This window comes from Streptosporangium sp. NPDC049046, from assembly GCF_040649155.1.
Classification (GTDB): domain Bacteria; phylum Actinomycetota; class Actinomycetes; order Streptosporangiales; family Streptosporangiaceae; genus Streptosporangium.
Map to the genome: position 1 here is coordinate 229,150 of NZ_JBEZEZ010000009.1, position 57,350 is coordinate 286,499.

At 70.0% G+C, this 57,350-nt stretch carries 50 protein-coding genes and 1 pseudogene (2 of these 51 only partly in view); 28 read left to right on the forward strand and 23 right to left on the reverse strand.

Annotated features, from left to right (window positions below; genetic code table 11):
* Window positions 1–233, reverse strand: partial view of an O-methyltransferase gene (locus tag AB0B96_RS15380; protein ID WP_350947903.1) — the 5' portion only. Its footprint begins 418 nt before the window's first position; only the first 233 of its 651 coding nucleotides appear in the window; it begins with the start codon at window positions 231–233; the stop codon falls past the left edge of the window.
* Window positions 234–404: 171 nt separating this feature from the next.
* On the opposite strand from AB0B96_RS15380, the gene sigE reads away from it, so the two are divergent.
* The 5 genes from sigE to AB0B96_RS15405 all read left to right on the forward strand — a co-directional run bounded on the left by sigE (window position 405) and on the right by AB0B96_RS15405 (window position 4,909).
* Complete coding sequence (sigE, locus tag AB0B96_RS15385) at window positions 405–1,037, forward strand: RNA polymerase sigma factor SigE (protein ID WP_350947901.1); 633 nt, start codon at window positions 405–407, stop codon at window positions 1,035–1,037.
* 52 nt (window positions 1,038–1,089) lie between these two features.
* On the forward strand, window positions 1,090–1,620 hold the full coding sequence (locus tag AB0B96_RS15390; RefSeq protein WP_350947900.1) for a zf-HC2 domain-containing protein: 531 nt from the start codon (window positions 1,090–1,092) through the stop codon (window positions 1,618–1,620).
* A complete protein-coding gene (locus AB0B96_RS15395; RefSeq protein WP_362899062.1) occupies window positions 1,617–2,693 on the forward strand; it encodes a sigma-E factor regulatory protein RseB domain-containing protein in 1,077 nt (358 codons plus the stop codon). Before AB0B96_RS15390 ends, AB0B96_RS15395 begins: the two co-directional genes overlap by 4 nt.
* Before the next feature lie 95 nt (window positions 2,694–2,788).
* Window positions 2,789–4,420, forward strand: a complete 1,632-nt coding sequence (locus AB0B96_RS15400) for a trypsin-like peptidase domain-containing protein (protein WP_362899064.1) — start codon at window positions 2,789–2,791, stop codon at window positions 4,418–4,420.
* A gap of 120 nt (window positions 4,421–4,540) precedes the next feature.
* Entirely contained in the window at window positions 4,541–4,909 is a 369-nt protein-coding gene (locus AB0B96_RS15405) for a sec-independent translocase (RefSeq protein WP_350947897.1), read from the forward strand.
* Window positions 4,910–5,174: 265 nt separating this feature from the next.
* On the opposite strand, the gene AB0B96_RS15410 is transcribed toward AB0B96_RS15405, so the two are convergent.
* Window positions 5,175–6,317 (reverse strand): Mrp/NBP35 family ATP-binding protein, encoded by a 1,143-nt coding sequence (locus AB0B96_RS15410; RefSeq protein ID WP_362899067.1) that lies wholly within the window; start codon window positions 6,315–6,317, stop codon window positions 5,175–5,177.
* A gap of 265 nt (window positions 6,318–6,582) precedes the next feature.
* Here AB0B96_RS15410 and AB0B96_RS15415 point away from each other — a divergent pair, with 265 nt between their 5' ends.
* Entirely contained in the window at window positions 6,583–7,062 is a 480-nt protein-coding gene (locus AB0B96_RS15415; RefSeq protein ID WP_362899069.1) for a MarR family transcriptional regulator, read from the forward strand.
* Between the two features lie 44 nt (window positions 7,063–7,106).
* On the opposite strand, the gene AB0B96_RS15420 is transcribed toward AB0B96_RS15415, so the two are convergent.
* Window positions 7,107–7,586 carry a DUF1003 domain-containing protein gene (locus AB0B96_RS15420; protein WP_350947894.1) on the reverse strand — a complete coding sequence of 160 codons (480 nt, stop codon included), beginning with the start codon at window positions 7,584–7,586 and terminating at the stop codon, window positions 7,107–7,109.
* A complete protein-coding gene (locus AB0B96_RS15425; protein WP_362899072.1) occupies window positions 7,579–8,823 on the reverse strand; it encodes a CBS domain-containing protein in 1,245 nt (414 codons plus the stop codon). The genes AB0B96_RS15420 and AB0B96_RS15425 overlap by 8 nt, the downstream gene beginning before the upstream one ends.
* A 139-nt stretch (window positions 8,824–8,962) precedes the next feature.
* On the opposite strand from AB0B96_RS15425, the gene AB0B96_RS15430 reads away from it, so the two are divergent.
* Window positions 8,963–9,907, forward strand: a complete 945-nt coding sequence (locus AB0B96_RS15430; RefSeq protein ID WP_350947892.1) for a DMT family transporter — start codon at window positions 8,963–8,965, stop codon at window positions 9,905–9,907.
* On the opposite strand, the gene AB0B96_RS15435 is transcribed toward AB0B96_RS15430, so the two are convergent.
* Together AB0B96_RS15435 and AB0B96_RS15440 are read right to left on the reverse strand one after the other, a co-directional pair.
* Window positions 9,882–10,247: a hypothetical protein gene (locus tag AB0B96_RS15435; RefSeq protein WP_362899074.1), complete on the reverse strand. Its 366-nt coding sequence runs from the start codon at window positions 10,245–10,247 to the stop codon at window positions 9,882–9,884. The two genes, AB0B96_RS15430 and AB0B96_RS15435, sit on opposite strands and share 26 nt — an antisense overlap.
* Window positions 10,248–10,307: 60 nt before the next feature.
* The gene (locus AB0B96_RS15440; RefSeq protein ID WP_362899076.1) at window positions 10,308–10,883 is read right to left on the reverse strand and encodes a biotin transporter BioY; all 576 of its coding nucleotides are present in this window, start codon (window positions 10,881–10,883) and stop codon (window positions 10,308–10,310) included.
* A 239-nt stretch (window positions 10,884–11,122) separates the two neighbouring features.
* Between AB0B96_RS15440 and AB0B96_RS15445 the strand changes: the two genes are divergently transcribed.
* Window positions 11,123–12,064 carry a CoA ester lyase gene (locus tag AB0B96_RS15445; RefSeq protein ID WP_350947889.1) on the forward strand — a complete coding sequence of 314 codons (942 nt, stop codon included), beginning with the start codon at window positions 11,123–11,125 and terminating at the stop codon, window positions 12,062–12,064.
* Here AB0B96_RS15445 and AB0B96_RS15450 read toward each other — a convergent pair.
* Together AB0B96_RS15450 and AB0B96_RS15455 are read right to left on the reverse strand one after the other, a co-directional pair.
* Window positions 12,054–12,620, reverse strand: coding sequence for a DUF6529 family protein (locus tag AB0B96_RS15450; RefSeq protein WP_350947888.1), 567 nt, complete (start codon window positions 12,618–12,620; stop codon window positions 12,054–12,056). The two genes, AB0B96_RS15445 and AB0B96_RS15450, sit on opposite strands and share 11 nt — an antisense overlap.
* Complete coding sequence (locus tag AB0B96_RS15455) at window positions 12,620–13,309, reverse strand: hypothetical protein (RefSeq protein WP_362899079.1); 690 nt, start codon at window positions 13,307–13,309, stop codon at window positions 12,620–12,622. The genes AB0B96_RS15450 and AB0B96_RS15455 overlap by 1 nt, the downstream gene beginning before the upstream one ends.
* A gap of 382 nt (window positions 13,310–13,691) precedes the next feature.
* On the opposite strand from AB0B96_RS15455, the gene AB0B96_RS15460 reads away from it, so the two are divergent.
* Window positions 13,692–16,865 carry a hypothetical protein gene (locus AB0B96_RS15460; RefSeq protein WP_362899081.1) on the forward strand — a complete coding sequence of 1,058 codons (3,174 nt, stop codon included), beginning with the start codon at window positions 13,692–13,694 and terminating at the stop codon, window positions 16,863–16,865.
* A 164-nt stretch (window positions 16,866–17,029) separates the two neighbouring features.
* Here AB0B96_RS15460 and AB0B96_RS15465 read toward each other — a convergent pair whose 3' ends face one another.
* Entirely contained in the window at window positions 17,030–17,428 is a 399-nt protein-coding gene (locus tag AB0B96_RS15465; RefSeq protein ID WP_362899083.1) for an NUDIX domain-containing protein, read from the reverse strand.
* A gap of 74 nt (window positions 17,429–17,502) precedes the next feature.
* Here AB0B96_RS15465 and AB0B96_RS15470 point away from each other — a divergent pair, with 74 nt between their 5' ends.
* From AB0B96_RS15470 to AB0B96_RS15480, 3 genes are all read left to right on the forward strand, one after another.
* The gene (locus AB0B96_RS15470; RefSeq protein WP_362899085.1) at window positions 17,503–18,144 is read left to right on the forward strand and encodes a DUF6758 family protein; all 642 of its coding nucleotides are present in this window, start codon (window positions 17,503–17,505) and stop codon (window positions 18,142–18,144) included.
* 87 nt (window positions 18,145–18,231) lie between these two features.
* Window positions 18,232–18,954 (forward strand): MBL fold metallo-hydrolase, encoded by a 723-nt coding sequence (locus AB0B96_RS15475; protein ID WP_350947883.1) that lies wholly within the window; start codon window positions 18,232–18,234, stop codon window positions 18,952–18,954.
* Entirely contained in the window at window positions 18,955–19,860 is a 906-nt protein-coding gene (locus AB0B96_RS15480; RefSeq protein WP_362899088.1) for a PD-(D/E)XK nuclease family protein, read from the forward strand. It begins immediately after the preceding gene.
* A gap of 205 nt (window positions 19,861–20,065) precedes the next feature.
* Here AB0B96_RS15480 and AB0B96_RS15485 read toward each other — a convergent pair whose 3' ends face one another.
* A complete protein-coding gene (locus AB0B96_RS15485; protein ID WP_350947881.1) occupies window positions 20,066–20,938 on the reverse strand; it encodes an alpha/beta hydrolase in 873 nt (290 codons plus the stop codon).
* A gap of 691 nt (window positions 20,939–21,629) precedes the next feature.
* Window positions 21,630–22,928: pseudogene (locus AB0B96_RS15490) on the reverse strand (DEAD/DEAH box helicase); the annotation flags it as partial.
* A 344-nt stretch (window positions 22,929–23,272) separates the two neighbouring features.
* On the opposite strand from AB0B96_RS15490, the gene AB0B96_RS15495 reads away from it, so the two are divergent.
* Window positions 23,273–23,923: a ferritin-like fold-containing protein gene (locus AB0B96_RS15495; RefSeq protein WP_350947879.1), complete on the forward strand. Its 651-nt coding sequence runs from the start codon at window positions 23,273–23,275 to the stop codon at window positions 23,921–23,923.
* Window positions 23,924–24,429: 506 nt separating this feature from the next.
* Here the strand turns inward: AB0B96_RS15495 and AB0B96_RS15500 are convergent.
* The 6 genes from AB0B96_RS15500 to AB0B96_RS15525 all read right to left on the reverse strand — a co-directional run bounded on the left by AB0B96_RS15500 (window position 24,430) and on the right by AB0B96_RS15525 (window position 28,851).
* Window positions 24,430–24,660, reverse strand: coding sequence for a DUF3107 domain-containing protein (locus AB0B96_RS15500; RefSeq protein WP_362899091.1), 231 nt, complete (start codon window positions 24,658–24,660; stop codon window positions 24,430–24,432).
* A 144-nt stretch (window positions 24,661–24,804) separates the two neighbouring features.
* On the reverse strand, window positions 24,805–25,434 hold the full coding sequence (locus AB0B96_RS15505; RefSeq protein ID WP_350947877.1) for a TetR/AcrR family transcriptional regulator: 630 nt from the start codon (window positions 25,432–25,434) through the stop codon (window positions 24,805–24,807).
* Window positions 25,435–25,494: 60 nt separating this feature from the next.
* Window positions 25,495–25,791, reverse strand: coding sequence for a hypothetical protein (locus AB0B96_RS15510; protein WP_362899093.1), 297 nt, complete (start codon window positions 25,789–25,791; stop codon window positions 25,495–25,497).
* Window positions 25,792–26,434: 643 nt separating this feature from the next.
* Complete coding sequence (locus tag AB0B96_RS15515; RefSeq protein WP_362899095.1) at window positions 26,435–26,779, reverse strand: hypothetical protein; 345 nt, start codon at window positions 26,777–26,779, stop codon at window positions 26,435–26,437.
* A 746-nt stretch (window positions 26,780–27,525) separates the two neighbouring features.
* Entirely contained in the window at window positions 27,526–27,843 is a 318-nt protein-coding gene (locus tag AB0B96_RS15520) for a hypothetical protein (RefSeq protein ID WP_350947874.1), read from the reverse strand.
* Window positions 27,844–28,509: 666 nt separating this feature from the next.
* Window positions 28,510–28,851 (reverse strand): hypothetical protein, encoded by a 342-nt coding sequence (locus AB0B96_RS15525; protein WP_362899097.1) that lies wholly within the window; start codon window positions 28,849–28,851, stop codon window positions 28,510–28,512.
* 449 nt (window positions 28,852–29,300) lie between these two features.
* Between AB0B96_RS15525 and AB0B96_RS15530 the strand changes: the two genes are divergently transcribed.
* From AB0B96_RS15530 to AB0B96_RS15585, 12 genes are all read left to right on the forward strand, one after another.
* The gene (locus tag AB0B96_RS15530) at window positions 29,301–30,209 is read left to right on the forward strand and encodes an alpha/beta hydrolase (RefSeq protein WP_362899099.1); all 909 of its coding nucleotides are present in this window, start codon (window positions 29,301–29,303) and stop codon (window positions 30,207–30,209) included.
* Window positions 30,210–30,286: 77 nt separating this feature from the next.
* Window positions 30,287–31,468, forward strand: coding sequence for an adenylyltransferase/sulfurtransferase MoeZ (gene moeZ / locus AB0B96_RS15535; protein WP_350947871.1), 1,182 nt, complete (start codon window positions 30,287–30,289; stop codon window positions 31,466–31,468).
* 176 nt (window positions 31,469–31,644) lie between these two features.
* Complete coding sequence (locus tag AB0B96_RS15540; protein ID WP_362899101.1) at window positions 31,645–32,379, forward strand: hypothetical protein; 735 nt, start codon at window positions 31,645–31,647, stop codon at window positions 32,377–32,379.
* Window positions 32,373–33,764, forward strand: a complete 1,392-nt coding sequence (locus AB0B96_RS15545; protein WP_362899103.1) for a S8 family serine peptidase — start codon at window positions 32,373–32,375, stop codon at window positions 33,762–33,764. The genes AB0B96_RS15540 and AB0B96_RS15545 overlap by 7 nt, the downstream gene beginning before the upstream one ends.
* A 96-nt stretch (window positions 33,765–33,860) precedes the next feature.
* Complete coding sequence (locus AB0B96_RS15550; RefSeq protein WP_362899105.1) at window positions 33,861–34,829, forward strand: hypothetical protein; 969 nt, start codon at window positions 33,861–33,863, stop codon at window positions 34,827–34,829.
* Window positions 34,823–36,118 (forward strand): S8 family serine peptidase, encoded by a 1,296-nt coding sequence (locus AB0B96_RS15555; RefSeq protein WP_362899107.1) that lies wholly within the window; start codon window positions 34,823–34,825, stop codon window positions 36,116–36,118. The genes AB0B96_RS15550 and AB0B96_RS15555 overlap by 7 nt, the downstream gene beginning before the upstream one ends.
* A gap of 138 nt (window positions 36,119–36,256) precedes the next feature.
* Window positions 36,257–36,607, forward strand: coding sequence for a hypothetical protein (locus tag AB0B96_RS15560; RefSeq protein ID WP_350947866.1), 351 nt, complete (start codon window positions 36,257–36,259; stop codon window positions 36,605–36,607).
* Window positions 36,595–36,903: an MGMT family protein gene (locus tag AB0B96_RS15565; RefSeq protein ID WP_350947865.1), complete on the forward strand. Its 309-nt coding sequence runs from the start codon at window positions 36,595–36,597 to the stop codon at window positions 36,901–36,903. Before AB0B96_RS15560 ends, AB0B96_RS15565 begins: the two co-directional genes overlap by 13 nt.
* 147 nt (window positions 36,904–37,050) lie before the next feature.
* The gene (locus AB0B96_RS15570) at window positions 37,051–39,951 is read left to right on the forward strand and encodes a CDP-glycerol glycerophosphotransferase family protein (protein ID WP_362899110.1); all 2,901 of its coding nucleotides are present in this window, start codon (window positions 37,051–37,053) and stop codon (window positions 39,949–39,951) included.
* Between the two features lie 479 nt (window positions 39,952–40,430).
* On the forward strand, window positions 40,431–43,904 hold the full coding sequence (locus AB0B96_RS15575; RefSeq protein WP_362899112.1) for a UvrD-helicase domain-containing protein: 3,474 nt from the start codon (window positions 40,431–40,433) through the stop codon (window positions 43,902–43,904).
* Window positions 43,898–47,599 carry a UvrD-helicase domain-containing protein gene (locus AB0B96_RS15580; protein ID WP_362899114.1) on the forward strand — a complete coding sequence of 1,234 codons (3,702 nt, stop codon included), beginning with the start codon at window positions 43,898–43,900 and terminating at the stop codon, window positions 47,597–47,599. The genes AB0B96_RS15575 and AB0B96_RS15580 overlap by 7 nt, the downstream gene beginning before the upstream one ends.
* 312 nt (window positions 47,600–47,911) lie before the next feature.
* Window positions 47,912–49,105, forward strand: a complete 1,194-nt coding sequence (locus AB0B96_RS15585) for a cytochrome P450 (RefSeq protein WP_362899116.1) — start codon at window positions 47,912–47,914, stop codon at window positions 49,103–49,105.
* A gap of 45 nt (window positions 49,106–49,150) precedes the next feature.
* Here AB0B96_RS15585 and AB0B96_RS15590 read toward each other — a convergent pair whose 3' ends face one another.
* The gene (locus tag AB0B96_RS15590; RefSeq protein ID WP_362899118.1) at window positions 49,151–49,702 is read right to left on the reverse strand and encodes an NAD(P)H-dependent oxidoreductase; all 552 of its coding nucleotides are present in this window, start codon (window positions 49,700–49,702) and stop codon (window positions 49,151–49,153) included.
* Window positions 49,703–49,821: 119 nt separating this feature from the next.
* On the opposite strand from AB0B96_RS15590, the gene AB0B96_RS15595 reads away from it, so the two are divergent.
* Window positions 49,822–50,739 (forward strand): AraC family transcriptional regulator, encoded by a 918-nt coding sequence (locus AB0B96_RS15595; RefSeq protein ID WP_362899202.1) that lies wholly within the window; start codon window positions 49,822–49,824, stop codon window positions 50,737–50,739.
* A 291-nt stretch (window positions 50,740–51,030) separates the two neighbouring features.
* Complete coding sequence (locus tag AB0B96_RS15600) at window positions 51,031–52,356, forward strand: phytase (protein WP_362899120.1); 1,326 nt, start codon at window positions 51,031–51,033, stop codon at window positions 52,354–52,356.
* Between the two features lie 96 nt (window positions 52,357–52,452).
* Here the strand turns inward: AB0B96_RS15600 and AB0B96_RS15605 are convergent, their stop codons facing one another.
* The 5 genes from AB0B96_RS15605 to AB0B96_RS15625 form a co-directional block, all read right to left on the reverse strand.
* Complete coding sequence (locus AB0B96_RS15605; RefSeq protein ID WP_362899122.1) at window positions 52,453–53,256, reverse strand: SAM-dependent methyltransferase; 804 nt, start codon at window positions 53,254–53,256, stop codon at window positions 52,453–52,455.
* A 262-nt stretch (window positions 53,257–53,518) separates the two neighbouring features.
* The gene (locus AB0B96_RS15610) at window positions 53,519–54,430 is read right to left on the reverse strand and encodes a hypothetical protein (RefSeq protein ID WP_362899124.1); all 912 of its coding nucleotides are present in this window, start codon (window positions 54,428–54,430) and stop codon (window positions 53,519–53,521) included.
* A 762-nt stretch (window positions 54,431–55,192) separates the two neighbouring features.
* Window positions 55,193–55,396 (reverse strand): DUF397 domain-containing protein, encoded by a 204-nt coding sequence (locus tag AB0B96_RS15615; RefSeq protein ID WP_362899126.1) that lies wholly within the window; start codon window positions 55,394–55,396, stop codon window positions 55,193–55,195.
* A 62-nt stretch (window positions 55,397–55,458) separates the two neighbouring features.
* Window positions 55,459–55,662, reverse strand: a complete 204-nt coding sequence (locus AB0B96_RS15620; RefSeq protein WP_362899128.1) for a DUF397 domain-containing protein — start codon at window positions 55,660–55,662, stop codon at window positions 55,459–55,461.
* A 25-nt stretch (window positions 55,663–55,687) separates the two neighbouring features.
* On the reverse strand, window positions 55,688–56,515 hold the full coding sequence (locus tag AB0B96_RS15625) for a helix-turn-helix transcriptional regulator (RefSeq protein WP_362899130.1): 828 nt from the start codon (window positions 56,513–56,515) through the stop codon (window positions 55,688–55,690).
* A gap of 469 nt (window positions 56,516–56,984) precedes the next feature.
* On the opposite strand from AB0B96_RS15625, the gene AB0B96_RS15630 reads away from it, so the two are divergent.
* Window positions 56,985–57,350 carry the 5' portion of a hypothetical protein gene (locus tag AB0B96_RS15630; RefSeq protein WP_362899132.1) on the forward strand. 45 nt of this gene lie beyond the right edge of the window, so 366 of the gene's 411 nt are visible here — the first part of the coding sequence; it begins with the start codon at window positions 56,985–56,987; the stop codon falls past the right edge of the window.

A 57,350-nucleotide genomic window follows, 5' to 3' on the forward strand; every position in this document is an offset into this window, starting at 1 on the left:
CCGCGGAGCAGCCACAGCCCCGACACGCCGCAACCGGTGCCGATCTCCACGACGGCACGGGCGTTGATGGCGGTGGCGAGGAAGCAGAGAGCGGCGCCGCCGCCGGGCAGGATCGGGGGTGCCCCCACCTCCGCGCCGCGCATGCGCGCGGCCCGCAGGATGTCGTCCTCCCTGTGGAACTCGTCGGCATAGGCCAGAGTGGCCTCCAACGGACTTGTCGGCGTCTCTGCCATCGGCCTCTCCTCCCGCTTTCTCCGTACACAGTCATATAGGCGCTGGGTCGCAGCCTAAGGGAGGCAGGCCCGATCGGGAACTCATGTCACCCCCGGTGCGTTGCACGGTTTAAGCGGCCTTTGCCGGTCCTGAAGGTAGTGAGTGCGCACGAAGGGACGAAACCAGGCACTATGGCGATAGCGGTGGCCCCTGAGAGAGGAGTGCCGGTGGAGGGTTCCGACCACCAGGCGGAAGCTCCCATGTCCGACTGGACGCCTCCCACCTGGGAGGAGGTGGTCCGGACGCACTCTGCGCGCGTCTACCGGCTGGCCTATCGGCTGACCGGGAACGTGCACGATGCGGAGGATCTCACCCAGGAGGTCTTCGTCCGGGTCTTCAGGTCGTTGTCCAACTACACGCCGGGCACCTTCGAGGGCTGGCTGCACCGCATCACCACCAACCTGTTCCTCGACATGGCGCGGCGCAAGCAGCGCATCAGGTTCGAGGGGCTCGCCGACGACGCCGCCGAGCGGTTGCGCGGACGCGAGCCTTCTCCCGCCCAGGTGTACGACGACACCCATCTGGAGCCCGACATCCAGGCGGCACTCGACGCGCTCGCGCCCGAGTTCCGCGCGGCCGTCGTCCTGTGTGACATCGAGGGGCTGTCCTACGAGGAGATCGCGGCGACGCTGGGCGTGAAGCTCGGCACCGTCCGCAGCAGGATCCACCGTGGGCGGTCGCAGTTGCGTGAGGCGCTGGACCACCGTGCGCCGCGGAACGATCAATTCCCCCCGAACGTTACTCACGGGGAGGAATTCGCATGAGAAACCACAGTCATGACGAATGTCACGACGAGCCACTTGGCAAGGAGTGCGCATGAGTCACCTCGGAGAACGCGTTTCCGCGCTGGTCGACGGTGAGCTGAATCACCACGAGCGCGACCGTGCCCTCTCGCACCTGACCTTCTGTGCCCCCTGCAGGGCCGAGGTCGACGCCGTGCGGGCCCTGAAGAGCCGGTTGCGCTCCCTTGACGGTCCGGCGATGCCGACCGACCTGACGATGTCCCTGCTGCGAATGGCCGAGCCCGGCGGCCCGTTGCCGCCGCGTGAGCGCCCCTTTCGGGCCGCACGCACCTTCGGTGGCGCGCCCATTCCGAGCATGCACGGCATCGCACCCCCCGACAACCGGCCCAGGGGCCGTGCCGGAGGACCCCGCCGCGCGCGCAGGGCGGGTTACGTCGCGGTGGGCGTCGCCTCGGCGGCCGTGGCCATCGGGACCCTGTTCGTGGTAGGCGGGGCCGATCCCAACCCGCGCATCGTGCCGCCGGTCGACATGTTCGCCAACCAGCACAGGAACACCGCGCCCTATGGCGGGTCGGCGACGCCGACTCTCTCCCCCTCTCCGTGATCCGGCTGCCCGCCACGGTCATCCTGGCCGCTCTCATGCTGCTGGGGCTGGTGACGGGCGGTACGGCACACGCCGTCCGGTCCCCGCACGTCGCGCCGCCGGACGACGTCGAGAGCGAGGACACCGGCCTGCACCTGCTCCGCGAGGCGGCGGCCGCGGGCCGCTCCCGCGGATACTCCGGCACCCAGTACGTCACCTCCTGGGGCACCTCGGGTGCCGTCTCCGAGGTGTTGGAGGTGCGCAACGTCCCGGGAAAGGGGCTGACGGTACGCACCGCGTCCTCGGGGTCCTCGGGGTCCCCGGGCTCCGGGGGAGATGCCGCCCCCTCGGGTTCGGTGCGGAACGCCGATCCCGGCACCCCGGCCGGGGGCATGTCCAGCCCGTCCGAGGTGATGCTCGAGGTCATGGCCCGCAACTACCGGGTCGTGGACGCGGGGGAGGGCTTCGCCTGCGGGCGCCCGGCCCGCCTGGTGAACGTCCTGCGGGCCGACGGCACGGTCGCCGCCCGCTACTGGCTCGACCGGGACGGAGGTCCGGTGCTGCGCCGCGAGCTCATGGACACGAAGGGGCGGGTCGTCAGGGCCGGAGCCTTCGTCGACCTGACCCTCGATCCGGTGGTGAGGAGCGCGGCGCCCGCGATGGCGGCCGGTGGCCTTGACCTGGCCGAGCTGCCGCGGCTGGAGGCCGAGGGGCTGCGTCTCCCCCACACCCTGCCGGGACGGCTGGAGCTCTTCGCCGCTCGCATCGTCCCTTCCGGATACGTGTATCTCGGGTATTCAGATGGTCTGTCGGTTGTGTCGGTTTTTATCCAGTCTGGGATGCTTGACGAAGAACGTCTCCAGGGTTGGCATGCGGAACGGCGTAAGGGGCATACGATCTGGATTCGAGACCCTGCTGTGCAGGAGACGATCTGGGCGAGTGGGGGTCATGTCTACACTGTCTTTGCCGACGCGCCGGCCGACATGGTCGACGCCGCTGTCGCGGCGCTGCCGCACGAGCCCGTTCCCGATCTCTGGACGCGGCTCGGCCGCGGTGCCAGCCGTCTGCTCTCCTGGGTCAATCCCTTCGGATAGCGCGTGCTTTACACATCGCGTATGCCACTCGGGGGAAGATTGCCGGGTTGCACCGGTGAGCGGCCGTCCGCGAGTCAAGGAGTAGTGAGTATTCGATGACCGACGACGCCCGTACTGCCCGCGAGGCGAACGATGCTGAGGGCCGTACGCCGTCGGAATTCGCCGACGGCGGACACGAGACCCAGGAGTCCCGCCGCCCCGACTTATCCGGCCCCGAGTTCTCCCGTCCCGAGTTCCTGCCCGCCGGAGAGGGTGCTCCCTTCCACGCCGAGCAGCCCCGCGACGACGACTGGAGCCGGCCGGGCGCCCAGTCCGACCACGCCCGGTGGGGCAGGCCGCAGGACCAGCCCGAGTCGCTCCACCACGACAGGCACCTGCCGCCCGATGAGGGCGACCAGGGCCCCGGTCCCGTGGGCCACAGCTGGGGCGACCCCTCGGGCAGGCCGCCCAGGCAGGACACGATGGTCTTCGCCTCCCAGTCCGCTCAGCCCCCTCCGCCCACCCAGGCGTTCGGCATGGGACCCGGGTGGGCGCCGCCGCCCGGGGCCCCCGTGGGCCCCGGAGGTTTCGGCGGCTTCGGCGGTTCGCCGCCCAGGCCCGCCAGGAGTGGGCCTCGCACCACCACGCTGGTGATCCTCGGCCTGGTGATCGCGCTGCTCGCCTCCACGCTCGGCAGCGTCGGCACCTATCTCCTCACCAAGCCCGCGGGCTCGGGGCGCGACCCCTCCTTCAGCCTGGGCGGGGCGCCGACGGGCTCCAACGTCCGGCCTCCGGAGTCGGTGGCGGGCGTGGCCTCGAAGGTCCTGCCCAGCGTGGTGTCACTCGCCGTCGAGGGCGGGGCGAGTTCCAGCACCGGTTCTGGCTTCCTGATCAAGGGCGGCTACGTGGTGACCAACAACCACGTGGTGGCCAACGCCGACTCGCGCGTCCAGATCCAGATCCAGTTCAACAACCGCAAGTCCACCTCGGCCGTCGTCGTGGGCCGTGACCCCGAGTCCGACCTGGCCGTGGTCAAGCCCGCGGAGACCTTCGGCGCCCCCGAGATCGTTCTCGGCAACTCGGACAACGTGGTCGTGGGAGACCCGGTCATCGCGATCGGATCCCCGCTGGGCCTGACCGGCACCGTGACCTCCGGCATCGTCAGCTCGCTCAACCGGCCCGTCCAGGCGGGTGAGGAGAACAGCTCCGACACCACCTGGCTCAGCGCCGTGCAGACCGACGCGGCCATCAACCCCGGCAACTCGGGGGGACCGCTGGTCAACGTGAACGGTGAGGTGATCGGCGTCAACTCGGCGATCGCCACGCTCGGCAGGTCGGTCGGCGGCCAGAGCGGCAGCATCGGCCTCGGCTTCGCCATCCCGGTGAACCACGCCAGGCGGGTCGCCGAGGAGCTGATCACCACGGGCAAGGCGAAGAAGTCGCGCATCGGCGTCGCGATCGACCCGACCTACCAGGGCGTCGGGGTGCGCATCGCCACCGAGTCCAGGCAGGGCACCCAGCCGGTCGAGCCGAACGGCCCCGCGGCCCAGGCGGGCCTCAAGCCCGGAGACGTCATCCTGGAGATCGACGGTGTCGTGCTCCAGGACGGCAACGAGCTGATCGCCATGATCCGTAACAGGGCTCCCGGTGAGAAGCTCGCGGTCAAGTACCAGCGCGGCGGTGAGGAGAAGACCGCGACCGTCACCGTCGGTACCGCCCCCGAGCAGCCCTCACCCCAACCCTCCTGAGCGGCCCTTTTGAGAGGCGGGGTGAGGCGCGTGCTCACCAGTGGGGGCGTTAGTGTGGAACCTCTCCGGCGTGTGGCCGGAGAGGTGCCTCTGGCACCTTCCTCCCGGTAGGAGATCACCGTGTTCGGACTCGGCTGGCCTGAGATCGTGGCGCTGGTGGTGATCGCCCTTCTCGTCTTCGGCCCGGAGAAACTGCCCCAGGCCGCCTCGCAGGCGGGCAAGACGATACGCAACCTGCGCCGGATGGCCAACAACGCGAGAGACGACCTGCGGTCGGGGCTCGGTCCCGAGTTCGCCGACTTCGACCCGGCCGACCTCAACCCGAAGAACTTCGTCAGAAAGCACCTCATCGCCGATCTTGAGGACGATCTGAACGGCACTTCGAAGACCACCGCCACCGCGGAACCGGCGGCCGACCACCACGCGATGAGCGGCGGCGGGGAGCTGGGGTACGGCGAGATCCCCCCGTACGACTCCGACGCGACCTAGCGTCCCGTCTCCGGACGCCAGCCGGGTCTCCCGGCCGGGTGACCGATTCCTTTCGGGTCTGGTTTCCCCGGCAAGGTCGCGTGTCGGCACACCAGCCATTTGAACTTTGCGTAGTTTTTCCGTTTCGCGCGGCTGAGATGCGCCTCACACGGCCGACGGCGACGCCCCCGGTTCGGGGGCGCCGCCGTCGTCGCGTCGCGGGAGAGGCCGCTCCAGGTCCCGAAAGACCGGTCCGTCGGCCTCTGGCTCAGCCGACCCGGTCGCCTCAGCCGCGCCGGGTGGGCGAGATGCCGAGCTGGAGCCCCTTGAGGCTGGTCGACTTCTTGCTGAGGGACGCGGCGATGCGGCTCAACTCGGCCGCGGCCGGGGCGTCCGGGTCGGTCAGCACGAGCGGCTTGCCCTCGTCGCCGCCCTCGCGCAGCCGCATGTCGATGGGCACCTGGCCCAGCAGCGGCACGCGGGAGCCCAGGGTGCGGGTGAGCGCGTCGGCCACGGTCTGGCCGCCGCCCTCGCCGAAGACCGAGATCCGCTCGTCGCAGTGCGGGCAGGGCAGCCACGACATGTTCTCGATGACACCGGCGATCTGCTGGTGGGTCTGGACGGCGATCGACCCCGCGCGCTCGGCGACCTCGGCGGCGGCCTGTTGCGGGGTGGTCACCACCAGGAGTTCGGCGGACGGCATCCGCTGCGCCACGGAGATCGCGATGTCACCGGTGCCCGGGGGCAGGTCCATCAGAAGCACGTCCAGGTCGCCCCAGTAGACGTCGGCGAGGAACTGGTGCAGGGCACGGTCGAGCATCGGGCCACGCCACACGACCGGGGTGTTGCCCTCCGGCTTGAACATGCCGACCGAGATGACCTTGATGTCATGCGCCACCGGCGGCATGATCATGTCCTCGACCTTGGTGGGGCGCTCGGAGACGCCGAGCATGCGCGGAACACTGTGGCCGTAGATGTCGGCGTCGACGACGCCGACCTTCAGGCCGCTCGCGGCCATCGCGGCGGCCAGGTTGACGGTGACGGACGACTTGCCGACGCCGCCCTTGCCCGAGGCGACCGCGAAGACACGGGTCAGCGAGCCGGGCTGGGCGAAGGGGATCTCCTTCTCCGGCCCCTTCGCGCCCCGCAACTTGGTCTGCAGCGTCTTGCGCTGCTCGGTGCTCATCACGTCCATCTCGACGGAGACACCGGTCACCCCGTCGACCTTGGAGACGGCGCCGGTGACGTCTCGGGTGATGGTGTCCTTCATGGGACAACCCGAGACCGTCAGGTAGATCGCGACACGTACGGCTCCCTCGGGGGAGATGTCGACGCTCTTGACCATGTCGAGTTCGGTGATCGGCCGACGGATCTCAGGGTCGTTGACGGTCGCGAGGGCGGCCATCACCAGTTCCGTGGTAGGTGCCATCGAAGTGTCGGCAATCACGTCACCCGGGGGCGACGAGGATGCCGTCCCTCCTTGTCTGTTATCGATGAGGCGTCTCACAGGCGGGCCCTGCCCGTCGTGGCGCCCGTATGGCTTGGCAGGAGGCCGATCCCGTCAGGGAGCGGTCGGCGTCGTAAGTCCATGGTATGAACCCGAGAACACCGGAAGGAATTCCGAAACCGGTGATGGTCGCTGGATTCGGACAATCCGCTGTGTAGGTGCACGTGCAACGTTCTAAGGTTACTCCGTGACCCTCACAGCGGGCGAGTCAAGAGGGAGCACCGGCTCGGAGGAGCTGGTGGTCTGGCGCATGCTCCAGCGGGCCCAGGTCCGCATCACCCGGGTCCTGGAGGCCGACCTGCTGGTCGAGCACGACCTGGCCCTGGCCTCGTACGAGGTCCTGTCGCAGCTGTCGGAGGCGCCCGAGCGGCGGCTGAGGATGAACGACCTGGCGGACAGGGTGCTGTTGTCGCGCAGCGGCCTGACCCGGCTCATCGACCGTCTCCAGCGCGACGGCCTGGTCGAGCGCGAGGCGTGCCCCAGCGACGCGCGCGGCCTGTTCGCCGTCCTCACCGACGAGGGGGCCGCGCGGCTGGCCGAGGCCGGCCCCACCTACCTGCGCGGGATCCGCGGCCAGTTCCTGGACATGCTCGACCCCGACGAGCTGCGGCGGTGCGCGGACATGCTGAACAAGCTTTTTCCCGGCTCCGGCACCGATCCGTACTGAGCCCTCGCCTGCTGAGCCTTCGCCTGCCCGGCCGGAGCGCGGGCTCACGGCTCCATGGACCTCTGGGGCTCGGCGAGATCCTCCTGCAGACGCTGCAGCTCCGAACGGATGTAGTCGCGGGTGGCCACCTCGCCGAGCGCCATGCGCAGGGCGGCGATCTCCCGGGTGAGGTAGTCCAGGTCGGCCTGGTTGCGCTCCGCGGCCCTGCGGTCGTTCTCGTTCTGGACCCGGTCGCGGTCGTCCTGCCGGTTCTGGGCGAGCAGGATCAACGGCGCCGCGTACGAGGCCTGGAGCGACAGGATCAGCGTGAGGAAGATGAAGGGGTAGGGGTCGAACTTCAGCGTGTGGGGGACGAGGACGTTCCACAGCACCCAGACGGTGACGAAAACCGTCATGTACACCAGGAACCTGGCGGTGCCGAGGAAGCGGGCGATCCGCTCCGACAGCCGCCCGAACGCCTCGGGGTCGTAGTGCGGGCGCAACCGAAGGCCGGGCTGCCTGGGCTGGTCGAGACGGTCAGCCATTCCCGCCCTCTCTCGGTCGGTCGTCCCGCTCGCGCCAGTCGTCCGGCAGCAGGTGGTCGAGCACGTCGTCGACGGTGACCGCGCCGACCAGGCGTCCCGCCTCGTTCACCACGGGAGCCGCCACGAGATTGTAGTTGGCCAGGTAGGAGGTGACCTGGTGCAGGGTGAAGGAGGGTCTGATCGGGTCGAGGGAGGTGTCCAGGATGCCGCCGAGCAGGGTCGAGGGCGGCTCGCGCAGCAGCCGCTGGAAGTGGGCCAGGCCGAGGAAGCGGCCGGTGGGCGTCTCGACGGGCGGCCGGGTCACGTAGACCTGCGCGGCCACGGCCGGGGTGAGTTCGCGCTGGCGGATGTTGGCGAGTGCCTCGGCGACCGTCGCGCTCGGCGGCAGGATCACCGGCTCGCTCGTCATCATGCCGCCCGCGGTGTTCTCCGGGTAGATCAGCAGCCGCCTGATCGGTGCGGCCTCCTCGGGCTCCATCAGGGCCATCAGCGCCTCGGCCTGCTCGGCGGGGAGGTCCTGGAGCAGGTCGGCCGCGTCGTCGGGGTTCATCTCCTCCAGCACGTCCGCGGCCCGCTCGGGGGCGAGCCTGCTCAGGATGCCGATCTGGTCCTGCTCGGGAAGTTCCTCGAGCACGTCCGCGAGCCGTACGTCGTCGAGGGCGGCGGCCACCTCGACCCGCCGCTTGGCGGGCAACTCGTGCAGGGCGCCGGCCAGGTCGGCGGCGCGCATCGACTCGAAGGCGACCAGCAGGTTGGCCGCGCCCTGGTCCTTCTGGACGGCGCCGAAGCCGTGGACCTCGCGCCAGTCGACGATCCTGGTCGCGCCGCGCCGGCGCAGTCCCAGGCCGGGAGGGCTCTCGATCACCGCCACCTTGGTGATCAGCCACTCCGAGCGCCTGGTCTCCTCCATGGCCAGGTCCAGGACCGTCATCCGCTCGCCGTCGACCTCCACGCCGAGGTCGAGCAGCTCGGTGATGGCGAGGGTTTCGGTCGCCCGCTGTTCGAACCTGCGCATGTTGAGCTGGCCGCTGAAGACGACGGCGCCGGCCTTGGCGGAGCGTATCCGGGTGATCGGCAGGAAGACCCTCCGCCGGGGCTGCACCTCGACGACCAGCCCGTGCACGTGCGGCGGATCGCTTCCGGCGATGGCCACCACCACGTCGCGGACCCGGCCGATCTGGTCCCCCACGGGGTCGAAGACCGGGGTTCCGGCGAGACGTGCGATGAAGATCCTCACATCTGAAGCGTAGGCCGCATCCCGGACCGATCGGCCCCCGCCATGCTCCCCTGCTCACATGGCGGAACTCACTTGCTGCCCGACGCCCCACCGTGACAGCATCAAAGCTGCTTAACGGTAATTACAGAAATGGTGGGTCATGAGACGTGCAGGACTCCTGATCGCGCTCGCGTCGTCCCTGGCCTTCGCCTTCTCGGGTCCCATGGCCAGATATCTGGGCGCGGCGGGACTCGCCCCGCTGGAGGCGGTCTGGATCCGGATGGCGGGCGCCGGGCTGCTGCTCGTCGGCATCCTCGCGGTCGCCCGGCCCGCGGCCCTGCGCATCCCCCGCTCGCGGCTGCCGTTCCTCCTGGTGTACGCGGTGGTCGCGGTCGCCGGTGTGCAGGCGCTGTTCTTCGCGGCGATCACCCGGCTGCCGGTCGGCGTCACCCTGCTCATCGAGTACACCTCGCCGGTGCTGGTGGTGCTCTGGGTACGGTTCGTCCGGCGGGTACGGCTGCCGCGGGCGGCCTTCGTCGGTGCCGTCGTCGCCGTGGTCGGCCTCGGCATCGTGGTGGAGGTCTGGTCCGGTCTCGCCCTCGACCCGGTGGGCCTGCTGCTGGCCTTTGTCGCGATGACGTGCTGCGCCGGATACTTCCTGCTCAGTGACAGCTTCGGCGACGACATCGACCCGCTCGGCCTGATCGCCTGGGGCCTGCTCGGCGCCGCCGTGGTGCTCCTGCCGTTCTCCCAGCCGTGGAACATCCCCTGGGAGGCGATCAGCGGGACGGCCACCCCCGAGGGCGGCCACACGCTGCCGGTCGTCGGGGCGCTGATCTGGCTGATCGTGGTCGCCACGGCCGCCGCCTACATCCTCGGCGTCCTCGCGATCCGCCGCCTGTCGGCCGCGATCGGCTCCACCGTCGCCTCTCTGGAGGTCATCGCCGGGGCGGTGGTCGCCTGGATCCTGCTGGGCGAGGCACTCGGCCCCTTCCAGATCGCGGGTGGCCTGATCGTCCTGGTCGGCGCCTACCTGGCGCAGCGGGCCACGGCCGCGCTGCCCTCGCCCGTCGAAGAGGTCAGGGAACCGGCTCGCGTGGGGTGAGCCGTATCACCTTGGAAACCGCGGCCCAGCGCTCCAGAAGCCTCGCCCCGTCGGGGGCGTTGAGCCGCTCCTTGGCGAGCGCGGCCACCGCGTCCGGGGCCTTCGCCTGGTCCACCACCTCCACGGAGGCGTCGAAGGCGACCAGGCGCCCGCCGTTGTCCTTGCTGCGCAGCGTCACCCGCACCTCCCTGGCCTCCGCCAGCCCCGGCAGCGGCTGCTCGCCCCCGCCGGTGACCAGGTAGATCGCGCCGTCGTGCCAGGTGTGCCAGGCCAGCCGGGGCCGGTCCAGCGACAGCCACAGGACGCTCGACTTCTTCGCGCCCTCCTCGATCACACCCATGAGACGAATGTACGGCCTGTGCCTCCCCGAATGGCGGTACAGGCCGCACACGTCGCCGGGTCAGCGCCGGGAGAGCTTCCAGGCGGCCGGGAGCAGTCCCGCCGCGATGACGATCTTGACGGCGTCGCCGAGCAGGAAGGGCACCACGCCCAGGGCGAGGCCGGTGGCGAGATCCAGCTGGGCGACGGAGATGAGGACCGGCAGGCCGAAGGCGTAGATGACCAGGTTGCCGAGGATCATCGTGCCGATCGTGCGCGGCACGGTGCGGTCGCCTCCGCGTTCGGCGAGCTTGCCGACGATGGCCGCCGCGGGGATGAAGCCGATGATGTATCCGAAGGACGCCCCGCCGAAGCCGGAGGCGCCGGCGGCGAACCACGGCACGCCCGCGACACCGACCAGCATGTAGAGCGCCATGCTCAGCGTCGCGCGGTTCATGCCGAGGGCGGCGCCGACCAGCAGGACCGCGAAGGGCTGGCCGCTGACCGGAACCGGTGAGCCGGGCAGCGGGAAGCTCAGCTGCGCGGCCAGGCCCGTCAGGGCGGCGCCGCCGACCACGAGCGCGACGTCGCGGACGCGCGACGCGGGGATGAGGTCGGACAGTACGGCGGGCCTTGCCACCGAAGAAGCGTTTGCCATCGTGCGTGTCTCCCTTGGCAGATTCCTGATGTCCATTCTTCTGACATCTCAGGCAAGGGTCCTACGAGATCATCACCAAGAACAGGGCGGGGTCTTTGTGTGGAGGCCACAGGGGTGTCCTCGCCCTCACCCGGCGTGTTCCGGCCGAGGTCACGGCGTCGCCCGGCTCGTCCCGGCGCGAAGGCCGTGGCGCCGCCCGGTCTGCCGTCCGCCTCCCCGAGGGCGTTAGCGTGTTCCCCATGCGTTCTCGACGTTCGTGTCTCGCGGTGCCCGGCAGCAACCCCAGATTCCTGGAGAAGGCCCAGGGGCTCCCCGCCGACGAGGTCTTCCTCGACCTGGAGGACTCCGTCGCGCCGCTCGCCAAGGAGGGCGCGCGCAAGAACGTCGTGGCCGCCCTGCGCGAGGGTGACTGGTCGGGCAGGACGAGGGTCGTCAGGGTCAACGACCTCGGCACCCAGTGGACCTACCGGGACGTCATCGAGGTCGTGGAGGGCGCGGGGGAGTTCCTCGACTGCCTGATGCTGCCCAAGGTGGAGGACGCGGCCCAGGTGATGTGGCTCGACACGCTGCTCACCCAGATCGAGAGGGCGAACGGCCTGCCGGTCGGCGGGATCGGCATCGAGGCCCAGATCGAGAACGCGAGGGGCCTGGTCAACGTGGACGCCATCGGCGGAGCGTCCCCGCGCCTGGAGACGCTCGTGTTCGGCCCGGCCGACTTCATGGCCTCGATCAACATGCGGACCCTGGTGGTCGGTGAGCAGCCGCCCGGCTACACCGAGGGCGACGCCTACCACTACATCCTGATGCGCATCCTGATGGCCGCGAGGACGCACGACCTGCAGGCCATCGACGGCCCGTACCTCGCGATCAGGGATCTCGACGGGTTCCGCCGGGTGGCGGGGCGGGCCGCGGCGCTCGGGTTCGACGGGAAGTGGGTGCTCCACCCCTCCCAGATCGAGGCCGCGAACGAGGTGTTCTCGCCGCCGCAGGAGGACTACGACCACGCCGAGCTGATCCTCGACGCGTACGAGTACTACACGACGGTCGAGAGGCGCGGCGCGGTCATGCTCGGCGACGAGATGATCGACGAGGCGTCCAGGAAGATGGCGCTGGTGGTCGCGGCGAAGGGCAGGGCCGCCGGTCTGCGGCGCACCACGGCCTTCACCCCTCCTACAACCTGACCCCGATCGTGGTGAAGAACCAGAACGACGAGGTGAGCCAGAGGCCGGTGAGGGCGACGAAGGTGAGCCCGCCGAGGACAGGGAGGGTCCAGCCGGGCAGACCCCGCCTGGGCAGCGACAGCATCTTCGCGGTGAAGACGCCGTAGAAGAAGCAGCCGAGCAGTGAGTGGATCATCACGCGCGGCACGTCGAACTGGGCGCCCAGCGCGTACAGGCAGTGCAGTGCCACCGGGATCGTGAGCAGGAACGCCGCCCGCCCCGACCAGCGGTGCAGGGCACCGATCCACGGCACGTCCAGCTTGATCCGGCCCCACATGACCAGGGCGGAGAAGAGCTGGACGAACGCCAGCAGGAACGCGCCGGTGGTGAGCCAGGACTTCATCGCCAGCGCCCCGGAGAATCCGGCCGGCCCGATCGCGTACCCGGTGGGCGTGTGGACCCGCCCGTAGACGCCGAGCCCGACCGCCACCAGCCCGCCGACGACGAGCGGGACGAGGAGCGGGGCGACGTTGTTGGCCCGCCGCTGCGGGACCGGTGTGATCTGCGTGTCACTCATCAGAACTCCTCGATGAACTCGTCGACGTCCCGGGGATCGACCTCCACGCCGTCCACGACGGCGTTCTCGCCGGGCTCGGGGATCGGCACGTCGGCGACCTCGTCGCCCACGAGGGTGAGGCCGACCCTGGTGCCGTCGTCGAGATAGATCCATCCGGCGCGGACGTCGGCGCCGCGGACGAGCGCGGTCGCCCGGTAGAGGCCGGAGGGCTTCTTCACGGTCGGAGCCTTGAAGCTCCACTTCCTGCCGCCGAAACCGAGGGTTCCCGCGGCGACGCCGCCGCTGAGACGGGCGGTGAGCGAGGCGTCGCCGCGGCCGGACAGGGTGACCTTGCCGTCGGCGGCCCTGCCCTTCATCCAGGCCTCGATCCTGCCGTCGCAGAAGTAGCCGACCGCCTTGCCGTTCCTGACGGAGACGGCGATCAGGCCGCCGTTGCCGGTGACCCGCCCGGCGTAGTCGGCCTTGGCGGGGGTGGGCCTGGCCGTCTTGACGACCTCCGGTGTGGGCGACGCCTCCGTGGCGGCCCGGGCGGGCGTGGCGGGTGCGTCGTCCTGGACGTCGACGGGCCGTGCGTCGTCCTGGGCGTTGACGGCCCGGGTGGCGGGTGAGGTGGTGGCGCTGGCCACGCCGAGGGCGACGGCCATCACCGCTCCTGCCGCCAGTGTGTATACGGGCCCCAGCCGTGTCATATCCGCTCCCTGGGGTGGTGGATGGTGACATCAGATGTACCGGCCGTGGTTCCGGGCGTCTGTGAACTAATCCGCACTCGGAAGGACGACCTTGGATCCTCACCGAACTACGAGAAAGCCGGATAATTCAGGTACTGGATTGAAAAATCTGACTAGAGAGGTCTCGTCATCGCGGCCCGGACGTGTTGCTCTTGACTGTGTACGGCAGGGGACCGGGTATCCGGTCGCGGGAGGTGATCGTTTCCGGAGAACGGGGTACTAGTAGGAACGCTGCGATTTGCCGCATCCATAGGGGTTGCGGCCTGCTGTTACGGAGACGACTGGAACGGTCCGGGGCGAGTTGTCCCGGTCTGAATGGGCTTCCTGCAAGGAGGTGCTGAGCGTGGCCTCGGGCCCCCACGACCCGCGCTCGCAAGAGTGGCCGGCGGACGACGACGGCGTGCACGACGACGCTATACACGAAGGCAGGTCCCAGGAGCCCCAGACGTCACCGCCGACGATCCAGCACTCCCCGCCAGGCCCCTCGGACGACGGCACGCGAGGGCGTCCGATGGCCTCCCCGTGGATGCTCCCGCCGTTCGCCGCGCCGACCCCGGACGACGGCGAGCCGCAGCAGGCCCGCCCCGAAGGACTCGGGAGCGAGCGCCGCCGACCGTACGCCCGCCCCTACGGCCCCTCCTCCCAGTCCTCGGGCCCCTCGCCCGCGCCGGAGACCTCCGCCGACCCCTCGGGCGAGGAGGAGCGGTCAGCGGGGCAGGGACGCCATGCCACGCCCGATCAGGGGCGGCCGCGGCTGGCGGACCGTCCCGACCTTCTCGTCGCCTCAGGACCGGCTCCAGAGCGCGGGAGGAGGAGAAGGGCGGATCGCCCCGACCTCCTCGTCGCCTCGGGGCCGCCCCGCGAACCGGGAGGGAGCGGGAGAAAGGAGTCCTCGCAGCCCTCCGCCGAGGAGCGGATCAGGGTCGAGCCGAGCATCGCGGCGACACCGGAACCGGCGCCGGAGCCCGGACCCGAGCGCGGAGCGCCGTCCGGGCCGGCGTCCGAACCCGAACCCGAGCCCGAGTGGCCCTCCGCGACGGCCGAGGACGACTTCGAGCCCGTACGAAGAGTGGGGCGCCCACCGGGCGGCAGGCCCGCCAGGCCCGACATGCTCGTCGCGCAGGGCCCGCCGGGCAGGCGGGGGACGAACGGCGGGCGGCACCACCGCCCGGCCACCGCGCCCTCCGCCGTGCGCCGTTCCAGCCCGACCAGGCGCAGGCGCGGCCGTGGTCTGGTGATCCCGTTCCTGATGGTTCTGGTCCTCACCGTCGCGGTCGGCGGCGGCCTGGTCCTGTGGGGCTGGGTGAGCAGCCCGTTCGCCGCCGGACTCCGGCTGGTCGGTGACGAGGTGACGTCGGGCGACGACAACTTCGTGCCGCAGGCCGGTGTCGGCGGCAACGGATCCAACCAGGTGCTGAACGCGGTGGCCTCGGTGGGTTCCGTCATGGTCGCGGTCGGCAGCGACACCACCAGCCCGGTCCCCAGGCCGCTGTTCCTCGTCTCCCCCGACGGTGGCACGACCTGGCAGCTGGGCAAGGTGACCGGCCCGGAGGGGTACGAGACGGGGCCGACCACGGTGGGCCGGGTGGCGGGCGGCGACGGCCTCTGGCTGGCGGCCGGGAACGACCCTCTCGGCGGCGGGCACGGCCTGTGGACCAGCTCCGACGGCTACGCCTGGACCGCGGCCGACCCCGGCGGGCTGGACGCCTTCGCCCGCGGGGACAAGATCATGGATCTGGCGAGGACCGACTCCGGTTTCGTCGCGGTCGGTGCCGCCGTACTGGAAGACGGCACCACCGGGGCCGTCGCCTGGGTCTCCTCGGACGGGCGCGCCTGGGACCGGGTGGAGACCCGGGAGATCGGCATGCCGGACAAGGTGCGCGGCATGAAGGCGGTGGTCGCCAGGGGCGACGCCGTCGTCGCGCTGGCGGACCCGGCCCAGGGGCAGTCCACCTCGGTCATCCTGCGCTCGTCCGACGGCGGCAGGAACTGGCAGCGCACCGGCGCCGCGCTCAACGACGTCATCCCCGAGCCGGGCGCGCTGGCCGTGGCCGGCGACGGGTTCGTCCTCGTACCGACCCAGCAGCGCAGCGACAAGGGCGAGGTACGCGTCTACTGCTCCAAGGAGGGTGCCGACTGGAAGGCCTGCGGCGCCATCACCGGCCTGGGGCAGGAGGGCACGGGTGTCAAGCGCCTCGCCTCCTCCTCGGCGGGGGTGGCCGCGGTCGTCGAGTCCGGCTTCGAGCGCTACACCGTCCACACCAGCGAGGACGGCCGCGACTGGAGCAAGACCACCGATCTCGGCGAGGTGCCCGGCTCGCTGCGCGCGCTCGCGCTGTCCGACACCGGCACGCTCGTCGTCGGCGGCGACGAACGCGCCGCCGACGTGGACAACCGGGTGGTCCTCATCACCGCGCCCAAGGGGGGCGAGGCGAGGCCGGTCCCGCTGAGCGGCATCCAGGGCCTCGCCAGAGCCGCCCGCGAGACGGCCAGGGTGGCGTCGGGGGACGGCAGGTTCGTCGCGGTGGGCACCGTCTCCGGCGACGCCGGGATCTGGAGCAGCGCCGCCGGAGAAGCCTGGAAGCCGGGCGGCCCCGCGCGGCTCTTCGGCGGCCCGAGGCGACAGGCGCTCGCCGACGTCGCGCACGGCAGGCGGGGCTGGCTGGCGGCGGGCAGCACGATGACCGACGCCTCCTCCACCGAGCCCCTGCTGTTCACCTCCGCGGACGGCGAGAGCTGGCGCAGGGTGCCGGTGCTCGGACCCCTCGCGCCGGCGGGCGACCACGACTTCCTCGCCCCGCACGCGGTGGCGGCGGGGCCGTCCGGCTACGTCATGGCGGGCGAGGACCGCGGCCCCGCCGCCACCGTGCCCGTCCTGTGGTTCTCCGCCGACCTCAAGCGCTTCTCCAGGGCGTCCAAGCTTCCCGCGGGCGGTACGGGGGTGCGGCTGTACGACGTCTCGGCGACCTCGTCCGGGTACGTCGCCGTCGGCGGCACCGGTACGGCCGAGCGCGAGACCGGCGTGGTGTGGGTGTCGGCCGACGGGGTCAACTGGACCGCGCGCAAGCCGGTCCTGCCGCCGGGGGCGACGTCCGCGGGCCTGCGGCACGTGGTCCTGTACGGCGGGTACGTCGTCGCGGCGGGCACGGCACAGACCGAGGAGGGCAGGAAGGCGTTCGGCGCGGTCTCCGACGACAACGGGGCGAGCTGGGAGTTCTCCTGGTTCCCCACGGACCGGGCGTCCGCCGTCCAGGATCTCGCCGCGACACCCGAGGGTGTGGTGGCCGTCGGCTGGCACGGGGTGGCGGGGGCCGGCGACAGCGCGGCCTGGACCTCGGAGGACGGCCTCAACTGGCAGCGCCACACCCCCAGCCAGGGCAGCCTGGACGGCGAGGGCACCCAGTGGCTCGGCGCGGTGGCGGTCTCCGGCGCCCAGGTCGTCGCCCTGGGCCGCTCCACCACCTACAGTGCGGACCACCTCACCCTGTGGCGTTCCACGCTCACCTCGTCACGATGACAGGAGTCTCCACCACGTACGGTGCGGAACGCCTCACCCTGTGGCGCTCCGCGCCCACCTCGTCACGATGACGGGAAACCACGATGCCACACGCTCACCCGCGCCGCTCCCGTGTCGCCCGGCGCTCCCGGGCCGCGTGGCGCTCGCGGCGATCCCGTGGCGCTTCACCCTGGCGCGATGACCGCCCACTCGGTCAGCGCGTCCAGCAGGCCGGGGGTGAGGGGGAGGCGCGAGAGCTCCTCGCGGGTGAACCAGCGGGCGTCCGCGGCGTCGTCCCCCGCGGCGAGCGTGCCGCCGGAGACCTCGGCGAGGTAGTCGCGGATCTCGTAGACGGTGTCACCGGGACCGGGGCGGTCGACGGTCCCGGCCAGACGTCCGGGAACGACCGTGAGCCCGGTCTCCTCAAGGACCTCCCGCACGACCGCCTCGGAGTCGGACTCCCCGGACTCGACCCGCCCTCCGGGGACGGACCACAGGCCTTCGCCCGGCGGGTGGCCACGACGCACCAGAAGCATCCGCCCCGACCCGTCGAGGACGATCGCTCCAACACAATTTACGCGCACGTGAACAAGATTACGTTGTGATAACGCCCCAACCTCTTGACGGATGACCCGTACAAGAAGCAGCGTGGGTAGGCGTGAAAGCCGCCCCTGTCTGTCCACGGTGTTTCGGCCCGCTTCGTCCGCCGAGTGCTTGGTCAAGCTCCTGGAGATGCGGTCCGCACGGCGATGTCCTGCCGTTCCAGCCACCCAGACCTCCGTCGTCCGCCGCGGTGGAGGCCGTCACCCGAGACTCCCGCGTCCCCGCCTGGGTTCCCTGGCCGCTGCCCACGGGGTGGCTGGTCACGGGATTCGCCGAGGCGGGCGACGAGCGCAGCGGTACGCGGGCCACCGTGGTCGCGGTCTCCGGTCCCTCGCTGACCTACGGTCCCGCCGACCTGCTGATCATCGCGGAGGAGCCCGGGGTGGGGCTCGGCGCGGCGTTCGCGGGGCTGGAGGGTACCGACCCCGGCACCGGGTTCGACCAGGGCCCGCCGCACGCCAAGATCGACGTCAGGGGCCATCCGTGCTCCCTGTGGTGCGTCACCGCCGCCCCCGACCGGGCCGTCTACGCCGGTGAGGCCTTGGGAAACTGGCTCTGGGCGGTCGTGTGGCCCCCGGAGGCCGGTTACCTCATCACCCTCGCCGAGCTCTCCCTGCGCGATCTGCGCGACCAGGACCAGGCCCTTGACCTGCCCTTCGGGGCGTTCTCCCCGCGTCTGGACGTCCCGGCGCCCTGACACTCGCCCGCTCGCGTCCCCTTTGTTCGGAGCCTTGACCGTTCCGTCCGAACCGGAGGGCGGGTGTAGGCAGTAAAGTTCGGAAGCGTGACAGCGCGTATCGAGCGAGTGGTGACCGAGGGCGTCGTCGATGTCGACGGCGTCGAGCACAAGGTCGAGAACAACACGTGGATCCTGGGTGACGACGAGGATGTCATCGTCATCGACGCCGCGCGCGACGCGGAGAAGATCCTGGAGAAGGTCGGCGAGCGGGAGGTGCTGGCGATCATCTGCACCCACGGCCTGCCCGACCACGTGGGCGCGGCCATCGAGGTCGCGGCCAGGGACGAGGCGGTGGTCGCCCTTCACCCGAAGGACCGGCCGCTGTGGCGGCTGACCTGGCCCGACACCTGGCCCGACATCGACATGGAGGACGAGGGCCTGTTCGAGGTCGGCGGCGTCCAGTTGGAGGTCATGTCCACCCCCGGCATCTCCCAGGGCGGTGTCTCGCTGTACTGCGAGGCCCTGGACGCGGTCTTCACCGGCAAGACCCTCCAGGCCGACGGCCCCGGCAGGATCGGCGGTGAGTATCCCGCCCTGGCCGACCAGCTGACGGCGATCGGCGGGCGGCTGTTCACCCTGCCGCACAGCACCCGGGTGCTGCCCGCGCACGGGGAGGAGACGACCATCGGCGACCTGGAGCCCCAGTTCGACGCCTGGCTCTCCGGATCGCTGACCCGCGGCCCCGAGGCGCCGGAAGAGGAGGGTCCGCTCACCGACGGCACGCGCGCGGCGGGAATCCGGCTGAACCTCCGGGACGAACAGCTCTAAATGGATCAGCTTCCCCTGGAGGGCATGCCGCGGCGGCTCTACGCCTGTACGCCGTCGCGGCTGAACAACTGGCTCGACTGCCCCCGCCGCTACCGGTTCACCTACCTGGACCGGCCCGCGCCGCGGAAGGGCCCGGCGTGGGCGCACAACAGCGTGGGCGCCAGCGTCCACAACGCCCTCGCCGCCTGGTGGCGTGAGCCGCCCGAGCGGCGTACGCCCGAGGTCGCGGGAAGCCTGCTCACCAGGGGATGGATCAACGAGGGGTTCCGCGACGCGGAGCAGTCGCGGACCTGGCGGGATCGGGCCAGGGAGATGGTCAGCGGATACGTGGCGAGCCTCGACCCCTCCGCCGAGCCGGTCGGCGTCGAACGTACGGTCGCCACACGCACCTCCGTCGTCGCGCTCTCCGGCCGGGTGGACCGGCTCGACCGGCGCGGCGAGGAGCTGGTCGTGGTCGACTACAAGACCGGCAGACGCCCGCTCACCGCCGACGACGCCCGCTCCTCGCTCGCGCTGGCGGTCTACGCCATCGCCTCATCCCGGATGATGCGCCGCCCCTGCCACCGGGTCGAGCTCCACCACCTGCCGACCGCCTCGATCGTGGAGTGGGAGCACACCGACGAGTCGCTCGCCCGCCACCTGGGCCACGCCGAGGAGATCGCCGTCGAGGCGTCCGGCGCCGACGAGCGCTACAAGGAGTGGTCGGCCACGGCCCGGCCCAAGGGAGCCGCCCCGGCGAAGGCGCGCGGCGGCGACCAGGCCCCGCCCGTCGTGCCCCCCGAGATCGACGCGGCCTTCCCACCCCGTACGGGACCCCTGTGCTCCTGGTGCGACTTCCGCCGCCACTGTCCCGAGGGGCAGGCCGCGGGCACCGAGCGCGAGCCCTGGGCGGCCCTCTCCGACTGATGGCGAGGACTTGGCGACGGCATCCCCCCGCTCTGAAGCCGAGGGATCCCCCGCGCTGAAGGCGAGGGCCGTCTCACCGGCCCCGCGCCCGAACAACAGGGCTCGACGTCGCGCGCCTTCGCCGGGGCGGCACCCGCTCACCCGGGACGCCGTTCGAAGGCGGTCACGCGACGACCCGACGCCACCCGCCGGGCACCTGGCGGGGTCAGCTCCTGAGACGGCTCTCGGCGGCGTTCCAGAAGCGGATGAGGGCGGCGGCCGTGGTCTCCGGTGCCTCCACCGCGGGAGAGTGGGCCGCGCCGGGGACGACCACGCACTCGGCGTCCAGGCGGCGGGCCATCTCCGCCTGCATGCGCGGCGGCCAGCCGTCGTCGTGCTCGCCGTACAGGACCAGGGTGTCGACCTCGACCTGGGTGAGCTCGTCGCACCGGTCGGGCGCGGTGAGCACCTCGTTGGTCATCGTGAGCATGCCGACGGTCGAGTTGGCGAACAGCCGCTTGCGCAGGAAGGCGATGATCTCGTCGGACACCCCGGAGGCGAGGGCGTCGGGCTCCAGCCGGGTGTGCCACAGGTGTTCGAGACCGACTTCGGGCAGCTCCGAGATCATGAAGCGGCCCGCGCGCTCGCGGGGCCCGACGATCGCGGCCGGCCCGGAGCTCATGAGCGTGTAGGACACGAACCGGGTGCGGCCGTCGATGACCGCCTCCCGGGTGACCAGGCCGCCGAACGAGTGGCCCACCAGGTGGATCGGACCCCCGTGGCCGATCACCTGGGCCAGGACGTCGACGTCGTTGCCGAGCGCGGCGCGGGTGTAGGCGCTCCTGTCGTCAGGGCCGTTCGTCTCGAACTGGCCGCGCATGTCGATCGCGACGACCTGGCGACCCGACTGCGCGAGAGTCTGCAGGACCGCGATGAAGTCTTCCTTGCTGCCGGTCAGGCCGGGCACCAGCAGGGCGGGCCATCGCTCCGGGATGCCGCTGACGGGCAGGGCCTCCAGTACGGCGAAGGAGCCCACCGCCGTCTCGATCTGGCGAGAGCGGACGCCAGGAGGCAGGGTCAGAAAACGCGGCGTACTCACGTGGCCCCACGATACCTCTCTTGGTGACTGCGCTCCGTGCGTCCGCGAGGGGCCGGGAGCGTGAAAAGGGGCGCTACCGATATGGTCGCGCCCCTTTTCATGGTGGTACTTGCTAGTTGGGGCGACGCGATCCTCGCTGCTGACCGTTGCGTACCGGCGGCCGGCGGCGGCTCTGCACGCGTTCCGAGGCCGCCGAGGGGGCGATCTCGTCATCGTCCGACGCCAGGTCCGGGGACTTGAAGATCACCGAGAACGGGCTCGGAGGAATGATCTTCTCGGGCTGAGGCCGGGGCGCGGGAGCCTCGGCCACGGGCTCGTCGTCCCAGCGCTCCGCCACGATGTCGTCCTCTCTGGGCTCCGCGAACGCCGCGACCCGCTCGTCGGCCCGAGGCGGGGCCGAAGGGGTCTGCGGAGCCGCGGGGACGTCCGCCACCTGCTCGCGGCGGGCGCGGCGCTGCCGGCGAACCGGCTCCTCCGCGACGGGCTCGGGGTGAACCGGAGCCTCGGACGTGCCGGTGAGGCTCACCTCGGGGTTCAGCCCCGCCTTGCGGGCCCTGCCCCTGCGGGGCGCGGCCTCGGGCTGCTCGTCACGGATGTCCCTGCGGGCTGCCACATCCGCCTCCACCTCGGCGATCTCGACGACAGGGGACTGGAGTCCTTCGTCCGCGACCGGCGCGGAAACCTCCCCGCCGCTACGGCCGCCACGGGTGCGACGGCGTTCGCGGGACGTGCGCGCGGGACGCTCGCGACGCTCCTCGCGATCGTCCTCGCGTCCCTTGCGGGATGGACGGGAGCGGATGCGCCCCGTCTCGCCGAGGTCCTCGACCTCCTCGGCGGCCAGACCCGCCCGGGAGCGGTTGGCGCGCGGCAGCACGCCCTTGGTGCCCTCGGGGATGCCCAGGTCGCTGAAGACGTGCGGGGAGGTCGAGTAGGTCTCGACCGGCTCGGGGAAGGGGAGCGAGAGCGCGTTGTTGATGACCTTCCAGCGAGTGAGGTCCTCCCACTCGACGAAGGTCACCGCGACGCCCGTCTTGCCGGCCCGGCCGGTGCGGCCGATCCGGTGGACGTACGCCTTCTCGTCCTGCGGGCAGTCGTAGTTGACGACGTGGGTGACGTCGTCGACGTCGATGCCGCGCGCCGCGACGTCGGTCGCGACCAGCACGTCGATCTTGCCGTTGCGGAAGGCCCGCAGGGCCTGCTCACGCTGGCCCTGGCCGAGGTCGCCGTGGACGGCCGCGGCGGCGAAGCCACGCTCCTTGAGCTGCTCGACGACCATGTCGCAGGCGCGCTTGGTCTCGCAGAAGATCATGGTGAGACCGCGGCCCTCGCACTGCAGCAGGCGGCCGACGATCTCGATCTTGTCCATCCGGTGCGTCCGCCAGACGAACTGGGTCGTCTGCGGGGTCGCCTCGGCCTCGGCGTCGTTGTTCTCCGCCCGCACGTGGGTGGGGCGGGTGAGGTAACGCCTGGACAGGGCGACGATCTCGCCCGGCAGGGTCGCGGAGAACAGCATCGTCTGCCGCTCCGCCGGGATGAGCTTGATGATGCGCTCGATGTCGGGCAGGAAGCCCAGGTCGAGCATCCGGTCGGCCTCGTCCAGGACGAGGGTCCCGATCTGGCTGAGGTCGAGGTGCTTCTGCTTGACCAGGTCGAGCAGGCGGCCCGGGGTGCCGACGATGACGTCGACGCCCTGCTTGAGCGCCTCGATCTGGGGTTCGTAGGCGCGCCCGCCGTACACGGTGAGGATCCGCGAGCCGAGCTTGCCGGCCGCCGTCACGAGGTCCTCGGTGACCTGGACGGCGAGCTCGCGGGTCGGTACGACGACCAGCCCGCGGGGCTTCTTGCGGTTCTTCCTCGGCTTGCCGACCCGCTGCAGCATCGCCACGCCGAAGGCGTAGGTCTTGCCGGTGCCGGTGCGCGCCTGGCCGATGATGTCCTGGCCGTTGAGGGCCAGGGGGAGTGCCATTTCCTGGATCGGGAACGGCGCGATGATGCCCTCGGTCTCAAGGGCATCGGCGATCTCTGGGGTGACTCCGAGGTCTCGGAACGTCGTCAGCTTGGCCTGCCTAAATCTCCGTTGAAGGCAGGCCTGCCGGGACCACGGGCAGAAAACGTGTCCCCGTGCCGGGTCCTCGCGGAAGGTCCAGCCCTCTCATGTCATCAGCGACCGCTGCGGCGTCACGCCGACTTTTGGGGGCGTCCGGGCGTGGATATCCCGGATTAACACGGTGCGGTCGCACTTTCACAGAGCAGTGTACTCGATACCACAACGGAGAACCGATTTCTTCGTATTCCCGGTGAATCGTGAGGCCGCCGAACTCGTAGGCTGCCTCCATGAGCGATTCCCCTCCCGGCGTCTCCGACCTGCTCGGCGTCCTCGCCTACGCCGAGCTGACCGCGTTCCTCAGGCTCGCCGAGGACGCCACCAGGTACGCCCCCTCGCTGACCGATCAGGCCGCCCTCGGCGGCCTCGCGGCGGCGGAATACGCGCACTTCGAGTTGCTCCGCGACCGGCTCACCTCCCTGGGCGTGGACCCCGAGGAGGCGATGGCGCCGTTCACTGGGCCGCTGGACGACTGGCACGCCCAGACCTTCCCGGGAGACTGGCTGGAGGCCCTGGTCAAGGCGTACGTCGGCACCGGGATCGCGCTCGACTTCTACCGCGAGGCGGCCGTCGGTGTGGACGACGAGACGCGGGAGCTCGTCGACGAGGTCCTCACGGACGAGGGACGGTCGCAGTTCGCCGTCGAGCGGGTCCGCGCGGCGCTCTCCGAGGATCCCAAGCAGGCGGGACGGCTCGCGCTGTGGGCGAGGCGGATGGTGGGAGAGGCACTGAGCCAGGGGCAGCACGTGGCCGCGGCCAGACCGGAGCTCGCGGCCCTGCTGGTGGAGGCGGTGGGAGAGGACATCAGCCGGATGTTCTCCCGGCTGAGCGAGAAGCACGGCCGGCGGATGGCCGCCCTGGGGCTCACCCCGGGTCCCTGACGGGCTTCCCGCACGTGCCGGGCCCGGGGCCTTCGATCGCCTCCGAGCCTGTTCGCCGGTGGCGGAGAGGGGAAGCCGGTCGGCGGATCACGACACGTGAGGCGGCGAACAGCTGTAGCGTGCGAGACATGAGGGCCTCGCGCCGCTATGGCAGTTCCTTGACGAGATGTGGGCCGAACCGCTGGACTTCGCGTCCCGTGCTGCGCAGGGGAGGTGCGGGCTGCCCGGCGGTGAGCCGGGGGCGGGAGCATCTGCGCCGCGTCAGACGCCCGCGCTGCTGCGGGTTCGGCGAGCGGGACGAGTGCTCGGGCACCTGAGGCTTCGGCACCTGTGGTCACGGCAGCCGGGAGCAGCCGGGAGCGGGGTGCTCTCCGGGCAACCGCCCTGCCAACGGGTGTGCCCGAGCGGGGCGCCCCTCCCGCCGGCTCCGGCGGCGCGCTCGCACCGGATCCGCGGACCGCGCCATGCCGGCGAGGGACGACGACCCGGCGCGAGCCCGGAATCCGTCAGAGCGTGCCGCCGAAGCCGACGGGACGCGCCTGCTCCTCGCCGATCTCGATGAAGCCGAGTGAGGCGACCGGGACGATGATCTTTCGGCCGTTGACGTCGGTGATGGTGAGGACACCGCTGCTGGACGACAGGGCGGCGCTGACCTCGCCCTCAAGCTGCTCGGCCGTGAGGTCGGTTTCCACTACGAGTTCACGGTGCACGGAACGTACGCCGATCTTGATTTCCATCGTGCTCCCTTTTCGATGAGGGTTGCTCGCCCCATGGTGTCCCCAACGAAGGCACGACGCGCCGGTTGATCGCGCGAAGCGAACAGCTGATCGCGGCGAGCGAACAACCGGGCCGCGGCCCGGAGCGCCGTCGGCACCGGGATCTCAGTGGTCGGCGACGGTGCGCGGGAAGCCGGAGATGCCGCGCCACGACAGGCGGGCGATGAGCTGGGTGGCCGCGTCCTTGGGAATGGAGCCGTTGCTGCTGATCCAGTAACGGGCGCTGACCTCGGCCATGCCGACGAGCCCGACGCCCAGCAGGCGCGCCTCGTCGCTGGAGCAGCCGGTGTCCTCCTGGATGACCTGACTGATCATCTCGGCGCTCTCCCGGAGGTTGCGCTCCATGCGCTGGCGGACCGGGGCGACGTTGCGCAGGTCCGACTCGAAGACCAGCCGGAACGCCTCCCCCTGGGTGGAGACGAAGTCGAAGAAGGCGCCGATCGCGGCCTGGACGCGCTGCTTGTTGTCCGTGGTGGAGGCGAGGGCGTCGCGACAACGGGCGATCATGTCGTCCACGTGCAGGTCGAGCAGGGCCAGATAGAGCTCCTGCTTGCCGGGGAAGTGCTGGTAGAGAACCGGCTTGCTCACCCCCGCCCGCTCGGCGATCTCGTCCATCGCGGCCGCGTGGTAGCCGTTCTCCACGAACACCTCCTGTGCCGCGCTGAGCAGCTGGCGGCGGCGAGCTGTTCGGGGCAGCCGGGTGCCCCGGGGCTTGGCGTCCGGGGTAGCGGTCACGTGGTCTCCTCGTGTCAAGCTCCTGGCGTCTGGGGCCATCCTACGCGTGGGTAACCCGGGTCAGCGATAGTCGTCCTCGTCGAGCTCGACGGTGCGTCGCTGCTCGTAGGCGTCCGCCGGATCGGCCTCCAGGGGGACGGAGTCGGGCCACCGCGGCTCTTCCTCGCGCGTCGCGCGGCTCTGCTCGGCGGCGTCGGCGGGATCCACCTCCAGCGGGAGGTCGGTGGGCGTCTCCGAGCCGTTCTCCCGGACCGGCCTGTGCTGCTCGGCGGCGTCGGCCGCGGGCGTCTCGACGGAGAGCTCCTCGGGAAGGTCGTCGGCCGTTTCCCCGTGTGATCTGTCGTCCCACGCGTTCATTTCAGACATCCCCTGTCGTCATCCGGGCTTCGGCAAGCTCCCTCTCCTCGCCCGGTTCCGGTAAACGTCGGACATCGCCCAGCGTACGACCTCGGGTGCCGAGTGCCGAGAAGGACGCGGCCTCGGGCCGCCCATGGCGTCGTCCATGGCATCGGCGGGGTTCGGCGGAACGTGTGCGCGGCATCCGGGCCGAGGTGAGGTGTCGGAGGGGAGGGCCGCGCTCGGCCGTCCAAGGGAGTGCCGTGCCGTCTGAGACGCGAGGGAGGGCCGTGGCCTTCAGGGAAACAGGGGAGCGGGGGGATGCAGAGGGACGGGAGAGGGGGGCGGAGGTGGTGCGGAGGGTCGTGCGGCGGGCTTCGGACAATCCGCCGGACAACACAGGACGAGGGCTCCGCGGCTGGAAAACCGCAGAGCCCTCGCCGGTGATTCGTGAGAAATGAGAATTCGCACTGTGTTGAGAGTCGAAATCCCGAGGAGGTCATCCCCGGCTTTCCATGCTCACCGTCCGGGCCGATGTCCCCGAGTGGGCGAACGCGATCCTGGTGAACACGGGATTCCTACTTCTCGGTAACGGTTTCCGAGCCGCTGCGAAAAGCGGTTCCAGCCGTTGTGCCTCGTGTTCCGATCCCGTGTCAGGCGGGGATCAGGACGCGGCAACCGGGCCCTCCGGAGGGCCCGGAGGGCGAGGCGGGGTGTGGTCTTCCTCATGAAGAGGCACGAGGCGGTCGGAGCGGGTCTTGTTGTGCAGACGGTTCCGGTTGCAGCTGTCGTTGTTGAGCGTCAGACGGAAGCGGTGGTGGGTGCGACGGTAGTCCCGGTTGCGGCAGCAGCCGCCGCCGCCCCACCAGGTCGTGAAGGTGCCGGCGGTGACCGCGGTGGTCATCGCGTTGGCGCTGGTGACGGTGGTCGCCGCGCCCATGGCGACGACTCCGCCGGCCAGGGCCGTGCTGATCGCGAGCCCTGCGAGAACACTCTTGAACTCGGGCATTGCGTTTCCCCCTTGAAAGGATCGATTTACCAATTTTTGGCATTTACCGTGTGAGTCGGTAATTGCCAGAGATGGTTAGAGATAGCCGGTGATGGGCCATCCCTGCTTGTCATAGTTTCCTCGTATGTCTGCTGACAAACGAAGATCGAAGGCTTTTACCCTACTCTTAGCTATTTATCGTCGATGTTGGATGCTTATTGGTCGCTTTAAAGCGAAATGTATTTAATGTCGGATTTGTTCTTCGGGGAGGAAAGGAGATCCGGTGTCGCCGAGAATGGGACGGTGCGGTTCGCGTCCGTCGAGAGTGTCATCGCGCGGCCCTGGGGCCCGGCGTCTTGATCGAGCGTCCCCGGAGGGGTCGATCCGCCGATGGGCCGAACGGGCGTCGGTGCCGCGCTCCGGCGCCGGCAGCGGCGGAGGGGAGGGGAGGGGGTGGCGGTGTGCCGGGAACGGACATGAATGACGAAGGCCCCGCGGTGTGGAAACCGCGGGGCCTCGCTGTCACTTCGTGAGATGAGAATTCGCACTGTGGTGAGGATCAGGCACCCGCGGATCTCTCCTCGGGGTCCCACTGTCGTCGTTCGGCCGGTTCCCCTGGGTGAGGAGCACGGTCGCGGCGAGCGCGGGGTCCTGTCTCTCCGTTGTCACGGCCTGGAAACCACGGGAAATCGTGGATCCCGCCGTGAGCGATTTTGTTCTCCGAACGTGCCGCGCCCCGGTCGGGGGATGCGGCTTCGCTCCGAGGACTAACCGGCGGCGCCCGTGCCGATCAGCGGCACGATGCGGTCGTTGCGGTTGTCGTTGAACAGCTCGTTGTCGTTGTTGTTGTGGTTGTTGATGATCAGCCTGAAGCGCTTGCGGCTGTGGTGCCGGTGGCAGTGGCCACCACCGCAGCAGCAGCGACGCTCGCAGCCGCCGCCACAGGTCGGGAAGGCGGCGGCGGTGACCGTGGTGGTCATCGCGTTGGCGCTCATGACAGTGGTCGCCGCGCCCATGGTGACGATCCCGCCGGCCAGCGCGGTGCTGATCGCGAGCCCTGCCATGACACTCTTGAACTTGGGCATTGCGTTTCCCCCTTGTAAGGACTAAGTATCCCCGTTTTTGACTTTTCCCGTATAAGCCGGAAATTGTCAGGGATGGCCGGTGATGAGCCATCCCTGGTTGTCATAGTTTCCTCGCATGTCTGCTGACAAACGGAGATCGAAGGCTTTTGCGATCCTCTTAGCTATTTATCGTCGATGTTGGATGCTTATTGGTCGTTTTGAAATGAAATGCATTTAATGTCCGATTTGTTCTTTGGGGGGACGGAGTGAGGGGGTGGAATGTCTCCGAAGGGCGAGCCGGTGCCGTCCCTGAGCGCGGGTGCCGAGGTGGTGAGAGAGGTTCACGGTCCGGGGAAGATGCCGGGCGACGGCGGGAAAGGCGGGGCGCGGGAGGTCGTGAAGGACGCGAGAAGGCCCCGCGGTCCGGAAACCGCGGGGCCTCGCTGTCACTTCGTGAGATGAGAACTCGCACTGTGGTGAGAGTCAGGCGCCTGTAGACCTCTCCTCAGGTTTCCGCCGTCGTCGTTCGGCCCGTTCCCCTGGGTGAGAAGCACGGCCGCGACGAACGCGGGGTCCTGTCTCTCCGTCACGGTCTCGAAACCGCGGGAAATCGCGGATCGGGACGTGAGTGATCCTGTCCTCCGCCGGTGCCACGCCCCCTGTGGGTACGCGACCCCGGGCCGGTGACTACTCGTCGTCGTCGCCGAAGGTCAGGGGGCGAAGAAGACCGTTGCGGTTTTCATTGCGCAGGTAGTTCTCGTTGTTGTTGTGGTTGTTGATGATCACCTTGATCCGGCTGTGGCGACGGTGGTGGCGCCAACCGCCGCCACAGCAGCGGCGGCCGCAGCAGCGGCCGCAACCGCGACGCCAGCCGCAGCCGCCGCCGCAGGTCGGAAAGGCGGCGGCGGTGATCGTGGTGGTCATCGCGCCGGCGCTCGTGGCGGTGGTCGCCGCACCCAGGCCGACGACTCCGCCGGTCAGTGCCGTGCTGATCGCGAGTCCTGCGAGGACACTCTTGTACTTGGGCATGCGTTTCCCCCTTGAAAGGATCGATTACCCCGATTTCTGACATTTTCCGGATAAATCGGAATTGCCAAAGGTGGCTGACTGTGAGCCATCCCTGCTTGTCGTGATTTCCGCCCATGTCTGGCTAGAAACAGGAATCAAAGGGCTTTGCACTGCTCTTATCTATTTATGGCATGTGTTGGACTCTTATTAGTGATTTTGAAATGAAATGTCTCTAATGTCGCTTTTGTTCTTTGGTGGTGAGATGTGGAGAGGAGGTTCGTCCGCCGACATGCCCCTCGGGGGTCGCGGGCGCGGGTGAAACGCCAGCGAATTAATGATGATAAATCGTGTAATAAAAGACATTTAGCGAAAAATGCGTTATGCGTCTTTCGTGGTAACCGGAGGCTGTCTCCCGGCATCTCGGGGGCCGAACTATCGTGGAAGGGCAGTGGGACGACAGGAGGCGAGTGGTGAACAACCCGATCCCCATCTGGCCGGGTGAGATGATCGACCTCGGCGAACAGCGGGTCCACGTGCGGTCGACACCCCGTGGGCCCTCCGAGACCGCCGTCTACGTGCACGGTCTCGCAGGCTCGGCGACCAACTGGACCGATCTGATGGACGAGCTGTCCGAGACGGTGACAGGCCACGCCCTCGACCTGCCCGGCGCCGGATACTCGCCCGCGCCGCCGGGCGCCGACTACTCCGTCGACGCCCACGCCAGGACCGTCGCGGCCCTGATCGAGCGGCTCTCCAGCGCTCCCGTACACCTGTTCGGAAACTCCCTGGGCGGTGCCGTCTCGGTGCGGGTCGCGGCCACCCGCCCCGACCTGGTCCGATCGCTCACCCTGATCTCGCCGGCCCTGCCCGACCTCCTGCCCAGGTACGCTCCGGCTCGGGTCGCGCTGTCCACCGTGCCCCGCATCGGCGAGTGGGCCGCGAGCAGGCTCACCCTCTTACCCGCCGAGCGCAGGCTCGGCGCGACGCTCGCCCTGTGTTACGCCGACACCGGGCGGATCCACCCTGAGCGGCTCAGGGAGGCGGCCGAGGAGCTGCGCCGCAGGGACGGCCTCCCGTACGCGGTGGAGGCGATGATCAACTCGGCCCGGGGCATCGTCGCCGAGTACTTCAGGCGCGGGGAGACGAACCTGTGGCGGCAGGCGGCCCAGGTGAGCGCGCCCACGCTGGTCGTCCACGGCCGCCACGACCGCCTCGTCAACCCCCGGATGGCCGCTCGCGCGGTCCGGACGTTCCCGCGCGTGCGGCTGGTGCTGCTGCCCGACGCCGGGCACGTGGCCCAGATGGAGTTCCCCGAGCGGGTGGCCCGGGAGGCGAGGCTCCTCATCGCCGAGACGCGTCTCACACCGGTTGGGGAATGACGGGGGCACCGGGTTAGGTTGTGAGTGGAGCGTGCTGCGCCAGCCGCATCAAGGACCCCTGAAACGGGAGCAGAACTGTGTCGTTGCCACCGCTGGTAGAGCCGGCAGCCGAGCTGACCGTCGACGAGGTGCGCCGTTACTCGCGCCACCTGATCATCCCGGACGTGGGCATGGCCGGGCAGAAGCGTCTGAAGAACGCCAAGGTGCTCTGCGTGGGCGCCGGAGGCCTGGGTTCTCCGGCGCTGCTCTATCTCGCGGCGGCGGGAGTGGGCACGCTCGGCGTCATCGACTTCGACGTGGTCGATGAGTCCAACCTGCAGCGGCAGGTCATCCACGGCCAGTCCGACATCGGCCGCCCCAAGGCGGAGAGCGCCGCCGACAGCGTCAGGGAGATCAACCCGCTGGTCAACGTGGTCGTCCACAACGAGGTGCTCACCACGGACAACGTGATGGAGATCTTCGCCGCCTACGACCTCATCGTGGACGGCACCGACAACTTCGCCACCCGTTACATGGTCAACGACGCGGCCGTTCTCCTCGGCAAGCCGTACGTCTGGGGTTCGATCTACCGCTTCGACGGCCAGGCCAGCGTCTTCTGGGCCGAGCACGGCCCCTGCTACCGCTGCCTCTACCCCGAGCCCCCGCCGCCCGGCATGGTCCCCTCGTGCGCCGAGGGCGGCGTGCTCGGCGTGCTGTGCGCGTCGATCGGCTCCATCCAGGTCAACGAGGCGATCAAGCTCCTCGCGGGCATCGGGGAGCCGCTGGTCGGCCGTCTGATGATCTACGACGCCCTGGAGATGAACTACCGCTCGGTCAAGGTCCGCAAGGACCCCGAGTGCGTGCTCTGCGGCAAGAACCCGACGGTCACCCAGCTCCTCGACGACTACGAGGCGTTCTGCGGCGCGGTCTCCGAGGAGGCGCAGGAGGCCGCCTCCGGCTCCACGATCACCGCCGCCGAGCTCAAGTCCTGGCAGGACCAGGGCGAGAGCATCTACGTGATCGACGTCCGCGAGCCGAACGAGTACGAGATCGTGTCCATCCCCGGCGCCGTGCTCATCCCCAAGGGAGAGTTCCTCAACGGCTCCGCGCTGGAGCGGCTCCCGCAGGACAAGAAGATCGTCCTGCACTGCAAGTCGGGTGCCCGCTCCGCCGAGGTGCTCGCGGTCGTCAAGAGCGCCGGCTTCTCCGACGCCGTCCACGTGGGCGGCGGCGTGCTCAGCTGGATCAAGACGGTCGACCCGAGCCTGCCCACCTACTGAGGCTCGTGTCCGGTATGTCCGACGCCCCGTGGAGCACGCGCTCCGCGGGGCGCTCGCCGTTCAGGCGGTCCGCAGTGGTTCCAGGGGTTCCGTCGGGGTCACCAAGTGCTCTCCACACTGACGGATCTGGACGGAACGGCGGATGACACCCGCCTCGCCGCATTAAGGTCGAGGGCGTGCATGAAGTCCCACGTCAGCGGCGGCGTTCATGGCCGACGCTGGTCGTGGCCTCGGCCCTCACGATGTTCTGCGCGATCGTGGCCGGGGTGGCGAGCAGTGCCGCGGCGACGGAGCTCACCCGGGGGCCGACCCAGGCGGAGCTCGACCGGGCTGTCCTCGACGAGGTGGCCAGGCGCTGGCAGGCCTGGCCCGCCGGGCGTGTCTTCCCCGAGACCGTCACCTACGCCCCCGAGCAGGGCGGCGAGGAGAAGGCCCGCCGGGTGGGCATCTCGCCGGAGACCCGCTGTGACAGGGCGGTCGACGCCCCGCTGCGCAAGGTGCTGCGACGGGCCGGTTGCCTGGGCATCCTGCGGGCCACCTACATCGACGCGCTCCAGGGGATCGTCGTCACCGTCGGCGTCGCGGCCTTCGCGGACGAGATCGGCGCCACCACGGCGAGGGCGGCACTGCCCAGGAGTGGCAGGCCCTCGCCGGGGTTGAGGGCGCTCGCCTTCCCCGGCACCGTCACCGACAGGTTCGTCTCTGCGGGGCGCCAGGCGGGCCTCGCCCGGCAGGCGGGCCCGTACCTGGTGATGGCCACGGTCGGGCAGACCGACGGCCGGCCGGCGAGGGCGGTCGGTGAGCAGCGGCCGACCCTGTTCGCGTTCACCGGGGACATCGCCGACCGCATTCTCGCCAAGCTGTCCATGCCCGCCCACCCCGACTGCGCCTCCACGGAATGGCGATGCTGACCACGCCGAGGCGTCCGCCCGCCGCCGGGCCGTCCGTGGGGGTTCATCCGGTGCTCACCGTGCTGGTGGCGCTGAGACTTCTGGTGTCGCCGAGGGCACCGAGGACGCTGAGAGCGCTGAGAAGCGCGGTGACGCGGGCGACGCCGGTGGTGCTGGCGGCCCTGGCGGTGCCGGTGGTCCTGGTTCCGGCACCGGTCGCGCGGGCCGACGACGTCAGGGACAGCCAGCGGGAGGTGCTGCGAACCCTTGACCTGCCCGCGGCCTGGCAGATCTCCGAGGGCAGCGGGGTGATCGTGGCCGTCCTCGACTCGGGGGTGGACCGCGACCACCGGGATCTCGTCGGCTCGGTGATCGAGGGCAAGGACTTCACGACCGGGGCCAACCCTCCGGGGGTGGAACCCCTGAGGCTGCACGGCACGTACATGGCGTCGCTGATCGCCGGACACGGGCACGGTCCCGGTGGCGGCGACGGGGTGATCGGCGTCGCGCCCCGCGCGAAGGTGCTCTCCGTACGGGTCATCCTGGAGGACGAGGAGCCCGGTTTCCGGGAGTTCAACACCGCCGAGCGCTACGAGAACGTGGTGGCCAGAGGCATCAGGCACGCGGTGGACCGCGGCGCCGACGTGATCAACATGTCGATCTCCAAGGAGCTGGCGACCAGGGAGGAGCGGTCGGCGATCCGGTACGCGATCTCCAAGGGGGTCGTGCTCGTCGCGGCGGCGGGCAACGAGGGCGCGGAGAAGCCGGACGCGAGAGGTCACGCCCCCTACTCCTACCCGGCGGCCTTCCCCGGGGTGGTCTCGGTCGCCGCGACGGACCGCGGGCTGCGCCGGGCCTCGTTCTCCAACCGGAACCCCTCGGTCCTGGTGGCCGCGCCGGGGGTGGACATCCTCGGCGCCGGGCCGGGGGACGAGTACTGGGTCGGCCGGGGCACCTCGCAGGCGACCGCCCTGGTGTCGGGCGTCGCCGCCCTCATTAAGGCAAAATATCCAGATATGTCGCCCGTGCTGGTCGTGCAGGCGATCACCGCGGGAGCCACCCGGCGGCCCACCGGCGGCTACGACACCGATACGGGCTTCGGCGTCGTCAACGCCACCCGGGCACTCGCCGCCGCCGCCAGGATCTCCCGGCACACCCTCACCGCCGAGGGGGCCGGGGGCGCCGGTGGGCACGACCCCGCCCGCCCGCTGGGCAGGGCGGTCGAGCCCGTGCGGATCGTCCACCGCGACCGGGACCGGATCACCCTGTACGGCGGGGTGGCCGTGGCCGCCGGACTCGGCGCGGTCGTCTCCCTGATCGTGCTCGCCGTGTGCATCGGCCGTACGCGCTCGTCGGAGATCGTCGAGGAACCCGTGCGGGACCCGTTCACGGCCCCCTGGCCGTGAACCTCCGGCCTGACCGTGGACGTCCGGGCGGGAGAGCGCCGCGAAAATACACTCCACCGATAGGGCGGAGAGGTCCTTCGACGTAGCATCGGAAGTATGTCGCAGCAAGGGCGGTCCCGGGAGCCGGAGCGGCCCCTGGGGACTCCCGCCCCCCGCGCGCGCGGCGGCTGGCCGCCGTCCGGTTCACGGGTGGGCGGCACCGGCGGCGCCGGAGGCGGCCGGGGTCGGCGAGCGCCCGCGCCCGGTGCGTCCGCCCGGCGGGCCCGGGTGCGGTCCTGGCCCGCGGCGGGCCGCGACCGCGAGGCGGTCAGGCGGGCCGAGCTGGCGACCCTGGAGCAGGGCATCCACTTCCGTACGATCTTCCTGATCCTGGTGGGCATGATCCTCGCCATCGCCGCCACCAACGTGCTGACCGGCACGGTCGGGCTGGTGCGCGAGACGAGCTCACGCCCGCTGACCGCCGCCGAGCAGGCCCGCTACATCCAGGACGACATCGCCAGGCGCTGGTACACCTGGACCGCCGACCTGGTCTTCCCCGTCGAGTTGCAGTACATCGGCCTCGGCAGGGTCCAGCAGTACGCCCGCAGGGTCGGTCTCGCCCCCGAGGTGGCCTGCGCGGCGGGAACGGACGCGCCGGTGGGATCGGTGCTCTCCGAATACGGCTGCCGCACCCTGCTGCGGGCCACCTACGTCGACCAGACGTCCTCGTTCGTCTTCACCGTGGGCATCGCCGTGCTCGACAACGAGGAGCGGAGGCTCGCCGCGACCGCGCAGCTGGGCGTGGACGACCGGGTGGGGGTGCGTCCCGTGGCCTTCCCCGGCACGGCGACCGAGCTGTTCGGGGCCGCGCAACGCCAGCGCAACGCCTGGGTGGGCGTCGGTCCCTACATCGTCTTCTCCACCGCCGGTTACACCGACGGGCGCACCCGGGCTGCGGTCGCCCCCGAGGAGATCCTGCACAGCGAGCTGTGGCCCGCGGCCCAGGCGGTCGCCGGGCGCATCGCCCGTGCCCTCGGCGACGAGCCGAGCGCCGTGCCCCAGTGCACCCAGGGGAACGTGTGCTGAGGCGGCGCCGGTTCTGGGCGGCGGGAGTGCTGGCCACGTTCTGCGTGGCGGGTCCGGCGCTCGCCGGGCCGGTGTCGGCCGCCTCGCCGGTGTCGGCACCGTCTGTTTCCGTACAGCCCGGGGGGGCCGCGGACGTCCGAGAGGACCAGCGCTGGGTGCTGGAGATGCTCAACGCCGGGGAGGCGTGGAAGGTCACCAGGGGCGCGGGCGTCATCGTGGCCCTGGTCGACAGCGGGGTGGACGACCAGGTCGCCGAGCTGCGGGGGCGGGTGATCTCCGGGCCGGACATGGGGTCGGTCCAATTCGACAGGGACGCACCGGACGCCGGGCGGCACGGCACCGCGATGGCCTCGCTCATCGCCGGGGCCGGCAAGGGGGAGGAGGGCCTGCTCGGCGTCGCGCCCGAGGCGAGCATCCTCTCGTTGCCGCTGATCGTCGAGGAGCGGCCGGAGGACGGCTCCTCCGCGCCGCCCGAGGACCTGCGCTCGCGCGCGGACAGCCCTCTCGCCCGCGCGATCCGCTACGCCGCCGACCACGGGGCCAAGGTCGTGAGCATGTCGCTGGGCGCCTACGGGCCGCACAGGAGCGAGCGGGAGGCGGTCTCCTACGCGCTGTCCAGGGGCGTGGTGCTCGTCGCGGCCGTGGGCAACGACGGGGATTCCCAGTACGCCATGGACAAGGCCACCTCCTTCTGGAACTTCCCCGCCGGATACTCCGGGGTGATCGGGGTGGGCGCGGTGGACGATCTGGGCAGGCCGGCGACGTTCAGCAGTGACAACCTCTCGGTCCTGGTCTCGGCGCCGGGCGTCAATGTTCCGGTGGTCGTTCCCGGTGGGGAGTACGGGTCTTCTGAGGGGACCAGTTCGGCGACCGCGCTGGTGGCCGGCGTCGCCGCCCTAATAAAAGCAAAATATCCGGATATATCGCCGCAAATGGTGTCGCAGGCCCTCACCTCCACGGCCACGTCCCGACCCCGTAACGGCTACGACGACCACGTCGGGTTCGGCGTCGTCGACGCCGCGGCCGCCCTGGAGGCGGCGGGCCGCCTCGTGGCCGGCGCGAAGGAGGTTCCGGTTCCCGAGGGCAAGCACTTCGGTGACGGCACCCTGCCCACCGAGCCCAGCAGGCCGGGCCCGGAGCCCGTGCGCCTCTGGCTGTACGGCACGGGCCTCGTGGCCGGCCTGCTCGCGTTCGCGGGGGCCGTGGTGATGCTCAACCGGCACTCCGGCAGGGGAGGGCAGGTGATGGCGGCCCCCGAGCCGATCCGGCGCGGGAGATCGCGGAGGTAACCGTGTTCGACGGCGATTCGACTGCGATTCGAACGCGTTTTGGACACCGTTCGGATGCGGCAGCCCAGATGTCGGGATTCATACCCGGAATACCTGGAAGGTTCGATAGTCTCGCGCCTTATGGGGTACGAGTTGCGCGTGGAGCGCCCTGCGCCTCTCGCCTTCGCGGAACTCGCGACTGTGCTGGGGCAGGCGGGGTTCGAATTCAGAGGTTCACAGGAGTCGGGAGAGATCCTGGCCCGTCACAATGGTGCGGTCCATGCCATAGCGGTATGGGACGGTCGGCTTTCCGGCACGCCCGGATCCGACTGGCAGGTGGCCCAGCTGGCGCGGGTGTCCGCCCTCCTGGGGGCGCGGCTCGTCGGTGAGGACGGCGAGTCCTACGCGATCCGCGGTGGCCTGGTGGAGCAGCTGAACGGCTCCGCGGCCTACGAGTTCGGCAAGCTCGACGAGATCCTCTCCGCCGGACCGACCGTATGGAGCCAGTAGGCCACCCCACCCCGTACGCCGAGCGGGTGCTCGACCTGGTCGAGCGCATCCCGCCGGGGATGGTGATGTCCTACGGCGACATCGCCGAGTATCTCGGCGAGGGAGGTCCGCGCCAGGTCGGCAGGGTGATGTCCACATGGGGCGGGGGCGTGCCCTGGTGGCGCGTCGTGCACGCCGACGGCACCCCGCCGCCCGGTCACGAGCAGCGGTGCCTGGTGAGCTGGCGCGAGGAGCGGACCCCGCTGAGGGGTACGCGCGCCGACATGCGGGCGGCCAGATGGGACGGGAAACCGTAGACGGTACGAAGGGGCCGAGCGGGAAACCGGCTAGATTACAAATGCCTGTAAATCCTTCAAGCCCGTAAATTACCGCGTAACCGGCCCTGCTGTGGCGCACTAACATGGCCTAGGACAGCGCTCTGTCCGAAAGGCGGTGCCTTCTCCATGGCGACCGGTGCCACTCCCGCACGAGCCGGCGGCGACCCCGTCGCCGATCGCCTGCGGGCTGTCCAGGATCTCTGCGACCGGGGAGAACCACTCGACTCGATCATGGAAGCGGTGCTGGCAGACGGACTGAAACCGGTCGAGCGACGCCGTTTCGACGCCGACGCGCTGGCCGGCCCCCTGGGGTCCAGGCTGGAGATCGCGGCCAAACGAGGAGCCGCCAAGCGCCGCGAGTTCGTCACGCTCCTGAAGCCGTACGTCACCGGCGTCGACCCGAAGGTCAAGCGTGACCTTCCGGTCGCCCGCAGGATCGCCTTCCACCTGATCGAGCACCGGGAGATCGACGAGCTCGCCGACGGCGACGCGCTGCAAAAGCTCGTCACCGCCGCGGCCGAACCGTCCAGACGCGTCCGCAAGAGCCTCAGGTGGTACGCCGACCTGCCGCTCCAGGACGAGCTGCCCGAGGCCCTGTACCGCCTGCGGGCGGCCGACCTCATCCCGGTCACCCAGATCGAGGACATCTCCTGGTCGGGTGGCCGTCTGCATGTCAGCGGGCACGCCTACCTGGCCGGACTGTCCGTGCGCAGCCGCCGCTTCAACCGGGCCACCGTGGTGCTGCGCGGCCCGCGCTGGCTGCCGCCGGTGCGGCTTCGCACCCGCAGGGTCTTCCACCCCGAGGCGACCCACGGGGCGGAGGAGGCGGGCTGCAACTACGACTGGTCCGGTTTCACCGCCGAGATGAGCCCGTGGCCGCTGCGCTGGCGTTCGGCCGTGCGGGCCGTGGTGCGCGGCGGCAAGCGCCTGCTGCGCCGCCGCGAGACCGTCCAGGACACCACCACCTGGCGCGCCGAGATCGTGATCTGGAGCCGTGGCGCCCGCGCGGGCGGTCTGCTGCGTGGCCCCTCCACCGGCCGCACCGAGCGTCCCGCGGGCCTGGACCTCGGCAAGGGCTGGTGGATCCGTCCTGTCTGGACCTCCGACCGTGCCCTCCAGATCGTGCTGCAGCCCACCCGGGCCGAGCTGGTCGGCGTGCGGCTGGTCGGTGAGCGCCTGGAGGTCGAGGTCTTCCTGCCGGGCAAGGAGGTCAACAGGGGACAGGCCCGCCTGGACGGCCACCGGATCGCCGCCGACTTCACCCCCGGTGAGGGCGGCACCACCGTCGTCGTGCCGCTCGCGACGGCCTCCCTGCTGCAGGAACGCGACGGCGGCAGGCTCTGGATCGAGCCCAAGGGCGACCCCGCGGCCTCCGTCATGATCGGCAAGGCCCAGGAGAGCCGTACGGTCGTCGGTGACCGGGAGATCACCGTGCTGCGCGACCGGCGCGACCGCGTGAGCGTCTCCGCGCACCGGATCCGCCCGGTCGTCACCGCCGCGACCTGGGACGAGGGGGGTGTGCTCACCCTGGAGGGCTCCTACCCGGGTTCCGGTGAGGCAGCGCTCACCCTCAAGCACCGCAGCGGGCTGATCCACGCGATCCCCCTGGAGCGCGAGGACTCCCGCTTCACGGTGAGGCTCGCGCCCGCCGCGATGCCCCGTTTCGGCGACACGGCCCCGCTGAACAGCGGCACCTGGAGCATGGCGGTGCGCGACGCGGCCGGGCAGATCGTCCCGTTCCGCGTCGACCACGCCATCCTCGACGGGCTGGACGAGGAGACGAAGATCCGTGACGGTCGCGAATACCGCCTGATCTCCACCCGCTTCGACATCCCCGTGCTCTCCGTCGCCGAGCACCTTCCCGACGACGAGAAGGGCGCGGGCGGCCTGTACGCCCTGCGCCGGCACTTCTACCCCGCCGAGCGGACCCGCGAGCTGAACGACGCGACCGTCTACGTCGCCTACGACGGGCGGCAGTACGAGGGCAGCGTCCGCGCGGTGTACGAGGAGCGCGTGCGGCGCGGCGACACCGGCGAGCACATCTGGGTGGTCAAGGACGGCGCCTTCGTGCCGCCGGGCCCCGACAGGCTCGGTTTCGGCACGGGCGAGGGGCCGACCGTGGTGCGCGCGGGCAGCCGCGAGCACTACGCGGCACTCGCCCGTTCGCGCTACGTGGTGACCAACGGTTTCCTGCCGCCGTGGTTCCGGTCCCGCGAGGACCAGGTGGTGGTGCAGACCTGGCACGGCACCCCGGTCAAGCGCCTGGGCAACGACCTGCCGCACATGTCCCGCGACCCCAAGCCGCCGGCCTGGCACCGGCAGGCCGTCGAGGTGCGCGGCTGGGACCTGCTGGTCTCCCAGAGTCCCTGGGCGACCCGCGTCATGCGCAAGGCGTTCGGCTACCAGGGCGAGGTCCTGGAGAGCGGCTACCCGCGCAACGACGTGCTCGTCGCCCCCGACCGCGACGCGCTGGCCGCGGCGGTGCGCGCGCGGCTCGGCATCGCCGAGGGCGCCAAGGTGGTGCTCTACGCGCCGACCTACCGCGACTACGACCGCAAGAACGCCTCGATCCGCCTGGACCTGGCCGAGGCGCACCGGGTGCTCGGTCCCGGTCACGAGTTCCTGATCCGGGGTCACTCGATGCAGGCGGCACCGAACGTGCGTGCCGGCCTCGGCCGCGACGTCACGACATATCCGGATATCACGGATCTGTTGTTGATCGCGGACGTGCTGATCACGGACTACTCGTCGGTCATGTTCGACTTCGCCGCGACCGGCAGGCCGATGCTCTTCTTCACCTACGACCTGCAGCGCTACTCGTCCAAGCGGGGCATCTACCTCGACCTCGCCGCCGAGGCCCCCGGCCCGCTGCTGTCCACCGGGGCCGAGGTCATCAAGGCCCTGAAGTCGATCGACGAGGTGGCCGCCGCCCACGCCGAGAAGTACGACCTCTTCCAGCGCACCTACGTCCCCCGCGACGACGGCAAGGCGACGGCGAGACTCGTCGACCGCGTCTTCTCCGCCTGACCCACCCGCCTGACCCGCCCGGACCGGACGGTTCGCCGGTTCTTCGGGGCCGTTCTCCGGATACGGCCCCGAAGAACTGTCTTCGGGATCGTCCCGGGGAGCGCCTCCCACGGGAAAAGGCCGCCGGGCCCGGAACCGCCTGCGAGTTCGTCGCACGGAGAGCACCTCTCCGCTCCGGGCGCTCTCGCGGATCCCCGGCCGGTTCCCGGTGATTCCGCGAGTCTCCCGCACGATGCCCGCCCCGTCCGCCGAACCCCCTTCGGAGCCCTTGGAAGACTCCCGCCCAGGTCCGCGCGGTGCTCCGCCCGCCGGTTTTCCGGAAAACCGCTCGCGGCCCGCCCCATCCGGTGAAGAATCCGCCATGCCGTACCCACCGACTCGGCACGATCATCGTCCGGGATCTGGTGGAATGGCGAGTTGTGAGTGGTCAGGACTGGCGGCTGATACGCCGTGAGGGCGCGGGGAGGGCTGTTGCCCCTGTGCTCGACGAGCACCAGCGGGCGGTGGTGGCCCATGAGAGCGGCCCGCTTCTCGTGCTCGCGGGGCCGGGCACCGGCAAGACCACCACGATCGTCGAGACCGTCGTCGACAGGATCGAGCGCCGGGGCGTCGACCCCGAGCGGGTGCTCGTCCTCACCTTCAGCCGCAAGGCCGCGGAAGAGCTGCGCGAGCGCATCACCTCCCGGATGCGCCGCACCACCCGCACCCCCCTCGCCCTCACCTTCCACAGCTACGCCTACGCGCTGCTGCGCCGCGAGGCCGTGCTCGCCGGAGGGCTGCCACCGCGCCTGCTCACCGGCCCCGAGCAGCTCCTGGAGATCCGCCGCCTGCTCCACGGCGAGCTGGAGGACGGCGCCACGCACTGGCCCCACGACATGCACGAGGCGCTCAAGACGCGCGGCTTCGCCCAGGAGCTCCGCGACTTCCTCGCCCGCGCCGCCGAGCGCGGTCTCGACGGACCCGAGCTGAGAGAGCTGGGCCGCCGCCACGGCCGCGCCGACTGGGTGGCCGCGGGAGGGTTCGCCGACCGCTACCAGGCCAGGTTCGACCTCGACCTGGAACCGGTGCTCGACTACGCGGAGCTGATCCGCGCGGCGGGCGCGCTGCTCTCCGACCCCGAGGTGCGCGCTCGCGAACGGTCGGCGTACGACGCCGTCTTCGTCGACGAGTACCAGGACACCGACCCCGCACAGGAGTTCCTGCTGCGGCAGCTGGCGGGGGAGGGCCGCGACCTGGTCGCGGTCGGCGACCCCGACCAGTCGATCTACGGCTTCCGTGGCGCCGACGTCCGCGGGATCATGAACTTCCCCGACAGGTTCCGCGACGCGAACGGCGCGAAGGCCCCCGTCATCGCGCTGCGCGTCTGCCGCCGCAGCGGTCGCGAACTCCTGAGGGCGACCCGCCGCGTCACCGCCCGCCTGCCCGCTCCCCCCGGCGCCGCCGCCCACCGCGACCTGCGAGCCCTGCCGGACGCCGAGCCCGGCGACGTACGGGTGCTGGTGGCCGACGGGGGACCTCAGGAGGCGGCGATCGTGGCCGACACCCTCCGCAGGGCGCACCTGCTCGACGGTGTCCCCTGGTCACGGATGGCCGTGCTGGTGCGCTCGGCGACCCGTCAGGTGCCGCTGCTGCGCCGGGCGCTGGTCAGCGCCGGGGTGCCCGTGGTGGTCGGCGGCGGCGAGGTGCCGCTGTTCCAGGAGCCGGGCGTACGGCCGCTGATCAGGCTCATCCAGGTGGCACTGCACCCGGAGACCCTGGACGAGGGGGTGGCCGAGGAGCTGCTGACCGGGGCACTCGGCGGCACCGACATGATCGGGGTGCGCCGCCTGCGCCGCGCGCTGCGGATCGCCGAGAACGAGGCGCTCACCGGCATCGGCGAGCACACCGTGGACGAGACGCGGGCCGATCCCGGCGAGCACACCGTGGACGAGAGGCCGGCCGGTTCCGGAGAGCGCGACGTGGACGAGAGGTCGGCCGGCCCTGGCGGGCACGACGAGGGTGAGACGCCGGCCGGTTCCGAAGAGCGCGACATGGGTGAGACGCCGGCCGATCCCGGCGAGCACGATGCGGACAAGGCGCCGCCCCGCATCGGCGACCATGGCGCGGACGAGGCGCCGACCCGCGTCGGTGACGTCACGGACGAGCCGGAGACCGGCCTCGGCGAACACGGTGTGGACGAGGCGCCGGCCCGCGTCGGCGCGTACGACGCGGACGAGATGGCGGCCCGCGAGACCCACGGTCCGCGTTCGTCCGGCGAGCTGATGGTCGCGGCGCTGAAGGACGCGCGGGAGCTGGTGAGGGTGGAGCCGCACATCGCGCAGCCCGCCGAACGGCTCGCCGGTCTCATCTCCGCCGCCACCGAGGCGGTGAGGAAGGGCGGCACCGCCGAGGACGTGCTGTGGGCCGTCTGGCAGGCCACCGGACTGGCCAGGAAGTGGACCGACGTCAGCCTCAGGGGCGGCGTGCGGGGCCTCATGGCCGACCGCGACCTCGACGCCGTCGTGGCGCTGTTCGACCACACGGCCAGGTTCGTCGACCGGCTCCCGCACGCCGGGGTGGACGTGTTCGTCGAGGACCTGGTCGCCCAGGAGATCCCCGGTGACTCGCTCGCCGAGCGCGCCCCCGACGGCGACACGGTCCGCATCCTCACCGCGCACCGCTCCAAGGGCCTGGAATGGGACGTGGTGGTCGTCGCCGGGGTCCAGGAGGGCGCCTGGCCCGACCTGAGGCTGCGCGGGTCCATCCTGAGCACCGACGACATGGTCGCCAGAGCCGAGGGCTCCGAGCACGAGAACCCCGCGGCCGTCTCCGCCGCCCTCGCCTCCCAGCTGCTGGCCGAGGAGCGCCGCCTGTTCTACGTGGCCGCGACCAGGGCGAGAAAGAGGCTCATCGTCACCGCCGTGGGCGGCGACGACACCGAGGAACGGCCCTCCCGCTTCCTCACCGAACTCGTCCCCGGTTCGACCGAGGACGCGGGCGTCGACGAGCGTTCCCGCTGGCTCAGCATGCCCGCGCTCGTGGCCGACCTGCGTTCGGCGGTCGCCGACTCCACCAGGCCCGAGCCGCTGCGCAGGTCCGCGGCCGAGCACCTGGCGAGGCTCGCCGCCTCGGGGGTGCCCGGCGCCCACCCCAACGAGTGGTACGCCCTCACCCCCATCTCCGACGACCGCCCGCTCAGCTGGCCCGACGACATCGTGCGCGTCTCGCCCTCGGCGGTGGAGAGCTTCAGCAAGTGCGGCCTGCGCTGGCTGCTGGAGACCTCCGTGGGCGCGGGCGGCACCGACGTGGCCCGCGGCCTGGGCACGGTCGTGCACGCGCTCGCCGTCCTCGCCGCGACGGGCATGCCCACCGAGGAGACCCTCGGCAAGCGCCTGGACGACGTCTGGCACGAACTCGACTTCGGCGGCGTCTGGTACAACCGCAAGCAACGCGCGGTCGCCGAGGAGATGATCTCCAAGTTCGTCCGCTGGCACGAGGAGAACCCCAGGGAGCTGGTCGGCCTGGAGGAGGCGTTCACGGCGATGGTCTCCGAGGGCGTGCAGATCAAGGGCCGGGTCGACCGGGTCGAGCGCGACGGCGAGGGCCGGGCCGTGATCATCGACATCAAGACCGGTAAGACCGGCGCCAAGGACGGCGAGCTCGAACGCCACCCCCAGCTCGGCGTCTACCAGCTCGCCGCGCTGCTCGGCGCCTTCCAGCGGCACGGCCTGACCGAGCCGGGCGGCGCGGCACTGGTCCAGGTGGGCGACGCGGCGGGCAAGAAGGCCGCCAAGGAGCAGTCGCAGCCTCCCCTCGGGGACGACCCCGACCCGAACTGGGCCAAGGACATGGTCGGCACCGTCGCCGTCGGCATGTCGGGGCCGTTCTTCCAGGCCAAGGTGAACGACGGCTGCCGCACCTGCGCCGTACGGTCGAGCTGCCCGGTCAGCAAGAACGGAGACCAGGTGTGCTGAGCCCGGTCCAGCTCGCCGCCAAGCTGGGCATCCTGCCGCCGACCCCCGAACAGGCCGCCGTGATCGAGGCCGGCCTCGAACCGATGGTCGTGATGGCCGGGGCCGGATCCGGCAAGAGCGAGACCATGGCCGGGCGCGTCGTCTGGCTGGTCGCCAACGGGCTGCTCCGCCCCGAGCAGGTGCTCGGCCTCACCTTCACCAGGAAGGCCGCCGCCGAGCTGGCCGCGCGGGTGCGCGAGCGGCTCAACGGTCTCGTCGAGGTCGGGCAGGTGCCGGCGGAACTGCTGGAGGGCGAGCCGACCATCTCGACGTACCACGCCTACGCGGCCCGCCTGGTCACCGAGCACGCCCTGCGCGAGGCGCTGGAGCCGACGATGCGCCTGGTCTCCCCAGCCGTCTCCTGGCAGCTCGCCAGCCGGGTGGTGAGCTCGTACGACGGACCGATGGAGCAGGTCGAGTGGAGCCCGGCGACCGTCACCCGGGCGGTGCTCGAACTCGCCGGTGAGCTCGCCGAACACCTGCGCACCCCGCAGGACGTACGCGACGTCGGCACCAAGCTCGCCCAGCGGCTCGCCGCGCTGCCCGGCACCCCGACCAAGGACCAGCGCAGGCCGCTGCTCACCCAGCGGGCCAGGGAGCAGCTGCTGCCGCTTGTCGAGGCGTACAACCGCCTCAAGCGCGGCCGGGAGGTGGTCGACCACGGCGACCAGATGGCGCTGGCCGCCAGGATCGCCGACCGGCACGCCGACGTCGGCGTGATCGAGCGCGGGCGGTTCGCCGTGGTCCTGCTCGATGAGTACCAGGACACCAGCCACGCCCAGCTCGTCCTGCTGCGTGCCCTGTTCGGCGGCGGCCACCCGGTGACGGCGGTGGGCGACCCCTGCCAGTCCATCTACGGCTGGCGCGGCGCCTCGGCGGGCAACCTCACCCGGTTCCCGCGCGACTTCAGGACCGCCTCGGGGGAACTCGCGCCCGTCAACCGCCTCTCGGTCAGCTTCCGCAACGGCGACGCCGTGCTCGACGTCGCCGCCCGGATCCAGCTGCCGCTCCGGATGGAGGCGAGGGAGGTGCCGGTCCTGGTGCCCGGTAAGAACCGGGTCGAGCGCGGCCGGGTGATGTGCGCCTTCCACGAGACCGCGGACGACGAGGCGCGCTGGGTCGCTCTGGAGGTCGCGAAGGTGCTGGGCGTCGAGAGCGCGCCCGACGGCATGCCGTGGGGCGAAGGCGAGCGTAAGAAGGCGAAGCAGAGCATGTGGGGCGGGCCGCAGGCGCTCCAGCCGCACGACGTGGCGGTCCTGGCGCGCAAACGCTCGCAGTTCCCCGCGCTCCGCAAGGCCCTGGAGGAGCGCGGCATCCCGGTCGAGGTCGTCGGCCTGGGCGGGCTGCTGCTCGTGCCGGAGATCGCCGACATCGTCTCCACCCTGCGCGTGATCTACGACCCGAGCGCGGGGGACGCCCTGGTGAGGTTGCTGTCCGGCCCTCGCTGGCGGATCGGACCCGCAGACCTCAAGGAGCTCGGCGAGCGGGCCCGCGAGCTGAACCGGGAGACCCGCGAGGGCTCCTCACCGGTGGCCGACCCGCTGGACCAGGTCGTGGCCGACATGGCCGAGGAGCGCGGCAGCCTGGTCGACGCCCTCGACGAACTGCCCGACCGCCCCGAGTGGCAGGAACTGTTCTCCCCCCTGGCCGCGGTGAGGCTGGTCGCGATGGCCCAGGAGTTGCGCGTCCTGCGCGCCCACACCGGCCAGCCGCTGCCCGACCTGATCCTGGAGATCGAGCGCACCCTCGGCCTGGACATCGAGGTGGCGGCGAGGGGGACGGCTGTCGGCCCCTTCGCCGCCCGCGCCGACCTCGACGCCTTCCTGGACGCCGCCGCCCGGTTCGCCGGAGACTCCGAGGACCCCACGCTGGGCGCGTTCCTGGCGTTCCTGAAGGCGGCCGACGAGGAGGAGAACGGCCTGGACGCCGGGCGGGTGGGCGAGAGCAACAGCGTGAAGCTGATGACGGTCCACGCCTCCAAGGGCCTGGAATGGCCGGTCGTGGTGGTGCCCGGTCTCTCCCAGGCGCTGTCGAAGACCGGGACGCTCACCGTCGGCACCGTGTTCCCCGCCCGCTCCACGACCAGCACGAGGTGGACGGAGAACCCGCGCAAGCTGCCCTACCAGCTGCGCGGGGACGCCTCCGACCTGCCGGGACTCGCCGGGCTCGCGAAGGAGGAGCTGGCCGACTTCGACGAGCGCTGCCGCGACCGCGACCTGCTCGAGGAGCGCCGCCTGGCGTACGTCGCCGTCACCCGCGCCCACTACCTGCTGATCGCCTCCGGCTACCGCTGGGGCACCGCGGCCAGGCCGCTGGACCCTTCGGACTTCCTGCTGGAGATCCGCGAGACCTGCGGCAGGGTGGTCTCCTGGGCGCCGGAGATGGAAGAGGGCGCCACCAACCCGCTCCTCGACGAGCCCGCCGAGGCCCGGTGGCCGATCGAGCCGGACGACGCCCGCTACGCCGCCGTTCTCGACGGCGCCACCATGGTGGAGGCCGCCCTCGCGGCCCTCGCGGGCGGGGCCGCCTCCGTTCCCGCTCCCGCGACCGAGGGCGTTTCCGCGCCCGCGTACGAGGACGTCCCCTTTCCCGAGGCCCCGCTGTCCGAGGCCTCACAAGGAGGGGTCTTCCCGGACGAGACGGACGTGCCCTTCCCCGAGGACCCGTGGGACGGGTCCTTCCCCGAGGACCCTGAGGCGCCGTTCCCTGCCGATGCCGACCTTGGAGCACCCCCCGTCCAGCGGGACGAATCGACCGGTTCGGGAGCCGTACCCGAGTCGGGGACGGCTCCCGGGGCGGAAACGGTGTCCGAGCCGGTCTCCGGGGCGAGTGCGGTGTCCGAGCCGGGGACGGCGGCTGCGGAACCCGCAGCCGACTCCGGGCCCTGGGCCGGGTTCGAGGCCGAGCCCGGTGAGTTGTCGGAGCGGCGGCCGGCCCCCGCGGCAGAGCTGCGAGGGTGGGACAGGGAACGGGCGAAGGCGTGGGAACGCGACATCGAGCTCCTGCTCAGGGAACAGGAGCTGAAGCGGCGGCGCGGCAGGGGCCGGGTGGAGCTGCCGACCCACCTCACCGTCTCCTCCCTCGTCACCCTCGCCTCCGACCCCAAGGCGCTCGCCAGGCAGATCCGCCGCCCGGTGCCGAAGAAACCGGCGCCGCTGGCTCGACGGGGCACCTCCTTCCACCGCTGGCTTGAGGGGCGCTGGGGGCAGCAGCGGCTGATGGACGAGTTCGAGCTGCCCGGCGCGTCCGACGACTTCGAGGAGACCGACGCCCACCTCGACCAGCTGCGCGAACGCTTCGAGGAGAGCGAGTGGGCGGGCAGGGAGCCGCTCGACGTCGAGGTCCCCTTCGAGACCGTGATCGCCGACCGGGTGGTCAGGGGCCGGATGGACGCGGTCTTCCAGGTCTCGGAAGGCCGCTACGAGGTCGTCGACTGGAAGACCGGCCGCCGCCCGAACGGGAGGAAGGCCGAGGCCGCCGCCTCCGTGCAGCTCGCCGCCTACCGGCTGGCCTGGTCCCACCTGGCCGCCGTCCCGCTGGACCAGGTGGGGGCGGCCTTCCACTACGTCCTGCTCAACGAGACGGTCCGCCCCGTCGACCTCCTCGACGAACGCGGCCTCGTCACCCTCGTCGAGTCGGTCCCCGTACTCCCGTAGAACTCCTCACGGTGAACATGACGCTCTCGGCGTGATCCCGCGTCTTGGGTGCCGGAGTGTGACCCAATGATCCTGGCCGGAGGGCGCGGAGGCCGGCGCATCATCACTTCAGCGCCATATCTGTACTACGACATCCCTGATATCCGGCTGGAGACCCTCCCCTGAGTGTCTTCCCGTGAGATTTTCGAAGACCGACCTTCGAGCACCGGAAGGTAAGCGCGTCGGTCCGACCCACCGCACCTGGTTCCACGCGTACGAGAGAACGCACGAGCCCGGCTGATCCCGGACCCGTCCTGAGCGGAAAGGCACGCCATGACCACCATCGCCGACACATGGGGCCTGCACGAGGGGCACTTCTGGCTACGCGGAAAGCGGCCCGACCAGCCGGTGAGCTTCGACGCCGACACCGGGATGTGGAACGTCTACGGCTACCCCGAGGCGCTGCGGATTCTCGGCGACCCGAAGACCTTCTCCTCCGACACCAGCCGCATGGTGCCCGAGATCGCCAGGCCCGCCGAGCGCAGCCTGACACAGCTGGACCCGCCCATGCACGGCAAGCTTCGCAAGCTCGTCAGCCACGCCTTCACCCCCAAGATCGTCGCCGACCTCGAACCGCGCATCGCCACGCTCACCAATGAGCTGCTCGACGCGGTGGCCGAGCAGGACCGGCTGGAGCTGGTGTCCGACCTCGCCTACCCGCTGCCGGTCATCGTCATCGCGGAACTGCTCGGGGTGCCCAGCTCCGACCGCTACGTGTTCAAGCAGTGGGTCGACAGAATCTTCGAGAACTCCCAGCGGTTCTCCCTGGTCAACCGCAGCGAGGAGCAGGAACGCAACCTCGCGGTCGCGATGGAGCAGATGAAGCACCTCACCGACTACCTAGGCGAACACGCCGCCGAGCGCAGGCGCCACCCACGCGCCGACCTGCTCACCCAGCTCGTCGAGGCCGAGGTGGACGGTGAGCGGCTCAGCCAGGCCGAGGTGGTGAACTTCGCCAACATCCTGCTGATAGCCGGGCACATCACCACCACCATGCTGCTGGGCAACACGGTGCTCTGCCTGGACGAACAGCCCGAGCGGTTCGCCCGTGCCCGTGCGGACCGCTCGACGATCCCCGCCGTGATCGAGGAGTCCCTGCGCTTCTTCAGTCCGTTCGCGGCCCTTGCCCGGGTCACCAACGTCGACGTCGAGCTCGGCGGGCAGCAGGTGCCCGCCGACCAGATGCTCATGGTGTGGATCGCGGCGGCCAACCGCGACCCCAGGCAGTTCGCCGACCCCGACGTCTTCGACCCGACCCGCGATCCCAACCCCCACCTCGGTTTCGGCAGGGGCATCCACTTCTGTCTCGGCGCCCCGCTGGCCCGCCTGGAGGGCCGCGTCGCGCTCGACATCCTGCTCGACCGCTTCCCGCACCTGCGCACCGACCCGGACGAGCCGCCGCAGTTCATCCCCAGCCCCAACATGACCGGCGTACGCAAACTGCCGCTGCTCACCTCCGCCGGCTGAGCGGGCCCGCTGAGCCGGGAGAGACGTGGACGGCGACGTCCCGGTTCATCCTCTCAGCGGGCGCAGGGCGGAGCCCCAGGCGAGGACCTGGTCGAGGACGACGTTCAGCCGGTCCTCGTGGACGGAGGCGGGATTGAAGCCGTCCACGAAGTCGGTGTGGATCGACAGCCCGACCTGGTTCGACACGGTGGCCACACTGAGCAGGCCCAGCACGTGCCGTAGGTGCGCGATCGCCCGGGGCGCGCCGTCCACGCCGTAGCCGACGAAACCGGCCGCCTTGTTGCTCCATTCGGTGTACAGGAAGTCGAGGGCGTTCTTGAGCCCGCCGGGAAACGAGTTGTTGTACTCGGGAGTCACGATCACGAACGCGTCCAGGGATGAGATCTTGGCCGACCAGCGCTTGGTGTGCTCGTGCTGGTAGTTGCCCATGGCGGGGTGCTCGGGCTCGTCCAGATTTCCCAGTTCGTAGTCTTTCAGGTCGACGAGTTCGTACTCGGCGTCGCCCCGCTTGGCCGCCAGATCGCGGACCCAGTGCGCCACCGCCTCGCCGTTTCTGCCAGGGCGGGTGCTGCCCAGGATGATGCCCACCTTCAGCATGTCGATGCTCCCTCGCTCGGTTGTGAAAACCACCGTAGGGAGGCCGGCTGAGATAATGAATGCGCAGCTGTCCAATATTTATAAGCCATCGTCTCAGGGCGTAGACTGGCCGCGTGGATATGCTGAGCGACGTCGCGGCCTTCATCCGGTGTGGACGCCCCACCTCCGCCCGTGTCTCCTGGCGTGCGCCCTGGGGGGTGTCGTTCCGCGCGTCGCCCGGTTCCGCGGGGTTCCAGGTGGTGCTGCGCGGATCCTGCTGGCTGCTCCCCGAGGAGGGCGAGCCCGTTCCGCTGAGCGTGGGCGACCTGGTGTTCCTGCCGCACGGCGACTCGTTCGGGTTGGCCGACGATCCCGCGAGGCCGCTGGTCGAGTCCGACTGTGGCGTGCACTCCGAGCTGTTCGCCTCGGCAGGGTTCGGCGGGGCGGGCGCCGAGACGGTCATTCTGTCCTGCGGTTACCTGCTCGACCTCGACAGGACCCACCCGATCCTGGGTTCGCTGCCCGGCGTGATCCATCTGCCCTCGACGCTCGGCAGCCATCCGGAGCTGCGGGCCGCCGTCGAGTTGCTGGCCGGCGAGATCGACAACCCTCGCCCGGGCACGGACACCGTCGTGTCGTCCCTGCTCGACATGTTGCAGCTGTACGTCCTGCGGGCCTACTTCGAGACGCAGGACGAGCCCTGCACCCTGTCCGGCTGGGCCGCCGCGCTGGCGGACCCGGCCGTCGGCCGCGCGCTCGACGCCATCCACCGCGACCCCGCCCGCCGCTGGACGGTCGAGTCCCTCGGCGCTCACGCGGGCCTGTCGCGCGCCGGCTTCGCCCGCCGCTTCACGGGACTGGTCGGGCAGCCGCCGCTGGCGTACCTGACCTGGTGGCGGCTGATGAGCGCGGCCCGCATGCTGCGTGACTCCGACGCGTCGGTGGCGGAGGTGGCCGAGCGGGTGGGGTACGGGTCGGAGTTCGCCTTCGGCAACGCCTTCAAGCGGGAGCTCGGCGTGGCGCCCGGCCGGTATCGCCGCCAGAGCGCGGTGGCCTAGCGGGAACGGCGGCGGGTCGTCCGGGGCGGAAGACGGCTGGAACGCGCGCCCGTCGCCGTTGTGGGTCTCCGGTGGCCGAACGGGCGCGACGGTCATCCCGTCACCCGTCACATCGCGCGGGTCGGGAGTATTTTCGACCCACTCCGAGCGAGTTTAAAGCTGAGATCGAAGTTTGTCGGCAAGTGCGAACGGCATCCTGATTTGAGCGGAAATTTCGGTCCGGTTCATCGTTCGTTCCGCTTCCCTGCACAGGATCGAGGTCGCGACACCCCCCTTTCCCAGGAGAAGTCAATGCGTCCCTTGAGCACACTGGCATCCACAGCGTTGACGGTCTGCCTGCTCGGTACCGTGGCCCTACCGGCGACGGCGAAGGACCTGCCCACCGTCGACCCCAGGGTCGAGACCCCGGCCCTCTTCGACGACGAGGCCGGAGGCAACGCCAACGGTGACGACCCGGCGATCTGGGTCCACCCCACCTCCCCGGCGGCGAGCGTGATCGCCGCCACCGCGAAGGAGGGCGGGCTCTACGTCTACGACCTGAACGGCAGGCAGCTCCAGCACCTGCCCGCGCCGGCCGCGCCCGGCCGGGACGACGAACCGGGCCGGTTGAACAACGTGGACGTCGTCTACGGTCACGCCTCCGCGGCGGGACGGTCGGACATCTTCGTCGCCTCCGACCGCGGCGCGGACAAGCTGCGCGTCTACCGGATCGATCCCGCGAAGACCGGACGGGACCGGCGGGTGCTCACCGACGTCACCGACCCCGCCGCCCCGTTCGTCTTCAACACGACCCAGGCGGAGGTGAACGACGCCGAGACCGTGTACGGCCTCGCGACCTGGAAGCGGGACTCGGGCACCTACGTCCTGGTCAGCCGTCGGCACACGACGCGGCTCGCGCTGCTGAAGCTCACCGACGCCCCGGGCGGCAAGGTCGGCTACACGAAGATCAGGACCATCGACCTGCCGTCGCGCTTCACCCTCCCGAACGGTCGGAGCTGGACTCCCTGCGACGAGCCGGGCGTGGGTCCGCAGATCGAGGGCATGGTCGTCGACGCCAGGACCGGCACGCTCTACGCGGCACAGGAGGACGTCGGCATCTGGCGCGTGAACGGTGATCTCACCGGCTCACCGGTGCTGGTCGACCGCGTCCGGGAGTACGGCGTACCCGCCACCTACGACGCCGACGCCGACGAGTGCGTACCCGGGGCCGACCCGGGGTACGGCGGTCGCAACCTGACCGCGGACGCCGAGGGCCTGACCGTCTACCACGGCAAGGGCGGCGAGGGTTACCTGATCGCCTCCAGCCAGGGAGACAACACCTTCGCCGTCTACGACCGCGGCGGAAGGAACGCCTACCTCGGCTCCTTCCAGGTCGGCGGACGCGGTCGCATCGACGGTGTGCAGGGCAGCGACGGGGCGATGGTGATCAACGTGCCTCTCGGCCGCGGGTTCCCCAAGGGCCTGTTCGTCACGCACGACGGCACCAACACCCCCGAAACGTCGGACTCGGAGGGCGAGGTGCGGGAGAACACCAACTTCAAGTACGTGAAGTGGGACGACATCGCCCGCCGTCTCGGCCTGGACATCGACACCAAGAGCTGGAACCCGCGCCGCTGACCTGCCTTCACCCGCTCGGAGCCGTACGAGCGGCTCGTACGGCGCCGAGCGGGAACGTCGGGGCGACCCGCCACTCCCTCCCGGCGCCGAGGCGCGTCAGGGCTTGCGACCCACTCCGACGTAGCCGATCGCGGTGCTCCGAGCATTGAACAGGGGCTCGTCGACCGGGCGCCATTCCCTGGGGAACACCAGGCCGGGTTCGAGCAGCTCGTAACCGTCGAAGAAGCGGGAGATCTCCGCGTGCGTGCGCAGGCTCAGCGCCGCGGTGGCCCGGTTGTAGACCTCCAGGGCCTCCGGCGTGGTGTCGGGCTTGGCGTCGGTGCCGTGACTGACGACGAGATGGCTGCCCGGCGCGCTCACCTCGTGCAACCGCTCGACGATCTGGTAGGCCCCCGCGCCGTCGGGGCTCTCGTCCGGGATGAAGTGCAGGATGGCGAGCAGCAGGAACGCCACGGGCTGGTCGAAGTCGACGTGCTCGCGCAACTCGGCCAGCAGCGTCTTCGGGTCACGAACGTCGGCTTCCACGACGGTGACGTTGTCGCCGTTGCCCAGGATCGCCCGGCTGTGCGCGCACACGACGCTGTCGTAGTCCACATAGACCACGCGGGTGTCGGGTGCGATCTCGTGCGCGATCTCGTGCGTGTTGCCCCGGGTGGGAAGCCCGGAGCCCAGGTCCACGATCTGCCGGACGCCCGCCTCGACCAGGAGACGTACGGCACGGGCGAGGAACGCCCGGTTCTCCTTCGCGGAGTCGCGTGTCTCGGGGAAGATCTTCAGAATCTGCTCGGCCGCGGCCCGATCGGAGGCGAAGTTGTCCTTGCCGTCCAGGTAGTAATCGTACATCCGGGCGACATTGGGCACGTTCGGGTCAATCCCGGCCGGCCCAGCCTGATCATCCACGGTTTCTCCAGACTCTTCCGCCTTTGTCTGGCTTTGATCTTAGAGAGGCTTTCACGTTTTGGCAGCGAGATGAGGTCATCGCTGTGGGTCTTTGGTGGCGGACGCGAACTCGGAAGTCAACGGATGACGCTGATCACCATGAGGCGCGATGCCCCCGACCGGGGCACCGCGCATGGTGATGAGGTCACCTGCAAGGAAGGTCGGCGTCGTCAGAGTGGGAATTGAACGCCGGTCGGTGTTCTCACAGGCCCGGGGGAGTCGATCAGGGACTGGGCGTCGAGGGGGAGGTGGCGGCCGCCCAGTCGCCGAGCCGACTGCCCGTAGGGGGTGCCAGTGTGGCACTGTTTGATCCATCAGGGCTCATGGTGATCAAGCGGTTGCCTTGACAAAGGATTTGGGTGCCGTCCGGGGACCATACCGCCCTAAGTGTTCCGGCGGAGATCCAAGTCTTGTTGCTGCCGTCGGCGGCGTTCATGACGTAGATGAGCGGCGGAGGACCTGGCTGGGAATGCATGTAGACGATCTTCGTGCCGTCTGGGGACCACTCCGGATGGCTGGAGGTGTCGCTCCAGGTAGGTGGGTTCACGGTGAGCTTGTTCTGTCCGGTGCCGTCCGTGTTAATGGTGTAAATGTCTTTGGTAAGCCCGTAGGCGATCTTGGTGCCGTCGGGGGAGTAGTCCGGGAAGTAGGCGTTGCCCGTGATCAGTGTCACAGGGTTGGTGCCGTCGGCGTTGATCACCTTGATCCCGCCGTTGAAGGTGTACGCGATCTTGGTGCCGTCAGGGGAGATGTCGAGCCCCATGCAGGTGGCACTGGAGCCGGTGGTGAGCTGGGTGACGCCGGTGCCGTCGGCGTTCATCGAGTACACGTCAGCCGAAGTGCTCGAGCAGCGTAAGAAGACTATCTTGAGGCCGTCGGCGGACACGCTCAGTTCGCGCTCGGCCGCGGGGGTGTCGGTGAGCTGGACGGGGTTGGTGCCGTCGGCGTCGACACCGTAGATGTCCTCGTTGTACAGAAAGTAGATCTTGCCGTTGGCGCCTGGATAGGCGGCGTGGGCGGGAGACGCGGTCAGGAGCCCTGTCACGCAGGAGGCCAGGACCAGCGTCACGGTGGTCACCGCGGAGGCTAATCGGGTGAAAGGCCGTCGGTCGGCGGTGAAGGCTCGGTCGGACAAGGTGGATCTCCTTTCGACGATCCGCCGTCACGACGGGTTCGGGACCGCTCGGTGACGGCGGGCGGGTGGACAAGGCGCGATCGCTCCGTGGCATTACTGGCGAACATCGATGGACCATGCCGAGAGCGGGAACGCGACGTTTTCTCGGAGTGGTCCTTTTGATTCCGTCATCGCCGTCCTGCGCCCGAGGTTTCGAAAAGGATGGTCCCTCGCCGGCCGGCCGAAGTCCAGAGCGAAAATAAATTCCCGAATATCCGGTCCGGGCCAAAAGTCCACGCCGGCGATCCCATCGATTTATGGGTGGGAGAGAATATCATTATTTGTGCCGGTTGATCGTCTGCCGGAGGCGACACGGCAGATTCGCCCGATGCGGCGGTCGTCAACTCGTTGAGCTTTTTTCGTACGCCTGGCAGAGCAGGAGATGAAGCCTTGACATAACGGCTCACCTTGGTTCTCATGAGCTCGTTGTCGCTCGCCGGTGGAAGTCCGGGCCGGGCAGCGGTGGGAGGCTCGGCGCCAAGCCGGAGTTGAATGGGCAGGGTCGCCCGCTGTCGATATCCGTCGCTCGTGATCGGATCACGCAGGTGGCCGTCAGGCCGCCGGATAGGTTGGCGGCCTCGACGCGGTCATCGGTGTTGGCCCAACTGAAAGTGCTCCTATGCCAGGGGAGATTCCGAGTTCTCCGGCCCCGGGTTTTTCTTGTTCCTTGTTTTGATCCACGGGTATTTCCGGATGGCGAACCGGCTCTGCTGCTTGTTTAGGTCAGTCGAACCGGCCGTTTTTGACGTTGGTGATGAACGCCCGCCATTCGGTGTGCGTGAAGTTGAGCATGGGGCCTTTGGGGTCCTTGCTGTCTCGTACGGCTCGGTTGCCGCCGGGGAGGTTGGCTACTTCGACGCAGTTGTCGTTGTTGGTTCCGCTGAGGGTGCTCTTGCGCCAGGTGAGATTCGGACGGGTCTGGTCCACTGTTTCGCCTATCCCTTGTGATGCTTCATGGGATTAGCCGCCTGTTGAGTCGGCTGGTTTGGCTAGTCGAACTTGTTGTTTTTGATGTTGTTGGTGAATGACTGCCACTCTGCGGGAGTGAAGTTCAGTATCGGCCCGTTGGGGTCCTTGCTGTCTCGTACTGCCCGGTTGCCGCCGGGTAGGTCGGCTACTTCGACGCAGTTGTCGTTGTTGGCCCCGCTGAGGGTGCTCTTGCGCCAGGTGAGATCTTGAGTGTTTCGGTCCACCGGATTTCGCCTATCTCTCGATGTCCTAAACAAGTGTCGCCATGTGTCGAACTGATTCCTCTGGCGATAGAGCCAATGTCATCACATGACTGAAAATAAGGCTATATCTCTGGTAGTCCTCCTGCTGCTCAAGCCAGAGGCTTTCCGTCGTGGTCACTGTGTAGATGAGGCTCGGGTCGTCAAGGAAGTCCAGGATGACGAACGCCCCTTCCAGGGCGTGGTGAGCGCCAGCAGAGTCGGGAACTATCTGGATGGTGATGTTTGGTTTGGTAGCCATGTCGATGAGATGGCGAATCTGCTCACGCATCACCTCTGCCCCACCAATGGACTTTCGCAACGCGGCTTCGTCGATCAGCGCCAACAGGGTCGGTGGATTCTCTCTGGTGAGAATTTCCTGACGCGCAAGCCTCGCCTGCACATGGCGCTCTATGAGACCCTCGTTCAGAACTCGACCGGCTTGCCACACTGCCTTGGCGTATCCCTCTGTCTGAAGCAGGCCTGGGACAAGAATGACTTCCCAGGTACGGATGGCACTGGCGCCTGCTTCGAAGTCGGGCAAGCTGCCACGGAAGACGTCCTGGTACTTCTCCCACCAGCCGCGCTGACGTGACTCCCTGGCGAGAGTGATCATCGCCTCGCGATGGTCTTTGTCGGTGACCCCATAGAAGTCGAGCATCAGGCGTATGTCATGGACGCTGGGAAGCTTCCACTCGTTGCGCTCCATCCTCGATATCTTCGACGGCTCCCACTCCAGCCTCCTGGCGGCCTCGGTCACCGAGAGGCCGGCTTCCTGGCGGAGTTGGCGGAATGCCTGAGAAAGCCTCCGTCGCTTGACCGTAGGGCTGTTCGCCATGCTGAGACCTCCCTGGGAATTGTCCGCTATGACCTCCGGTCAAAGTGGACAATTTACCGCACAATCACTTGTGCGTTGCGATTTATACTTTGCTCTGCCAGCATGCTAGTGGGCTTGAGGCGGGAAAGTGGTCGCATTGCGACAGTGGTAGTTGCTTGCCCCGGAGCCTGTGGAAACGTGTCCGAATTAGTGTTATATCGGCGATTAGCATATTTAATGCTACTTGCGGATCGCTAGTTCGGGCACGGATTGCATGTCAGATCTGGATCGACAGAAGGAATGTCTGATGTGATCGATGTGGAATGAGAAGGGCGGTGACATCGGTGATCCTGGTCTATCTATCCGGCCCAAGCGGTTGCGATGGTCGCATCCCGTCTCGTCTCCACTGAACCGATGCCAATAGGCGAGGCCGCCACGGTGAGGCAACACCGTGACGGCCTCTTGAACCGGACGTAGGAGGTCCGATCCCATGGTCGACTTTACAAGAGCGATCAAGGTCATCCGGATGCGTTTCAGTGGTGACCGGCCGCCCGCGCCGCTGGGGTGTCGGTGGTGTGGGCATTCGCCGTACGCGCACGACGACCGATGCCTGCCGCACCGGCAGGCGCACGCCTACGAGCGGCCGACTCCCGCGCAGTTCCGGGCGCGGCTGGCGGAGTGGTGGCGGCTGGGGTTCGCGGGGCGCCTGTCCGCCTCGGCGGAGGTACGCCCGGTGAGGGAGGTGCGGCCGTTTCCCGGTCACGGACGTCACGCCCGGCCCGTGGAGCCGGTGGGCGCGGGGGCGTTCGCGCCGTACGGGCGAGGACGACCACCGGACGAGGTCACCGGGAGCGGG

Excerpts from the sequence above, each read along its gene's own strand:
- AB0B96_RS15600 (WP_362899120.1), top strand. The coding sequence starts at position 51,031 with ATGCGTCCCTTGAGCACACTGGCATCCACAGCGTTGACGGTCTGCCTG.
- sigE (WP_350947901.1), top strand. The coding sequence starts at position 405 with ATGGCGATAGCGGTGGCCCCTGAGAGAGGAGTGCCGGTGGAGGGTTCC.
- AB0B96_RS15445 (WP_350947889.1), top strand. The coding sequence starts at position 11,123 with ATGCGTTCTCGACGTTCGTGTCTCGCGGTGCCCGGCAGCAACCCCAGA.
- AB0B96_RS15410 (WP_362899067.1), bottom strand. The coding sequence starts at position 6,317 with ATGGCACCTACCACGGAACTGGTGATGGCCGCCCTCGCGACCGTCAAC.
- AB0B96_RS15545 (WP_362899103.1), top strand. The coding sequence starts at position 32,373 with ATGCTGACCACGCCGAGGCGTCCGCCCGCCGCCGGGCCGTCCGTGGGG.
- AB0B96_RS15435 (WP_362899074.1), bottom strand. The coding sequence starts at position 10,247 with ATGGGTGTGATCGAGGAGGGCGCGAAGAAGTCGAGCGTCCTGTGGCTG.
- AB0B96_RS15515 (WP_362899095.1), bottom strand. The coding sequence starts at position 26,779 with ATGCCCGAGTTCAAGAGTGTTCTCGCAGGGCTCGCGATCAGCACGGCC.
- AB0B96_RS15625 (WP_362899130.1), bottom strand. The coding sequence starts at position 56,515 with ATGGCGAACAGCCCTACGGTCAAGCGACGGAGGCTTTCTCAGGCATTC.
- AB0B96_RS15450 (WP_350947888.1), bottom strand. The coding sequence starts at position 12,620 with ATGAGTGACACGCAGATCACACCGGTCCCGCAGCGGCGGGCCAACAAC.
- AB0B96_RS15500 (WP_362899091.1), bottom strand. The coding sequence starts at position 24,660 with ATGGAAATCAAGATCGGCGTACGTTCCGTGCACCGTGAACTCGTAGTG.
- AB0B96_RS15455 (WP_362899079.1), bottom strand. The coding sequence starts at position 13,309 with ATGACACGGCTGGGGCCCGTATACACACTGGCGGCAGGAGCGGTGATG.
- AB0B96_RS15570 (WP_362899110.1), top strand. The coding sequence starts at position 37,051 with ATGGCGACCGGTGCCACTCCCGCACGAGCCGGCGGCGACCCCGTCGCC.
- AB0B96_RS15550 (WP_362899105.1), top strand. The coding sequence starts at position 33,861 with ATGTCGCAGCAAGGGCGGTCCCGGGAGCCGGAGCGGCCCCTGGGGACT.
- AB0B96_RS15590 (WP_362899118.1), bottom strand. The coding sequence starts at position 49,702 with ATGCTGAAGGTGGGCATCATCCTGGGCAGCACCCGCCCTGGCAGAAAC.
- AB0B96_RS15440 (WP_362899076.1), bottom strand. The coding sequence starts at position 10,883 with ATGGCAAACGCTTCTTCGGTGGCAAGGCCCGCCGTACTGTCCGACCTC.
- AB0B96_RS15510 (WP_362899093.1), bottom strand. The coding sequence starts at position 25,791 with ATGAACGCGTGGGACGACAGATCACACGGGGAAACGGCCGACGACCTT.
- AB0B96_RS15430 (WP_350947892.1), top strand. The coding sequence starts at position 8,963 with ATGAGACGTGCAGGACTCCTGATCGCGCTCGCGTCGTCCCTGGCCTTC.
- AB0B96_RS15390 (WP_350947900.1), top strand. The coding sequence starts at position 1,090 with ATGAGTCACCTCGGAGAACGCGTTTCCGCGCTGGTCGACGGTGAGCTG.
- AB0B96_RS15520 (WP_350947874.1), bottom strand. The coding sequence starts at position 27,843 with ATGCCCAAGTTCAAGAGTGTCATGGCAGGGCTCGCGATCAGCACCGCG.
- AB0B96_RS15420 (WP_350947894.1), bottom strand. The coding sequence starts at position 7,586 with ATGGCTGACCGTCTCGACCAGCCCAGGCAGCCCGGCCTTCGGTTGCGC.
- AB0B96_RS15585 (WP_362899116.1), top strand. The coding sequence starts at position 47,912 with ATGACCACCATCGCCGACACATGGGGCCTGCACGAGGGGCACTTCTGG.
- AB0B96_RS15595 (WP_362899202.1), top strand. The coding sequence starts at position 49,822 with ATGCTGAGCGACGTCGCGGCCTTCATCCGGTGTGGACGCCCCACCTCC.
- AB0B96_RS15480 (WP_362899088.1), top strand. The coding sequence starts at position 18,955 with ATGGATCAGCTTCCCCTGGAGGGCATGCCGCGGCGGCTCTACGCCTGT.
- AB0B96_RS15565 (WP_350947865.1), top strand. The coding sequence starts at position 36,595 with ATGGAGCCAGTAGGCCACCCCACCCCGTACGCCGAGCGGGTGCTCGAC.
- AB0B96_RS15495 (WP_350947879.1), top strand. The coding sequence starts at position 23,273 with ATGAGCGATTCCCCTCCCGGCGTCTCCGACCTGCTCGGCGTCCTCGCC.
- AB0B96_RS15400 (WP_362899064.1), top strand. The coding sequence starts at position 2,789 with ATGACCGACGACGCCCGTACTGCCCGCGAGGCGAACGATGCTGAGGGC.
- AB0B96_RS15525 (WP_362899097.1), bottom strand. The coding sequence starts at position 28,851 with ATGCCCAAGTACAAGAGTGTCCTCGCAGGACTCGCGATCAGCACGGCA.